Below are 55,213 nucleotides of genomic sequence, written 5' to 3' on the forward strand. Positions count from 1 at the left end.
AAGCCGAGCGAGCCCCAGGCCCAGGAGGTCTCGGCGACCGCCGCGTAGTTGAGGAAGCCCTTCGGCTTGCCCGAGCCGTCGCCAGTGACGAATGCGGTGCCCTCCTGCGCGGCGAAGGCGGCCTCGACCTCGATGGCGAGCCATTCGTCGATGTTCACCGCGGCGTCGTCGAGCAGGGTCTGCGTCGCCGCCGGCATGGCGTAGAGCTCCATCGCCGGGAAGGAGAGCTCGTCGAGCACCGGGCTCGTCGTCTGGGCGCGGGCGGCGGTCTCGGCGACCCAGCCGACCGCCGGGCCGGAGGTCATGAAGGGCTTCTTATAGGTGCCGGACGAGATGGTGCGCACATCCGAAATGGCGCGGATCGGCGACAGCGCAGCGAGGCGCTTGCCGATCTCACGCTCGGTCTCGTTGGGCACGACATAGCCGCCATCGGCGCCGACGCCGGCCGACATCGCCTTGGCCTCCAGCCGCTTCAGGCCCGAGGTCTCGCCATGCCGCACATAGGCGTCGAAGGCCTGCTTGTGCTCGCGGGCGGCGAGGTCGAGGACGAGGTCGGCGCCGCCGCCGAGCGCCGGGCGGCGGGCTTTCAGCACCAGCTCGTCGATCAGCGCCTTCTGGGTGTCGAGCGCGGCGTTGATGCGCTCCACCTTATCGGCGGTCACCGCGTCGACGCCGCGGCGCTCCAGCTCGCCGAGGCGCTGGTCGTTGGCGTCCTTGAACGCCTCGAAGGCGCCCATGAACTCCTCGAAGGCGGCGGCGACGTCGGCGCCGTCGGCGGATTTGGTCTCAAGCTCGGACATGCGGGATTCCTGCGGTTGAAAGACGGGGTCGGGGCGCGACGAGACGGCGCGCGCCGTCGCGGATGGCGCGCACGAGGTCGGCGCGCTTCACCGCGCCGATGCGGGCGTCGGGCTGCATGGGGAAGGTGACGACGGAGATCTCCCACAGATCGATGCGGGAGAGCCGGCGCACGCGGGTCACGGGGTCGGTGCGGCCCTCCACGGCGCGGAAGCCGATGGAGAGGCCGTCGAGCGCGCCGGCGCGCATCAGCGCCAGCACCTCGCGGGCGCGGGCGACCTCCGGGGTCAGCCGGCCGCGCACGAGCAGGCCCTTCGCATCCTCGCGGATCTGCGTCCACACACCGATCGGCTCGGCCGGATCGTGCTGGAACAGCATGCGCACGCCGCCCGCGCCACGTTCCGCGAGCGAGCGGGAGAAGGCGCCGGGCAGGATCAGGTCACGGCCGAGATCGACCCGCCCGAACAGCGCGGCATAGCCCTCAAAGCTGCCGTCGGGGGCGACCGCCGCCGGCAGCTCCGAGCGCTTCAATTCGAGGGGCGGCGCCGCGCGCGCGTCGAGGCGAGGCGCGGAGCTTCTGGAGAAGCGTGCGATGGTGAGGCTTGTCGTGATGAGGCCTGTTGTGATGAGGTTCATGCGCCCTCCCCGTCCGGGCGCGGCCGGCGGGTCGAGGCGGCGCGCTCCAGCCGGACCAGCGTGCGGCCGAAATCGGTGAACACCTCGGGGGCCTGCCCGGCGCGGGTCGGCGAGGGCAGCAGCGTGCGCCCGGGCAGCAACGCCCGGATGCGGGGATACCCGTTCATTTATCGTCTCCGAACAGGGCGTTGAAGCGCGCGATCTCGCGCACGAAGTCGTCGAAGCGGCGGGCGGCCTCGGCAAGCTCGCGCACCGCCCGCCAGGCGAGCGCGGAGGCCCCGAGTGCCCAGATCAGCAGCGCGAGGTGGGCGAGATCGCCGCGCTCGGCGAAGATGCGGATGAGGCTGTCCATGGCGTTTCCTCCCGGTGGCGGATGGCCATTCGGCCGATGGGTTTTCGCCGAGGTTTTTTTGCTGGCTCCCGGATCGTCGCTCCGCCTGCGGCGTCGCTTGCCCGGGACGCGTGGCTGTTTCCCGGACAAGCCGCGCGCTGCCCGTCATCCTGAGGTGCGAGCGTCAGCGAGCCTCGAAGGACGCAGAAGGCTTCAGCTGTGCACGCCTGCGTGCTTCGAGGCCGGCCTTGCGGCCAGCACCTCAGCATGACGACGGACGGATGAACGCGTCCGGCCGCCCGGCACAATTGCCTCACACCCCGTAGCCGACCGCCTGGCGCTTCTCCTCATCGGTGAGGAAGGAGGCCTCGCTCACCCGGCGCCACAGCGCCTCGCGTTCGGGGCCGAGCGCCTCGATGGCGTCGAGGTCGGGCACGAGTTGCAGCGGCGTTTCCCCGAAGGTGGGCGACAGCCAGCCGGCCAGCGCCTCGCCGATGCGCCGCGCCAGCGGCAGCGCGGTCTGGCGCCACAGGCTGCGATTGGCCTCGGCGTAGTTGGCGTAGGTCGCATCTCCCGGAATGCCGAGCAGCATGGGCGGCACGCCGAAGGCGAGCGCGATCTCCCGCGCCGCCGCGTTCTTCGCTTCGAGGAAGTCCATCTCCTTCGGCGAGAGCGAGAGCGGGCGCCAGTCGAGCCCGCCTTCCAGCAGCAGCGGGCGGCCGGCATTGGCGGCGCCGGAGAAATTGCCCTCCAGCTCCTCCTTCAGCCGCTCGAACTGCTCGTCCGAGAGGTTGGCCGCGCCGCCATAGACGAGGGCGCCGGAGGGGCGCGCGGCATTGTCCAGCAGCGCCTTGTTCCAGGCGCCGGCGGCATTGTGCAGGTCGAGCGCCATCTGCGCGGCGGCGAGCGGCGGGGCGCCGTAATGGTCGTCGAGCGGATTGAACAGCGCGATGTGCAGGATCGGCGGGATGCCCGCCTCGCCCGGCTCCTGCGAAAAGCGCACGGCGCGCCCACTGAGGGTGTAGTCATAGGCCTCCGCCCAGCCTTCCGGGCCGGGGACGACGCGCATGCGGTCCGGGCGCAGCACATGCAGCTCGCGCACCCGCCCGCCGACAGCCACCGCCTCGACATAGGCGTTGCCGGCGAGCAGCAGATGGGCGGCCAGCGCCTCGATGAAGGCGCCGCCGGCAAGGCGCGGATTGGGCCGCGCCAGCAGGTCGAGCAGCGAATGGGAGGCGTGCTCGGCGGCGCCCTCCGTCAGGCTGAAGGCGACCGAGCCGGCCGCCTCGGCGACGAGGCGCACGCAGCGATGCGCCACCGCGTTGCGCTGGTAGCCCTCGCGGGCGAGCGCGGCATAATCGAGCGGCGTCCAGCGCGGCCGGTGGCCCGAGAGCAGCGCCACCAGCGCTCCGGTGCGCGACGCCTTGGCGTCGGGCGGGGTCGCGGGGCGGCGACGCGGCAGGAAGGGCAGTCGAAGGGGGATCATGAATCCTCGCGGAATGGCCCAGGACGTCAGCCTCACCGGGCGGTGCTGAAGGACATTGCCGAAGGGTTTTTCCTGGGTCCCGGATCGGCGTTCCGGCTTCGCCGTCACTGGTCCGGGACACGCTTGCTTCCCGGACAAGCTGCGCAACGCGCAGCGCCGATCCGGGACCCAGCAAAAACTCTTCGGCGATACCCACCTCCCGCCGTCACCCTGTACCCACCGTCATCCCCGGGCTTGACCCGGGGATCCACGCTCCGACATCGGATGCAACGCGGAAAGGCGTAGATGGCCGGGACAGGCCCGGCCATGACGGCGTCCTGCTTGAACTCACACCCTTCTCACCCGCGGCGCGCTCTCCTTTGGGCCGAGCGCAAGCGCGGTCACCGCCCAGACGAGGGCGTCGAGCCGGTCGGGCGAGCGGCCGTTCGACAGGCCGTCGGGGGCGAAGTCGCAGAGCTCGTCCTCCAGCGCCGGGAATGCGCCGGCGTGGCGCACCCTTCCCTGCTCGTAGAGCGCGGCGACCGGCTCGGCGCGCAGCCACTTGCCGCGTGTCGCCCGCACCTCGGCGACCGGCACGTCCGGGTCGAGCCCGGCCAGTATGGTGCGCACCATCTCGCCGCCCTGGTTGATCTCGACGACGACGTGGTCGGCCTCCAGCCGGCGGTAGAGCGCCAGCGCCCGCCCGCCCCAGCCATTCGGGGTGAGGCCCGGCGCGCTGTCGTCGGCCAGCACATGGACGACGCCCTCGCGGTCGATGCCGGCGGCGATCAGCCCGCAGGCATCCGCGCCCTTGCGCGACGAGGCCGGCGGGTCGACCGCCACCACGATGCGGACAAGGGGCGGGGCCGCACTCTCGCGCCCGGCCTCGATCAGCGCGCGGTTCCACAGCGCGTCGGGCCTGTCCTCGATGATCTCGCCGTCCAGCTCCTGCCGGCCGAGCCTTGTTCCGGCATAGCGGCCGACCACGCCCTCGAGGAAGGTCGGGGCGAGGTGCACGGCGTTCTCGGCGGTCGCCATGCGCGTCACCGCGCAGGCAGGGTCGGCGAGCAGGCGGCGCAGCAAAGCGGTCGGGCGCGGCGTGGTGGTCACCATCTGGCGCGGCCGGGCGCCGAGGCGCAGGCCGAACTGCAGCATGTCGAAGGCGGCTTCCGCATAGCGCCATTTGGCGAGCTCGTCGCACCAGGCGGCGTCGAATTGCGGGCCGCGCAGGCTTTCCGGATCGTCGGCCGAGAATCCTTGGGCGATCGCGCCGTTCGGCCATTCCAGCCGGCGGCGGGTCGGCTCCCAGCGCGGGCGCTCATGGCGCGGATGCACGGCGAGAAGGCCGGAGACGCCTTCCACCATCACCTCGCGCAGATCGGCGAGGCTCTCGGCGACGAGGGCGATGCGCCTTGCCTGCCCGCGTGTCGCGAGAGCGCGCACCCATTCGGCGCCGGCGCGGGTCTTGCCGGCACCGCGCCCGCCGAGCAGCAGCCAGGTGGTCCAGTCGCCGCCGCCCTGCGCCAGATCGGGCGGCGTCTGCGAGGCCCGGCCGAGCAGCGGCCAGTGACGCAGCAGCCATTGCGCGAGGCCGGGGCTCAGCGCGGCGATCAGCTCCTCACCCTGCCCCGCCTGCCAGCAGGCGCTCAAGAGTTGCCGCAAGCTCGCGTCGGTAGGCGTCAGCGTCACGGGGCCCGTCCTCGTCCTGCGCGGCGTCGGCATTGGCGCGCTCCAGCGCGGAAAGCTCGCGCAGGGTGCGCACCAGCACCGCGAGGGTGCGGGCGGTGCGCTCGGTCTCGGCGGCGCCGTCGGCCTCGCCTTCGCGCATCGTGCGGGCGACGAGCCGCTCCACGGCGGCGATTTCCTGCTCGATCCGCCGGGCGAGGCGCGCCACCAGCTCGCCGCGCGCCAGCATCGCCAGCGCCGTCGCGGTGGCATCCGGGAAGGTCGCGATGGCCGGCGCGGGCGTCGCCCGGCTGTCGCGCGGCGGCGGCAGCGGGCGTGGGGCGCGGCGGACCGCCTCGGCTCGCTGCCAGCCGCGTTTCCGTGCGTGATAGTTGACCGTGGTCCTGTGCACGCCGAGCAGCGCCGCGATGCTGGCGACCGACAGGCCGCTTTCCTCATAGAGCCGGCGCGCCTCGATCAGCGCCGCCGGCGAAACGCCGCGACCGGGCCGGGCCATGCCGCCTCCGCCAGGTGAAAGCCGGCCCATACGGCCGGCGAGAATTGCGGGAAGCCCCGCGTCGAAGGCCGCAGCCCGTCAGACGCAATCGTGGAGCATGGAGGAAAGCTACCCCGGCAGCGTCACGCTGTCAAGGATAAAATTCCTATACAGGGATAATTGTCCTTATGCGTCGTTCGGAGAGAGTGGACCGAAGCACACCCATCGCTCCCGAGCAGAAGGACGACAGAGAGATCGGGGACCGCTTAGGACTGTCGGCGCGCGATGCCGGATCGGCGCGCCGACCGAACGGGATGAAGTCGTCAAGGATCGACCGGCCCTGCGCCGGTCACATCAGTTGCCCGCCCCGGCAACAGCCCGCATAGGCCCGGGTGCCCCCATAGTAATGGGGAACCTCGGTGCCGCCGACGATGCGCCCTTCCACCAGCTTGCCGCCGCGCGTGATCTTCTCCGAGCAATTGGGACAGACCGCCACCTCGGTCGGGTTGACGCGGATAAGCGCCACATTCCGCATGGCCATGACGGCTTCGACGGTGCTGCGGCCGTGCTCCTGAAGGCCCTGCTGCAGGAACTCGAAGGCTCCGTAGATATTTCCGCATTTCTCGCAAGGCGTTCGATTGGAAAAGACAAGGGCGTCCCGCAGCCCCAGCTCCTTCTCGATCCTAGCCTTCTCCTCAGGAGAAATATCCTCGACCCTGAGCTCCTTCTTGCGCTCCGGCGTCCAGTACCATTCGTTGATCCTCCTGGCCGTCTCCGCCGAGACGTAGAAGGTGGCGCTCCTGCCGCTCTCCACGGCATCCTTGACGGCGGCAAGAATCGATCCGTAGTCCGCCGAGATCACGCAAGTACCTTCATTGACGAGGCTTTCAGCTGCCTCCAGCCTTTGCTGCATCATGGCGCATCCTCCAAGAAAATGATAAGTATCGATGAAAATCGTACTTGTTCACGCAGTCGTTTTTGAGAACGCAGCGTCAGGACCACTTAGATGACGCAAAGGAAATTATAGTTCGCGACTTCAGGGCGCCGTCAAGAGCCATCACAACCATGCGTTGGCGGGGCGCGCCGAGCCTTCTCCGCCTCAAACCCCACCGGCATTCCGATGTGGTCGTTCCGGCGGCATCGGAGGGTGATTGGCGCGGGCAGGAGGGTGCCGCCCGCCCTACTCCACCCGTTCCAGCGTACCCAGCCCGAACCCGTCCAGGTCCTCGATGGTCACGCTCGCCGCCCGCCCGTCCGGGCCGATGGCGAAGCTGACGCCGACCGGCAGCTCGGGCATCTCGGGGGCCGGGCGATAGGTGAAGACATCGCGGGCGAAATGGGTGAGCGGGAAGCGCGCCTTGCCGTCCGGGCCCAGCCGCAGCTCCAGCGCCGCGCCCCCGCCGCCCGCCGAAGCCACCGCGCCGCCGCCGGTCGCGACGATCTCGGCCGGGCCGATATAGGCGTTGGCGTAGCGCCCGGCATAGGCGGAGGCCGGCAGCGCCGGGGCGGCGTCCTTCGGCGGCGCGCCGTAGGTCTTCTGCGCCGCCTCGATGGCCGGACCGAACAGGCCGGCATAGGCGGCGTCCCAGGCGGGGATCCAATCGCGCGTCACCTTACCCTCGAAGACGAGGTCGAAGAAGCTCGACGCCAGCCCCTCCGGCACGCCGGTCGGGAAGGCGTTGGCGAGCACGACGATGCCGATATTGCTGTCGGGATAGAGCGTCACCAGCGTGCGCGCGCCGAGGCTGAAGGCCCCGGCATGGCCCCAGCTCACGCCGTGGCGGTCGAACTCGACGTTCCAGCCGAGCCCGTAGAACGAGGCCGCGCCGGTGACCGGGTTGCGGCCGCGCGCCATCAGCGGCTGGTGGGTGGCGGCAAGCGCGTCCTCGGCGATCAGCCGCTGGCCGCCGAACAGGCCCTGCGCCAGTTCGAGCCGCATCCACTGGCCGAGGTCGCGGGCGCTGGAGGAGACGCCGCCGGCGGGGGCCTGCGCGTCCGGCATGCGCTTGAGCTTCGCCGCCCATGTGCCGTCGACCCTGACGTGCAGCTCGGCACGGTCGTCCTTCGCGATGAAATCGGCGTAGCGCGAGGAGGTCGCCGCCATGCCGAGGCGACGATAGAGCTTCTCCTGCGCCACCTCCTCCCACGGCTTGCCGGTCGGCGTCGCGGCGGCGACGGCCCCCGCGGTGAGGCCGAAATTCGAATAGGAATAGCCGGCGCGGAAGCTGGAGGACGGCGGCACGAGCCGCAGCCGATCGAGGATCGTCGCGCGGTCGTAGCCGAGCCCTTCCAGCTCGTTACCGGCATCGCCCGGCAGCCCGGAGCGGTGGGCGAAGAGATCGCGCACCGTCACCTGCTGGCTCGGATAGGCATCATGGAGCTGGAAGGTCGGATCGAGCTCGGCGACGCGCGAGCCCCAGTCCACCACCTTGTCGCTGACCAGCGCGGCCACCACGGTGGAGGAGATCGGCTTCGACATCGAGGCGAGCTGGAACACGGTGTCGGCGTCGACGCGCTCCTGCCTGCCGGCCTCGCGCAGGCCGAAGCCCTCGAGGAACACGACCCTGTCGTCATGCACCACCACGATGGCGAGCCCCGGCACGCCACCGTCGCTCACCGCCTTGCGGGCCATCTCGGCCAGCGCCGGCAGCGCGGCGGTCACCCGCTCAGCCGGAACAGGTTCGGCACGGGCGCCGGCGCCCCAGAGGACAGCGGCGGGAAGCAGCGCGAGGAGCGTGGCACGCATGCCGGCCCGCGCTCTCGCGCCCTTGCGTCCGTGACCGCCCCGTTCCGCCTCGCGCCGCATCATCACGCCGACTCCCTGTTGCCGTGGGGGAGCCTACATGATGGCGCGGCCCGGCGGCACGGCACGGCGCCGGTTATCCCGCCCCCGACGCGACCCGCACGGAGCCGGCTCACGCCGCCTGAGCCGGGCCGCGCGCCGCCTTCACGTCGCGGACCGGCGGCAGGCCGAACAGGCGGCCATATTCACGGGTGAACTGCGGCACGCTCTCATAGCCCACCGCGAAGGCCGCCCGGCTCGCCGGGGCGCCTTCCGCCATCATCATCCGGCGCGCCTCGATGAGGCGGAGCTGCTTCTGGAACTGCAGCGGCGAGAGCGAGGTCACGGCGCGGAAATGCTGGTGGAAGGCGGACGGGCTCATGCCGGCCGTCGCCGCCAGCCGCTCCACCGGCAGGGGCCTCGCGAACTCGGCCCGCAGCACCGCGACGGCGCGGCCGATCCGCTCCGCCTGCCCGTCCGGCCAGCCGAGACGCCGGATCGCCGCGCCGTGCCGGCCGGCAAGCAGCCAGTAGTGCATCTCGCGCACCAGTTGGTCGCCCAGCACCGGAATGGAGGCCGGTCGGTCCAGCAGCCGCATCAGCCGCAGCGCGACATCGGCGACCTCCGCCTCGGTCGGCTCGACGCGCACCGGCGCGAGGTCGCATTCGCTCCGCGCCGCGATCTGCGCCGCCTGCATGCGTCCCGAGAGCTCGGCCACGATGGCCGGGCTCAGCTCCAGCACCAGCGAGAGATAGGGCACGGCAGGACTGGCGCGGGTGATCCGGCTCACGGTCGGCACGTCCGCCGTGATCACCAGCAATTCCCCGGCGCCGAAATCGAAGCCCTGCCGGCCCATGGCGACATGCTTGCCGCCCTGCAGGACGAGGCAGGCGAGCGGGCGGGAGATGTCGTAGATCAGGCCGCTCGCGGCGGCTGCGCGCACGGTGAAGAGCCCCGGAATCGGGGTGCGGGCGATGCCGGCCTCGTCGGAATGGGCCTCGGCGTGGCGGCGGACGCGATCGAGCAGCTCTGTCATGGCGCGAGACTAGCCCCGTTTGGCCCGCTCCGCACCTGTTCTGGAGGATCAGGCAAGAAGCGGCGCGGTTCCGGCAACAATGGCCGCCGCCGCGACGGCATAACGAGCCCGCCACAACATCAGGAGGCGGACATGACGAAGATCACGCTCATCACCGGTGCCAGCCGCGGCCTCGGCCGCAACACGGCGCTCAGCATCGCCCGCCGCGGCGGCGATGTCGTCATCACCTATCACAGCCGCTCGGCGGATGCCGAGGCCGTCCTCGCCGAGATTCAGGCAATGGGCCGCAAGGCCGTCGCGCTGCAGCTCGACACCGCCGATGTCGGCAGCTTCGCCGGCTTCGCCCAGCGCCTCAAGGCGGCGCTGCGCGAGACATGGGACCGCGAGAGCTTCGACAGCCTCGTCAACAATGCCGGGCACGGCGACTACGCGCCGATCGCCGACACCACGGAGGCGCAGTTCGACCGTCTGGTCGGCGTCCATTTCAAGGGCGTGTTCTTCCTGACCCAGGCATTGCTGCCGCTCATCGCCGATGGCGGGCGCATCGTGAACCTGTCCTCGGGCCTCACCCGCGTCGCCGCCCCCGGCTTCGCCGCCTATGCGGCGGCCAAGGGCGCGGTCGAGGTGCTGAGCGTCTATCTGGCGAAGGAGCTGGGAAGCCGCGGCATCGCGGTCAACACGGTCGCGCCGGGGGCGATCGAGACCGATTTCCTCGGCGGCGCGGTGCGCGACACGCCCGACCTCAACCGCCAGTTCGCGCAGATGACCGCGCTCGGCCGGGTCGGCGTGCCCGACGACATCGGGCCGATGATCGCGAACCTGCTGTCGGCGGATAATCGCTGGATCAACGCCCAGCGCATCGAGGTGTCCGGCGGCCAGGGCATCTGACCGCGGGCGGACGGGCCGCGCCCATACCGCGAAGGCACGGGCGCGGTCGCCGGCCGTTCAGCCCCTGGCCTTGGCCAGCAGCGCGATCTCGGCGAGCAGCGCGTCGACGCCGCCGAGCAGGAAGCCGGCCGTCTTCTCGTCGGTGAAGGCGCCGTCCTTCACCTTCTCGCCGACGCCGGGGACGGCGAGGTGCGGATAGCTGACCACGCGCGCGCCGGTCGCGGACAGCGACTCGCGCAGTTGGGCCTGGGCGCGGATGCCGCCTGTCGAGCCCGGCGAGGAGGTGACGATGAGCGCCGGCTTGCCGATCAGCGCGCCCTTGGCATAGGGCCGCGAGCCCCAGTCGATGGCGTTCTTCATGGCGCCGGAGGTGCCGTAATTATATTCGGGCGAGGCGAAGATGATGCCGTCCGCCGCGGCGATGGCCGCGCGCAGCGCCGCCGCGGCTTCCGGCGGGGTCGCGGTGTCCTCGTCCTGGTTGTAGAGCGGCACGCCATTGAGGCGGTAGACGGTGAGGTCGGCCTTCGGCGCCAGCGCCTTGCGCAGCGCCTCCAGCAGGGCGGTGGAAAAGGAGCCGGCGCGCAGGCTGCCGGAAATGCCAAGAAGCTTCGGACGGTCGGTCATCTGGGGGGCACTCTCTTCGGACGGAAGCGCGGCACCACCCGGCTGTCGGGCGGCCGCTTCATATCGATACCAACAATCGGCATTCTGCTGCATCCGCTCAATAGCCCGGCCGTTGCAATGCTGCACGTGCTCAATTGCGAAGCGGGCCGTCGTTTCCCGGCCGGGGAAAGCGTGTTACCGATTTCGCTGCTGGGCTGATCTTCCTGGAGGGCCGACGGCTTTGATCCTGACCGACGGCGATATCCGCGCCGCCATCGCCGAGGGCGCGCTTTCCATCGCGCCGCCGCCGCCCGAGGAGGCCTATGCGCCGAACGGCGTGGACCTGACGCTCGACGCGCGGATGACGCTCTACCGCGCCCCCGCCCCCGGCGAGGACCCGGTGATCGATCCGGCCGGCCCCGGCTACAGCTTCCGCGAGGCGATCGGCGCGATGACCGACGACATCGAGATCGGCGCGGAGGGCTTCGTGCTCGATCCGGGCCGGCTGGTGCTCGGCTGGACCTGCGAGCGGGTCGACCTCAAGCCCACCGCCCGCCTCGCCGCCCGCGTCGAGGGCAAGAGCTCGCTCGCCCGCATCGGCCTGATCGTGCATCTCACCGCGCCGACCATCCATGCCGGCTCGACCGGGCGCATCCAGCTCGAGATCATCAATCTCGGGCCGCGCCCGATCCGCCTGCGGGCCGGCATGAAGGTGTGCCAGCTCATCCTCGAGCAGACGCTCGGTGTGCCGAACAACGGCTATCGCGGTCAGTTCGCCGGCCAGCGCGCGGCGGGCTGACGGCGGGCGCCCCCTCCACGAGCCACGTTATCCTGCATGCGCCACGTCATCCTGAGGTGCTCGGCCGCAGGTCGAGCCTCGAAGGATGGTTCGTGGGGCGCGGGGCGGACGTCCTTCGAGCCCGGCGACGGCGGGTACCTCAGGATGACGGTGCGCCAGGGCAAACGCGCAGGGGCGGGGCCGATCGAGCCGGCTGAAGGCGCCGCCCCCCTTACGTTCCGCCTCCGCTAGCGAGGAAGGCGATGAGGTCGGCGCGGTCCTTGGTGTCGGTCATGCCGGAATAGGGCTTCATGTTGTTGCCCGGCACGACGGCCTGCGGATCGGCGATGAAGCGGTCGAGCGTCGCGCTGTCCCAGGTGAGGCCGGCATTTTTCATGGCATCGGAGAATACGTAGCCGGTCAGGCTTCCTGCCTTGCGGTCCAGGACGCCGGCGAGGCTCGGACCGAGCCGGTTGTCGCCCTCCTTGAGCGTATGGCAGGTGCGGCAGGCATTGTTGAACACCATCCGCCCGGCCGACGCGTCGCCCTGCTCCGGCGTCTGGTTCTGCGCCAGCGCGGGCATGAAGAACAGCAGCGCGAGCGCGGCGGCGACCGGCCCGCCCGTCAGCACGCGCCGCGAGACATCGAGCAAGCGAAAGCCAGTCGAACCGAAACCAGGCGAACCAAAACCAAGCGAACCCATGGCCTTCCTCCTGCAGCGCCGGGCGCTGCCTTTAGGGAAGAAAGCCCCGGAACGGCGGGAAGGTTCCTTGACGGGCCGCTGGAGTTGCTCGGCTTCGACCATCCTTCGAGGCCCGGCCGGTGGCCGGGCACCTCAGATGACGGCGTGATTGCGGTCGGGTGCTCGGCGAACCGTGGCTCTTCCGTCGGGAGGCCAACCGGCCTCTTCCACTTTGCTCCCCGCCAGCGCCACGTCATCCTGAGGTGCCCGGCGCCAGCCGGGCCTCGAAGGATGGTCCTCCGGGCGCGCGAGGCGGGCATTCTTGAGGCGCGGCGGCATGAGGGCACATCAGAATCCCCGCGCGGGGATGCGTCCGAGTGCAGGTGTCCGCTGGCGAGCACGTCGGCCTTATTCCATTTTGCTCCCCGCCAGTGCCACGTCATCCTGAGGTGCCCGGCCACCGGCCGGGCCTCGAAAGATGGTTCAGAGGAGCCGCCCGCATGGGCGCATTCGTCTACATGCTCCGCTGCGCGGACGGCTCCTTCTATGTCGGCTCCGCCACCGGCTCGGATCTCGAAAAACGCGTGACGGAACACCAGAGCGGCGCGCACCCCGGCTATACGTTCAAGAGACGCCCGGTGACCCTGCTCTGGTCGGAGCACTTCGAACGCATCACCGACGCGATCGCGGCCGAGCGCAAGCTGAAAGGATGGAGCCGCGCCAAGAAGGAGGCGCTGGCCGGCGGCGACTGGAACGCCGTCAGACTGTTCGCCAAGCGGCCGACCGCGCGCGGTCGGAGCGCCGCTGAAGACTGACCATCCTTCGAGGCCCGGCTGACGCCGGGCACCTCAGGATGACGGCAGGGATGGAAGGAGGCGGGGTGCCGGGGCGAACCGCCGCCCGACCGGCGATATACCCCTGCCTGCCCCCTGCCCCCTGCCCTCGACGAGCCTCGTCATCCTGAGGCGCTCGCGGCACGCGAGCCTCGAAGGATGCCGGTCCGGGCGCCCGAGGTGAGCATCCTTCGAGGCCCAGCCGCTGGCCGGGGCACCTCAGGATGACGGCGCGCGTGGAGAAGGCGGGGTGCCCAGCACTACCCGGCGATCAGCGTGTTCCTGTTGAGGCGGCGGACGGCGAGGTCGATGCGCTCCTCGTCGCGGCGGAAGGCCTCCACCGCATCCATCGTGTAGCGCAGATGCGCGCGCGTTGCCTCCTCCGCCTCGGCGCTCTTCCCCTCGACGATGGCGACGCCGATGGCGGTGTGCTGGGCGAGCAGCGCGTCGCGGAACTCGTCGCTGGCAAACAGGCTGGTACGGCTGAAGAAGATGTCCCGCCGGAGCATGTCCGAGAAGGCGCGCATGACGTGCAGGATGACGAGGTTGTGCGAGGCCTCGTAGATGAGGCGGTGCAGCTCGATGTCCGACTGCGCTTCCTTGGTGAGGTCGCCCGACGCGTGCGCCCGCTCCATCTCGGTCAGGCATTCGCGTATGGCGGCGCGCTCGGGCTCGGTGGCGCGGACGGCGGCAAGCCCCGCCGCCTTGGCCTCGACCGCCTCGCGATACTCGAAATAGTCGGCGGTCACCCGCTCATTGGACTGCAGCAGGCCGGCGAGCGGGTCGGTCAGCGGCGAGAGGAATTGCGTTACCCGGGTACCGTCGCGGCTGGTCACCAGAAGCCCCCGCATCTCCAGAAGCTGGATCGCGTCGCGCAGCGAGGGGCGGGAAACCTCCAGCCGCTCGGCGAGGTCGCGCTCGCCGGCGAGCTTCTCGCCCGGCCGCAGCACACCTTCGAGGATCATCCGCTCGATGTGCTCGGCAATGGTCTCCGCGAGCTTTCGCGTGCGCAGCGGCTCGATCATTCCACCCTCGACTGTTGTTTTTCCAATGATAATCGCCCCTTGCCGGCTGTCCATCTGCAACGAAGGGCTAACGTCCTTACCGATTGACACCTCTGGTCAAGTAATCTTACCAAGCCGAACCCTTCTGGAACCTCGTTCCCGAGCGGAATGATGGCGCGCGGCCTGCCGAGCGCCCAAGGCGCGACACGCGCCAAGACGGAGAGCAACTCCGCCCCGCTGGCATCGGAGGACACGCCATTGACCTGGAATCAGACCTACGACCCGTTCGGCAGCATGCTGCTGTCGACCCTGCTCGCCGCCATTCCGATCGTCGTCATGCTGGTCGGCCTCGGCTTCCTGCACATGCGGGCGCATGTCGCGGCCTTTGCGGGTCTCGTCTCGGCCTTCGTCATCGCGGTCTTCGCCTTCGGCATGCCGCTGAACATGGCCGGCCTCGCCGCCGGCTACGGCGCCGCCTACGGGCTGATGCCGATCGGCTGGATCGTGCTCAACATCATCTTCCTGCACCAGCTCACCGAGGCGAACGGCTCGTTCACCACGCTGCAGCGCTCGATCTCCGGCATCACCGGCGACCGGCGCCTGCAGCTTCTGCTGATCGCCTTCTCCTTCGGCGCCTTCTTCGAGGGCGCGGCCGGCTTCGGCACGCCGGTGGCGGTGACGGCGGCGCTCTTGATCGGCCTCGGCTTCTCGCCGCTCGCCGCCTCGGGGCTCTCGCTGATCGCCAACACCGCGCCGGTCGCCTATGGCGCGCTCGGCACGCCGGTGATTGCGCTCGCCGCGGTGACCGGGCTCGACCTGATGCAGCTCTCGGCGATGATCGGCCGCCAGCTCCCCTTCTTCTCGCTGCTGGTGCCGTTCTGGCTGATCTGGGCGTTTGCCGGCTGGCGCGGCATGATGGAGATCTGGCCGGCGATCCTGGTCTGCGGCGTCTCCTTCGCGGTTCCGCAGTTCCTGGTGTCGAACTACCATGGCCCGTGGCTGGTGGACGTGGTCGCCGCCATCGTGTCGATGCTCTGCCTCGTCGCCTTCCTGCGCGTCTGGCAGCCAAAGAGCCTCTGGACTTCGACGGCGCTGAAGGGCCGCGAGAACGGCGACGGCTCGGAGGTCCATGCCGGTCCCGGCATCGACCTCTCCGGCCCCGGCCCGGACAAGGGCGCGCTGATCCGCGCCTGGCTGCCCTGGGGCATCCTCACCGTCTTCGTGTTCGCCTGGGGCATCCCGCAGGTGAAGACCCTGCTTGACGGCTTCTTCATCCAGAAGATCCCGTTCGAGGGGCTGCACAACGCGATCTACAAGGTGCCGCCGGTGGTCGCGGCGGCGCATCCGGAAGCCGCGGTGTTCAACTTCAACGTCATGTCGATGACCGGTACCGGCATCTTCCTCTCGGCGCTGGTGGCGGGCCTCGCCATGGGCTTCTCGCCGGTGGCGCTGGTGAAGATCTATGGCCGCACGCTGTGGAAGGTGCGCTACTCGCTGGCCACCATCGCCATCATGCTCGCGCTGGGCTTCCTGACCCGCTATTCGGGCCTCGACGCCACGCTCGGCCTCGCCTTCGCCATGACCGGGCCGTTCTACCCGCTGTTCGGCACGCTGCTGGGCTGGCTCGGCGTCGCGCTGACCGGTTCCGACACCGCCTCGAACGTGCTGTTCGGCGGCCTGCAGAAGATCACCTCGCAGCAGCTCGGCCTGTCGCCGATCCTGATGAGCGCGGCGAACTCCTCGGGCGGCGTGATGGGCAAGATGATCGACGCGCAGTCCATCGTCGTCGCCTCGACCGCCACCGGCTGGCAGAACTCGGAGGGCACCATCCTGCGCTACGTGTTCTTCCATTCGATCGCGCTCGCGGTGCTGGTCGGCCTTCTGGTCACGCTGCAGGCCTATGTGCCGCCCTTCACCTCGCTGGTGCTGCACTGACGTCAGGGGGAGGCTTCGCGCCTCCCCTTTCCGTTCCGGCGGTAGTAGCCTGCCGGAAAACACCAAATCTCCGGGGAAGCCCAATGACCGTCGTCACCAATGTCCAGGACCTGCGCACCATCGCCATGCGCAAGGTGCCGCGGGCGATCTTCCACTATGCGGATCGCGGCTCCTATGACGAGGCGACGCTGAAGGCCAACCGGGCCGACCTCGCCGCCATCCCGCTGCGCCAGCGGGTGATGATCGACGTGTCGAACCGCTCGACCGCGACCACCATGATCGGCGAGCCGGTCTCCATGCCGCTCGCCATCGCGCCGACGGGCCTCACCGGCCTGTTCCACGGCGACGGCGAGATCCTCGGCTGCCGCGCCGCGCAGGCCGCCGGCATTCCCTTCACCCTCTCCACCATGTCGATCTGCTCGATCGAGGACGTGGCAGGCGCAGTCGACAAGCCGTTCTGGTTCCAGCTCTATGTGATGCGCGACCGCAAATTCTCGGAATCGCTGATCGAGCGCGCCAAGGCGGCCAAATGCTCGGCGCTGGTGCTGACGCTGGACCTGCAGATCCAGGGCCAGCGCCACATGGACATCAAGAACGGCCTCGCCGTGCCGCCGAAGCTGACGCTGGCCAACGCCATCGACATCGCCACCAAGCCGGTCTGGGCGGCCAAGGTGCTGATGGGCAAGCGCCACTCCTTCGGCAACCTCGCGGTGCGCAAGGAGAGCGACAGCCTCACCACCCTCTCGCAGTGGATCGCCGGCCAGTTCGATCCCTCGCTGTCGTGGAAGGACGTCGAATGGGTGCGCTCGATCTGGCCGGGCAAGCTGATCCTGAAGGGCGTGCTCGACGTCGAGGACGCCAAGATTGCGGTCGAGACCGGCGCCGATGCCATCGTCGTCTCGAACCATGGCGGACGCCAGCTCGACGGCGCGGTGTCGTCCATCTCGGCGCTGCCGAAGATCGTCGAGGCGGTCGGCGGGGGCAAGAGCGAGATCTGGTTCGACGGCGGCGTGCAGTCCGGCCAGGACATCCTCAAGGCGCTGGCGCTGGGCGCCAAGGGCTGCATGATGGGCAAGGCCTTCCTCTACGGCCTCGCCGCCGGTGGGCAGGCCGGCGTCGCCAAGGCGATCGAGATCATGCGCAAGGAGCTCGACGTCTCGATGGCGCTCACCGGCACCAAGGACGTCACCAAGGTCGACCGCAGCGTGCTGGCGCTCTGACCGATCGCCGCATACGCGGTGGCCCCGATAGGGGAGCGCCGCGCGACCGGCTAGACAGGGCGGGATGACCGACCCCGTCCTGTTCGCCCTCGCCGTGCTGGCCCTGCTCGCCACACCCGGCCCGACCAACACGCTGCTCGCCACCGCCGGGGCGACGAGCGGCTTCTTCGGCGCGCTGCGGCTGATCCCGGCCGAGGGCGCGGGCTATCTCATCGCCATAACGCTGCTCGGGCTGGTGCTGGGACCGGTGGTCGCGGCCTCTCCGGCTCTGGGCGTCGCGCTGCGCCTGACGGTCGGCATCTATCTCCTCCACGTCGCCTTCAAGCTGTGGCGCGGGGCCGGGGCCGGACAGGGCGCGGAACCTGCGGTCATCACGCCGGGACGCATCTTCCTCACCACCCTGCTCAACCCGAAGGCCGTCATCTTCGCGCTCGGCATCGTGCCGCTGCAGGCGGAAGACGGCCTCCTCTATCTCGCCGGCTTCGCCACCCTCGCCGCCGGCGTCGCCACCGCATGGATCGCCGTCGGCGCACTCATGGGGCGGGCCGCCGCGGCCGGCGGACGCTCCGGCCTCGTGCCGCGCATCGGCGCCGCCGCGGTCAGCGCCTTCGCCGTAATGCTGCTGGCCTCGCCCTTGCTGCGGTGATCACCGGCGGCGGCGCGGGGTCATGGCCTGCTTCGGCAGGCGCAGCGGCCAGCGCACCATGCGGTCGACGAAATCCTCGAGCGGCAGTTCGTCCTCCAGCGCCGACACGCGGCCGCGCACCGACACGCCGGCGGCGTGCACGCTGTCCGGATCGCCCGACACCAGCGGATGCCACCAATAGAGGTCGCGCCCCTCGGCGACCAGCCGGTAGCCGCAGGAGGGCGGCAGCCAATCGAGGGTGCGCACCGCCTCCGGCGTCAGTCGCACGCAGTCCGGCACGATGGACTGGCGGTTGGGATAGTCGCGGCAGCGGCAGCCATCCTCGTCGAGCAGCTTGCAGCCGATGTCGGTATAGGCGATCGCGTCGGTGTCCTCGTCCTGCAGCTTGACGAGGCAGCAGCGCCCGCAGCCGTCGCACAGGCTCTCCCACTCCGCCGGGTCCATCTGCTCCAGCGTCTTGGTCTTCCAGAACGGCTCGGTCTCGGCGTCGATCATGGTCATGACGTCTAGATAATCCTCTCACGGCGGCGTGACGAGCCCACGCGCCGGCACATCAACGCGACGCTCGCGCCGCCGCAGCGGCTCCGCTATAAGGACGCGAAAGGCGCGGCGCCGCGGTGCCGGGAGATAAGGGCTTGGACGAGCAGCCGAAAGACGGAGCGGAATTGCCGAGCGCAATGCCGGGCGGCGCGATGCCCGAGCCGGCCGCGCCCGATCCGGCCGATCCCTCCTCGCAACCGCCGCCCCGGCGCGGGCGGCGCCTGCGTCACGCGCTGCTGGCGCTCGATTCCTGGATCGACAGCACCATCTACGCGGCCGGCGCGCGGCTGCGCAGCGCCTGGGACAGCTATGTCGCCTTCACCGAGCGCTTCAACCTGCAGGGTCCCGGCCGCTGGATCGCCGGCCTCGCCTCCGAGGGCATGACCTGGGGCGCGGTCGGCGCCGTCGTCATGCTGGCGCTGGCGCTGCCAGCCTTCCAGGAGACTTCCGACGACTGGCTGAAGCGCGCCGAGCTCTCGGTGGTGTTCCAGGACCGCTACGGCAACATCATCGGCGAGCGCGGCATCCGCCACAACGACACTGTTCCGCTCGAGGAGTTTCCCGATCACCTGATCAAGGCGGTGCTCGCCACCGAGGACCGGCGCTTCTACGAGCATTTCGGCATCGACATTCCCGGCACCTTCCGCGCGCTGCTCTCTAATGCGCGCGCGGGCGGCGTGGTGCAGGGCGGCTCCTCGCTCACCCAGCAGCTCGCCAAGAACCTGTTCCTGTCGAACGAGCGCACGCTGGAGCGCAAGATCAAGGAAGCCTTCCTGGCGCTGTGGCTGGAGTTCCACCTCACCAAGAACCAGATCCTGAAGCTCTATCTCGACCGCGCCTATATGGGCGGCGGCTCCTTCGGCGTGGACGCGGCCGCCCAGTATTATTTCGGCAAGTCGGTGCGCGACGTGAACCTCGCGGAGGCGGCGATGCTGGCGGGCCTGTTCAAGGCGCCGTCGAAATTCGCCCCCCACGTCAACCTGCCGGCGGCGCGCGGGCGCGCCAGCGTCGTGCTCGACAATCTCGTCGATGCCGGCTTCATGACCGAGGGCCAGGTGTTCGGCGCGCGGCGCAACCCGGCGACGCCGGTCGACCGCAAGCTGGACGACGTGCCGGAATATTATCTCGACTTCGCCTTCAACGAGGTGAAGGGCATCGTCGACACCCTGCCGAAGAGCTATGCCGAGCGCTCCTTCGTCGTGCGCACGGCGCTCGACCCAAACATCCAGAAGGCCGCCGATACCGCCATCCGCGACAGCCTGCGCCAGTTCGGCAAGGACTATAACGCCTCGCAATCCGCCATGGTGATATTGGAGCCGAACGGGGCGGTGCGCGCCATGGTCGGCGGGCGCGACTATGGCGAGAGCCAGTTCAACCGCGCCACCGACGCGCTGCGCCAGCCGGGCTCGTCGTTCAAGCCGTACGTCTATACCGCCGCGCTGATGACCGGGAAATACAAGCCGGACACCATGGTGGTGGACGGGCCGATCTGCATCGGTAACTGGTGCCCGCAGAATTACGGCCGCTCCTATGCCGGGCGCATCCCGCTCATCACCGCGCTGACGCGCTCGCTCAACACCGTCGCGGTGAAGCTCGCCGAGGCGATCGGGCGCGGGCGCATCGTCGACCTCGCCCATGCGATGGGCGTGAGGAGCGAGCTCAAGATCACCCGTGCCCTCCCCCTCGGCGCCGCCGAGGTGACGGTGCTGGACCAGGCGACCGGCTATGCGGTGTTCGCCAATAACGGCATGTCGGTGTCGCCACATGCGGTGATGGAGATGCGCACCCCCGCCGGCGAGCCGGTATGGAACTTCGACCGCAACGGGCCGAAGCCGCATCGCGTGATCCCGGAGAACATCATCGGCATGATCAACCCGATGCTGAACAGCGTGGTCGAGAACGGCACCGGCCGGCGCGCCATGCTTCCCGGCACCAAGGTCTCGGGCAAGACCGGCACGACCAACGCCTATCGCGACGCCTGGTTCGTCGGCTTCACCGGCAACTATGTCGGCGCCATCTGGTTCGGCAATGACGATTACGCCCCGACCCGCAAGATGACCGGCGGCACGCTGCCCGCCATGACCTGGCAGAAGGTGATGGCCTTCGCGCATCAGGGCATCGAGCTGAAGCCGACACCCGGCCTCGGCAACCAGCCGCCGCCCAAGCTCGACGGCGCGGTGGCGCAGGCCACACCGCTCGAGATCGAGGGCGGCATCCAGCGCCCGGTGACGCTGTCGGCGCAGGCCGCCGAGCGGCTTTTGCGGCTCGAAAAGCTGATGCGCGAAGCCGCCGCGACCCTGCCGCCGCGTCCGACCGCCTCGATCGATGCCGCCCGGATGCCGGCGGGCAATTGACGGCGGCGGCCTCTGCGCTCATCCATGATGATCCATCCACCCTCGCAACGCTGACCGATCCGTGCGCGCCCTTCCTTTGCTCGTCACTCTCGCCATCGGGGCGATCGTGGGTCTCGGCCTAACCTGGATGATGACCGGGGACGGCTACGGCCTCGGCACGGTGCGCGCCGGCGCCTGGCGCGCCTGGCCCAAATCCGGCACCGAGGACGCCGACCCCTATGCGCGCGCGGCGCTGGCGCGCGCCGGCGAGCTGCCGCTGGAGCTCGCCGACGGCCTCGCCTTCGTCGCCAGCCAGGACGACAAGGGCAATCCGCTCGACGGGCGGTGCGACATCCGCCTCACCGGCTCGCTGCCGCAGGCGCGCTTCTGGACGCTGACGCTCACCGATTCGCGCGGCCGGCTGATCGACAACGCCGCCGACCGCTTCGGCTTCACCAGCGCCGAGACGGTGTGGAACGCCGACGGCACGGTCGACGTCAAGCTCGGGCCGCGCGCGCGGCCGGGCAACTGGCTGCCCACCGGCGCACGCGACCGGGTGATGCTGACGCTCCGCCTCTACGACGCCCCCGTCGGCCTCGCCAATCGCACCAGCGACGCGCCGGACATGCCGGCGCTGGTGACGGAGCGCTGCCCGTGACGCGCCTCGCACTACCCATCGCGGTCGGGCTCGTGCTCGGCGGCATCGTGCATCTGGCCAGCGTGCTGATCATGCCGCTGCTTGCCGAGCGGGATGCCTATTCACGTCTTGCCGCCGTCGCCAGCCCGAACGCGGTCTCGCAGGTGGAGGACCCGACGCCGTTCGGCGCCGTGCTGCCGGCGAGCGACCCGGCCTTCGTGACGGCGGTCTGCCTTTATGATCTGTCGGACGGTCCGCTGCGGCTGCGCGTGCCGACCACGGAGGACTACACCTCCGTGTCCTTCTACACGCGCAACGGGCTCGCCTTCTACGCCATCAACGACCGCTCGGCGGGCCGGCGGGTGATCGAGCTCGACCTGATGAACGCCAAGCAGAAGGCGGCGCTGCCGGAGAATGACGAGGTGACGGTGGCGGACCGCCTCATTGTCGAATCGCCGAGCGACGAGGGCATCGTTCTGATGCGTGCGCTGGTCGGCGAACGGGGTGCGCGCGACGAGGTCAAGCGCCGCATGGATGCGGCCACCTGCGGAACGCCGTCCTGATCGCGTCCGGTCAGGACGAGACGCGGCTCGCCTCGGCCTGAGCCGCCTCCCGCCGCTCGATGCGCACGACCGGCAGGATCACGATATCGGCGGTTGCGGAAGACCCCCGGCGCGGCGGCGTGAAGACGCGAACCGCCTCGGATTTTCGACGATACGCAGAAAGCGGCACTACGGACCCCATCATCCCGTCCCCCGACGTCCGACCGTCTCGGCTGCCACAATTACCAACGAACATGGTTAACGGCTCGCTAACGAACAGCCGCTAAGTTGAGTGAAACGCAGCGGTTTCGCGCCGAAACCGCACCGCCGCCCACTCACGAAGCCGCATCCGCCATGTTCCACGCAAAGCCTCACGCGCCGCTTTCGAATCCGAGGGAACTTGTCGAGAACGCGCGCCGGCGCGGCATCGATCCGCGTCCGGGGCTGCTGCGCCTGCTCGTCAGGCGCTATCTGGCAGCCGCCGAACACAGCCCGGCGGAACAGCGGCGCTTCGCGACGCTCGTCCCCCGCCTCGTCGACGCCGCCGACCGCAGCACGGCGATCTGGGCGGCAAACGCGCTGGCCGGCCATGCCGAGCTGCCCTACGAGGTCGCGGTGCACCTCGCGCGCGGCCCGATCGAGGTCGCCGAGCCGGTGCTGCGCCACTCGCCGGTGCTGGACGACGTCAGCCTCCTGATCCTCGCGGAAACCATGAGCCCGGCCCACGCCGCCGCCATCGCGTCACGGCGCGAGGTCTCGCCCGACCTCGCCAAGGGGATCGCCGCGGCCATGCACGAGGCCCTGGAATCGCTGGCTGCCGAAAGCGCTGCGCAGGCGGCGGCAAGCGCTCCGCTCGCCCGCGAGGAGGTCGTCGAGCCTTCCATCGCCGACGAGCACGACGCGGAGCCGGACGTCTTCGACGAGCCGGAATACGCTCCCGAAGCTGCCGATTTCGTTCCGGAGAAGCCGAGCTATGCGGCGGCGCCGGGCCTGACGCCGGGCGACGACCTCGCCGCGCTCCTCGCCCGGGAGCTTTCGCCGCTGGTCGCCATACAGGCGGCCCCAGAAGCCGAGCCGGCGATGCAGGCTGTTCAGACTCCGGCTGAGGCTGCTCCCGAACCACCGGCGCCGAGCCAGCCGCCCTCGCTGGCCGCCCTCGCACCGGCGAACTTCCTCACCGCGCCGTCGCTTGCCCGCGCCGCCATCCTCGACCGCCTCATCACCCTGCCGCCGCTTCCCATGGCCGAGCGCATCCGGCCCGCGGATGCGGCGACCATCGACCGGCTGGAACAGGCGGCGTTGCGGCATCAGCCGGCGGTGTTCGCCTCGGAGCTCGAGCAGGCGCTCGCCGTCGCGCCGGAGACCGCGAGCGCGATCGTCACCGATGCCAGCGGCGAAGCGCTGGTGGTGGCGTGCCGGGTGCTCGGCGTGCCGTTCGAGGTGGTCTCGCGAATCCTGATCTTCCTGAACCCGGCCATCGGGCACTCGGTCGCCCAGGTCTTCGCGCTGGCGAGCCTGTTCGAGGCGCTACCGGAGGCGAGCGCGCAGCACCTCGCCGCCGCCTGGCGGACGGAAGCGCCGCGCCGCCACCGCGTGCGCAGCGAGGATATCCCTTCGATGCGCAGCTTCGGCGAACCGCGCCGCGCGGCCCTCACGCCATCCCACATCGGCGCGGAGCGGCGCGAGCGGCGCTGACTAGCCCCGCGCGAGCTCGACGAAGGGCCGACCCTCGCGATCCTCGATCTCGACGAACCACAGGTCCGGATCGAAGCCGATCTCGCGCTGCATGCGCCGCTCGACCTCGGCCTCCTCGCTGCCGGGCGGCAGCAGCGCCTCGTGCAGGCGCTCTCCCGGCTCAACGTCGGGGTCCAGCGACGGCAATGCGGGGCCGTAGAGCGCGGCGCGGCCATCGAGAGTGGCCACTTTCACGAACACCGCGCCGGCCTCTTCGGCACCGCGATGACGGACGGCGGCGAAAGCGCCGATGCCGTTCGCCCGGCGCAGCAGCGCCGACACCCATATGCCGCTCTTCAGACGCACCTCAGCACGCCGCCATCAATGGATGCTCATGCCGGAAACGGCGTTGAGCTCCTGCACCATCTTGTCGGAAATCTCGCCGGTGATGGGCAGGCGACGGTCGCGCTCGAAACGCTGGATCGCCTCCTGCGTCGACACGCCGATGCGCCCGTCGATGCGGATCGGCCCGTAGCCGAGCTTGGCGAGCGCCTTCTGCACATCCATCACGCGCGGCGAGACGGCGACGTCCGCCGGCGGCCGGATCGAGCCGGTCACCTCGGAAGCGAGCGCGCCGATGCCGCTCGGCTGGGCGGTGCGGGTCTGCGGTGCGGCACCCGGCACGTTCTCGGTGCGCGGGGGCGCCGCGGGCTTGGACGGCGGGCGGGGCGCCACGGGGAACGGGGCCGCAGAGGACGGGGCGGCGGCCGGCGCGGGCGGCTGCGGATCGGCGGCGGGCGCCGCCATGCGCCGCACCTCCTCCGGAGCCGGGACCGGCAGCGGAACCGACTGCGTCGCGCTGGGCGCGGGAGCGGATGAGGAACGGTGCGACTTCTGGAGGGCCAGAGCGTTCGTGAGCACCACCGCGCTGGCGCCGATCAGCACCAGCGCCATGACCAGGTCCGAGCGCCGCTGCGGGATGAGCTGGCCGATAAGGCCGGTCCGCCCGAAGCCTTCGTCCTCCAAAAGATCCGCAGCATAGGATCGCGACATCTTGGCCTTCCTCGCGCGCTTCATGCGCGCCGCTTCTGAAGATCGTTTACCTCACCGCCGTGCCGCCGTGGAAGCCGGGCGACATTGCCGCCGGCCTCGCGCCCGCTGGCCGCAGGCGTCGGCAGATGCACCGCCACCACGGTGCCGGCCCCGACGCGGCTGGTGATCTCGACCCGCCCGCCCTGCAGCGCCGCGAGGCCCTTGACCACCGAAAGCCCGAGCCCGGTGCCCTCATAGGGCCGGTCATAGGAGGAGCGTGCCTGGAAGAAGGGCTGGCCGAGCCGCCGCAGATCGTCATCGGCGATGCCGATGCCGGTATCGGCGACGCGCAGCACATAGTCGGCGCCGCTCATCGCGACCGAGATGGTCACCGAACCGCCCTTCGGGGTGAACTTCACCGCGTTGGACAAAAGGTTCAGCACGACCTGGCGCAGCGCGCGCTTGTCGAGCAGCACCTCGCGCGGCGCCGCCTCGAGATCGCAGACGAGCTGCACGCCGGACTGCTCGGCCTTGAGCGCCATCATCGAGATGCAGCTCGCCACCAGCGGCTTCAGCTCGAAGCTCTCCGGGAGCAGCTCGAAGCCGCCGGATTCGATGCGGGACAGGTCGAGGATGCCGTTCACCACGCTGAGCAGGTGCTGGCCGCTCTCATGGATCAGGCGGGCATAGTCGGCGCGCCGCTCGGCCGGCACCATGCTGGCGTCGCCGCTCATGAGGATCTCGGAGAAGCCGATGATGGCGTTGAGCGGCGTGCGCAGCTCGTGGCTCATGCTGGCGAGGAAGCGCGTCTTGGCGAGGTCGGCGAGCTCGGCGCTCTCGCGCGCGTCCGCCAGCACCATCTCGTTGCGCTTGCGCTCGGAAATGTCGCGGATCACCGCCACCACCTGCCGCCCGACGACCGGCGAGGGCGCCTTGCCGTCGGTGCCGGCCCTGTCGGCGGCGGGCCAGCCGTCGACCGCGCGGGCGCGCAGCTCGACCCAGATGAAGGCCCCCTCGCCTGCCTCGGCGGGGCCGCGACGCACGCGCAGCTCGATCTCCGCCGCGCCGTCATGAAGCGCGGTGGCGAGCGCGGTGAGATAGGCGGGCCGGTCGCCGACATGCACGCGCTCGAACAGGCCATTGTCGAGCAGGCTCTCGCTCGGGGCGCCGAACAGCGCCTGCGCGGCCGGCGAGGCGAACACCACGCCGCCGGAGCGGGCATGGCGGGTGACCGCGTCGGTCATGTTCTGCGCCAGCATGTGGTAGCGGGCCTCGTGGGCCCGCGTCTGCCGCTCGCCGGCGGCGGCGATATGCGCCGCGCTGACCGCGAGCCCGGCCGAATAGATGACCGCCGCGAACAGGCTGATGAACCAGAGCGTACCGGCATTGGCCGTCTGCGCGGCATCGACCGGCAGCAGGCCCGCCGCGCCGAGCGCGAACAGCGCGGCAGCGACGCCGGCCGCGAGCGTCGTGGCGACGGCGATCACCCGGCGGGAGCCGGCGAGCGCGGCTTCCAGCGGCACCACCACCAGCCAGGGCACGACGAAGGAGGTGAGCCCGCCGCTGATCGCGCCGACCGAGGCGACGAGACCGGCCATGGTAAGCGCTGAGAGAAGATGCGCGACCTCGAACCGGCCGGTGCGCGACAGCCAGACGGCGATGGCAAGCGGCGCCAGCAGCCAGGCGAACACCGCAGCCTCGACGGTGCCCGGCGCGCCATTGACGGCGAGGAAGACCGGAAGCGCCGCGAGCGCGCAGGCGCCGCCCGCGAGATGCGCACCGATGAAGGCACGATGACGCGCGGCACGGAGCACATCGCCACGCGCCGAGGGATGCACCAGGGCGTCGAGATAGGCTCGAAGCGAGGCGGTCACCGGTTTCATACGCACAAACACCGTCGGCGCCCGATGACGCCGCCCTTCACGAAGTGGCGCTATCGTGACAGCAGGCGCTTAAGCGAACCCTAAACCGATCGAATACAGTCGAACCAGTTCGACGATTGGTATCGGCCATGCAGGTCTTAACGATTTATTGCGCTAGTCGAATGATTTTAGCGCAATGTGCAATCAGAACAGCAACGCCCGCCTGCTATTGTCGTTGATGAAGGCGTCGAAACAGATGCCGAAGCGACAGATGAGGCTGACGTCATGCTGTTCCTGCTGCGGACTGCATTCTGGTTGACCATCGTGATGGTGCTGCTGCCGGCCCTGCCCCGGACCGGAGCGATCTCGCAGGGCGAGACGAGCGCCCGCGCCGATGCCGCCTCGCATGGCGGCCCGGCGGACATGGGGCCGCTGGAGGCGATTTCGGCGGCCGGCGCGGCGGTGTCGGACGCGAGCGGCTTCTGCGGACGCCAGCCGCAGGCCTGCGCAGTCGGCGTCCAGATGCTGGAGACGCTGGGCGAACGCGCCGGCGCCAGCCTGCAAATGGCGCTTGAATATCTCGGCCATCAGATCCGCGCCGAGAAGCGCCGCATCGCCGAACGCGCGGTCGCCGGTTCCTCGGGCGAGGACACGCTGACCGCCGCCGATCTGGGGCCCGCATGGCAGGGGCTGCCGGCCGGGGCCGCCGAAGCGGGCCGTCCGGCGCAGCACGGCGTGCCGGTGAGCGACAACAAGCCGGTGCCGCTGCCGCCCCGCCGCCCGGCGTGAGCCTCACGGCGACCGCTAGTCTTCCGAAGTCATGGCCGGGCTCGCCCCCGGCCATTTTTGTCTGAAGCGTCAGGCAAGGCTTCTGTCGCAAGCTCCTGCCCTTGCGCACCGCCAAACGTTGCGCATCGCCCCCCGCCGCCCCTATATGCCTATGAGCCGCCGCGCGGGCGCGAGGGCGAAGCCGAGGCGTGCATGAAGATTGACGACATCATCGACGATTTCGAGCTGCTGGATAGCTGGGACGATCGCTATCGCTATCTGATCGAGCTCGGCCGCAAGCTGCCGCCCTTCCCCGAGGCGGAGCGGACCGAGGCGCGCAAGGTGCAGGGCTGCGCCAGCCAGGTGTGGCTGGTGCCGCATGCCGAGCCGAACGGCGCGGGCGGGCCGCGCCTCGATTTCCTCGGCGATTCCGATGCGCATATCGTGCGCGGCCTGATCGCCATCCTGCTCGCGCTCTATTCCGGCCGGCCCGCCGGGGAGATCGCCGCGACCGACCCCGCGCCGGTGTTCGAGCGGATCGGCCTGCGCGAGCATCTCACCCCGCAGCGCTCCAACGGCCTGCGCTCCATGGTGGAGCGCATCCGCGGCGAGGCGCGCCAGGCGCTGCAACAGCCGGTTAGCTAACCCGCCCCTGATCCTTCCAGACCGTCCACGCGCGGCCGGCCATCCTCGGCGACCCAGGCGCGCATTCTCGGCCGCGCCGGCCCCTCGGCCCTGGCGGACAGGCCGTAATGGCGCGCCAGACGATCGAGACCGAGGCCGAGCACCACCTTGCCGGCCCGCGCCGGCCAGCCGCGCTCCCGTTCCACCTGCTCGATACCTTTCAGGAAGCAGCACACATCCATCAGCGGCCCGGAGAATTCCGGCCCGACGGCATCGAGCGCGCGGGTGAGCCGCTGCTTCGCCGCCAGCACGGCATCGGCCGGCTGCAATCCGGCCGGGGCGCGGTTCCGGCCGCCCGATGCGGCGCCGCTCCAGTCCGCGGTGACGCGCGGCGTCATCTGCGCGCGGGTGAAGTCGAGCCGCAGGCGCTCGCCCGCCATGAGCTGCGCCGGGTCGATCAGCGCGCGGCCGTCCCGCCCCTTGCGGCGCGCCAGCCAGGCGAGCGGGCTCTCGGCAAGATCGAGGAGGACGTCGGCGCGCTCGCCATCGACCTCGACGCTGATGCGCTCGAATCCGGCCTCGCCGGCAGTCGCCGCAGGGCGGGGTGTATGTGGGCGTACGGGACGTGCGGTGCCGGTCATGGCTTTCTCCCTCTTCAAATGGTCGGCGGAACGGATGGCGTCCTCCAGCCCGGCAAGCGCCGCCTCGAAGGCCGGCTCGTCGCGCCGGTCCTCGATCAGCGCGCAGGCATGGGCGACGCTCGAATGATGCCGGGCGCAGCACCGCGCCACCTCCGCCATGCTCAGGCCGAGGGCGACATGGGCGAGATAGATGGCGAGGGCGCGGGCCTCCGCTTCCGGGCGCCGCCCACGGCCGGACATCAGGATGGCCGCCACCGGAACCTCGGTCGCCAGCGCGGCGGCAGCGACCGCAAGGCTCCAAGCGGCGGATTCCGAAGCGCCGGCAACCGTGGCACCGACGATTTCGGTGGGCTGCGGCGCGTGGCGGAACGGGAACGGATGGACAGGTCGCGGCATGGTTCAGTTCCGTGATAGGATTTTTTACCTAACACGGAATATGATCGTTGTCATCATTCTCACATGATGGACAGACGGGAATAGGAATTTATCCGCATCTGCGAAGGTGGCGGGATACTCGCGCGTTCACCATCCGCGAGCCCGCCATGACCGATTCACAGACGACACGCCGCAACACGATCCAGGCGCCGGCAGGGACCACGCGCCCGCACCCGCCGGCGCGAGGCCGCCGGCACCTGCGCGCCATGCGCAGCGAGGATCCGGAAGCGCTGATCGCGGCGCGGGCAGAAGCGCTCCGCCCCTTTCTCGGCGCCACGTCCGAGGCGCGCCTCGCCGCGATCCGGCGCCTGCTGCGCGCGGAACGGCGGGCCGCGCGCAGCGGCGTCGGCTATGACGCCGTCCGGCACGCCGCCCTGCATCGGCTGATGAGCGAGTCGGAGCGCCAGCCCCGCTGCTGAAAGCGGGACGCCCCGCAAAGAAAAAGGCCGCCACGCGAGCGCGGCGGCCTCGAACGATCGCGGATCAACGCTTCAGCGGCGCGAGCGGCGGCGCTGCTGGCCGAGGCCCATCTGCTTGGCGAGCGCCGAGCGGGCGGCGGCATAGTTCGGCGCCACCATCGGATAGTCCGACGGCAGGCCCCACTTCTCGCGATACTGCTCGGGCGTCATGTTGTACTGCGTGCGCAGATGCCGCTTCAGCGACTTGAATTTCTTGCCGTCTTCCAGGCAGACGATGAATTCGGGCGACACCGACTTCTTCACCGACACGGCGGGCTTCAGCGGCTCCGCCACCGGCTCGACCTCGCCCTTGGAAACCCGCTGCAGAGCCGAATAGACGTCGCCGATCAGCGCGGGCAGATCGTTCGCCGATATGGAATTGTTGCTGACATAGGCAGAGACGATATCCGCGGCCAGTTCGATGTAGCTTTCGTTTTCTATAGCGTCGCTCATGGTGGGTTCTTCATGATAACGTGATCGAAAGGGGAGACTGAGACACGGCGGGCGCGCGGAATCATAAAATCTGTCGAGCGAGCCGACCGGCAATAAAGCGCATTAACCTCGCCAATGGTCACTGTTTAAATAGATTTGTTCTTCCCGAACTGCAAGAACTTTTCGGCCTAAAAAGCGATCAACTTCTTCAATCTCGTTGCATATTGAATGCAGGAGCTGATCACGCGGCATTCCCTGCCCATATTCTCGCCAATTCCGATAGCACTTATCCGATAGCCATGCGGCTTCCATGACATAGGGCGCCGCCGTTGCGGTGTCGGCCCGCGATCACTATTTCTGCGGAAAACATAAGGACAACAAGATGACCGCGACCACCCGCACTCCCAGAATCGTGAAGTCCGACGCCGAATGGCGCGCGCTGCTGACGCCGGAACAGTTCCGCGTGACGCGCGGCCACGGCACCGAATGTGCCTTCTCCGGCCCGCACCTCTCCCAGAAGGAGCCGGGCGTCTATAGCTGCGTATGCTGCGGAACCCCGCTGTTCCGTTCCAACGCCAAGTTCGAGTCCGGCACCGGCTGGCCGAGCTTCTTCCAGCCCGTCGATTCGCAGGCCGTGTCCGAGCATCACGACTATTCCTACGGCATGCACCGCGTCGAGGTGCGCTGCGCGACCTGCGACGCGCATCTGGGTCATGTCTTTCCCGACGGGCCGCGCCCGACCGGGCTGCGCTATTGCATGAACGGCATCGCGCTCACCTTCCGGGCCGATGACGCCGCCGCCGATGGCGAGCCCAACCGGTGAAGAGCGACGGGGCGGGCGCGCCGACGCACAAGCCGCTGGTGCGCCAGTTCCATGGCGAGACCCTGATCGATCCCTATGCCTGGCTGCGCGCGGAGAACTGGCGCGAGGTGATGCGCGACCCGTGGCTCCTCGCCCCCGACATCCGCGCCTTTCTGGAGGCCGAGAATGCGGCGGCAGAGGCCTGGTTCGGGCCGCATGCGGAGCTGCGCGCGGCCCTCGTCAAGGAGATGCGCGGGCGCATCAAGGAGGACGATTCCTCCGTGCCCGCGCCGGATGGCCCCTTCGCTTATTATTCGCGCTTCCGCGAGGGCGGGCAGCATCCGCTGATCTGCCGCCGCCCGTCCGAGGCGCAGGACGACGAAGACGAGGACATCCTGCTCGACGGCGACATGCTCGCGGCCGACAAGCCCTATTTCCAGTTCGGCGACGCCGCGCATTCGCCGGACCATCGGCGCGTGGCCTGGACGGCGGATGAGGCCGGCTCTGAATATTACACGCTGCGCATCCGCGAGATCGCCATCGGGCGCGAGCGCGCCGACGTCATCCCCGAGACCACCGGCGGCGTCATCTGGGGCGCCGACGGCAATCATCTGTACTATGTCCGGCGCGACGCCGAGCATCGCCCGAGCTTCGTCTACCGGCATGTCGTGGGCACCGACCCGGCCACCGATGTCCTGGTCTATGAGGAGCCGGACAAAGGCTTTTTCGTCTCGCTGTCGCACACGCAGTCCGGCCGCTTCGGGCTGATCGAATGCGGCGACCACGACACCAGCGAGGTCTGGCTTCTCGACCTCCATGACGACGCCGCCGTCCCGGTACGGGTCGAGCCGCGCGAGCCGGGGCTGCGCTACGGCGTCGAGCACCACCCCTCGCTCGGCGGCACCGACAGCCTGATCATCGAGACCAATGCCGACGGCGCTGAGGATTTCAAGATCGTCACCGCCCCGCTGGCGAGCCCCGGCCGGGCCGGCTGGCGCGATCTGGTGCCCTACAAGCCGGGACGGCTGATCCTCTCGCAATCGGCCTTCCGCGACTTCCTGGTGCGGCTCGAACGCGAGGACGGGCTGCCGCGCATCGTCGTGCGCTCGGTCGCCGATGGGAGCGAGCACGCGGTCGCCTTCGCGGAGGAAGCCTATTCGCTCGGCTTCGATCCGGGCTTCGGCTTCGACAAGACGACCATCCGCTTCACCTATTCCTCGATGACGACGCCCTCCGAGGTCTGGGACTACGATCTTGCCACGCGCGGCCGCGTCCTGCTGAAGCGCCAGGAGGTGCCCTCCGGCCACGATCCGGCGCGCTACGAGACGCGGCGGGTCATGGCGACGGCGCCGGATGGCGAAAAGGTGCCGGTCTCCCTGCTGTTCGCGAAGGGAACGCCGCTCGACGGCACCGCGCCGTGCCTGCTCTATGGCTATGGCGCCTATGGCATCTCGATCCCCGCCGGCTTCTCGACCTCGCGGCTCTCGCTGGTCGATCGTGGCTTCGTCTATGCCATCGCCCATATTCGCGGCGGCACCGAGAAAGGCTGGCGCTGGTACCGCGAAGGCAAGCTCGCCCGGAAGACCAACAGCTTCACCGACTTCATCGCCTGCGCGGAGCATCTCGCGGCCGAGCGGATCGTCTCGCCCGACCTCGTCGTCGCCCATGGCGGCTCGGCCGGCGGCATGCTGATGGGAGCGGTCGCCAATCTGCGGCCGGAGCTGTTCGCCGGCATCATCGCCGAGGTGCCCTTCGTCGACGTGCTGAACACCATGCTCGACGACACGCTGCCGCTCACCCCGCCGGAATGGCCGGAATGGGGTAATCCCATCACCGACGTGGAGGCCTTCCGGCGCATCCGCTCCTATTCGCCCTATGACAATGTCGAGGCGAAGGACTACCCGCCGATCCTCGCCCTCGCCGGACTGACCGACCCGCGCGTGACCTATTGGGAGCCGGCCAAATGGGTGGCGCGGCTGCGCGAGCTGAAGACCGACGACAGGCCGCTCGTCCTGCGCACCAACATGGAGGCGGGGCACGGCGGCGCGGCGGGACGATTCGACCGGCTGGAGGAGACAGCGCTGGTCTATGCCTTCGCGCTGGCGATGACCGGACGGGCGGCCTGACGATCAGCCGGCGTCGTCCGCCGGTGGTCTGACGATCAGCCGGCGTCGTCCGCCGGTGGTCTGACGATCAGCCGGCGTCGTCCGCCGGCTTGGCGGCGCCGCCGGCGACATGCTCGCGCAACTGCTGCAGCGAGGCGAAGCGGATGGCGCCGCCCGGCAGCTCCGCCTCGATCGAGCCGTCCGTATAGAGCGTATAGGCCATCCCGCCGATGGTGCCGGATTTGAGCACCGTGACGGAAGGCTCCTGCTGCGTCGCGGGAGCGTCCTCGCGGACGGGCTCCCCGTCGTCCTCGGACGGCTCGTCATGGCGCAGGAACGCCGGTGGGGCGCCGGGGCCGGCATCGGCGGGCGGGTTTTCGGCGTGCTCGCGCTCCGGGGCTTCGACCGCCGGGCTCTTCTCCTGGCGCGGAATGATCGGCTCCGCCCCGCCAAGCTCGGCCTCGTCGCGCTCTTCATGGCGCGGCGGCGGATCGTCATAGGGCATGACATCGCGGAAGACCGGCTCGCGGCGCGGCCCGCGCGACTGCAGCCAGCGCGGCGCCTCGGCGAATTCGGGTTCGTCGAAGGTACTGTGACGGACCGGCTCCGCCGGCTCCGGCTCGTCGTCCGGCTCCGCATCGAACTCCGGCTCGGGCGGAAGCGGCGCGGCGGGCGCGCGCTTGCGCCGGAACCACGAGGGCAGGCCGCTGCCTTCGTCCTCGGTGGGCGCGGCGCTGAGCTCCGGCATCGCCGGACTCGGGACGACCGGCTCCGGCACGGACGGCCGGGCGGGCTCCGGGGCCGGCTGCGGCGCCACCGACGGACGCGCCAGCGCCTCGCGCAGGGACAGCGGCTCGGGAGCGACGGGCGCCACCGGAGCGACGGGCGCCACCGGGGCGGGCGGCGCGGCGGGAGCCGCAGGAGGCCGGGGAGCAACGGCGGGCGCATGATGCGCTGGCGGCGCTGCGGAGGCCGGTTCGTGGACCTCCTCCTCGGGCTCGAAATGCACGACGCCGTCGAGCCGGTCCACGATCTGCATCAGCGCGCGATGGATGAAGCCGAGGGCGAACAGCGTCAGTCCCCCGACCACGCCGATGCCCCCGAGCGTGACCAGCGCGTTGCCGAAGGTCGACTGGTAGATCGCCAGGCCGTTCACGGCCAGCACGGCGCCGATCAGCGTGACAACGACCCCGAGGCCGATGATGACTGCACCCATTCCCCACTCCGTCGGGTCCGATTCCCGAAGACGCTACCAGCGCACTACCACGCGCGGCGGCGAATCCTAAGAGCAGCACGGATTTTCCATCCTCCGCACAAGCTCACGGCCGCCTTAGACGGCGCGCACGAACACGGGAAGTGCGGGAACAATATGTGTGAATGTGGCTATATATGTGGCTTTCGGTTGTTCCGAGGGCCATACCGACTTATCTAGTCACGCGTCGCGCTTCTGCGAAGTGCGCGGGAATATCCCGCGAAAGCTCGTTCGGGCGCCCCGGACAGCGGCGCGGCCGGTTTTCACCTGCGGAGAGAGCTTCATGTCCTTTACGCTTCCCGACCTGCCCTATTCCTACGACGCGCTCGCCCCCTACATGTCGCGCGAGACGCTCGAATATCATCACGACAAGCACCACCTCGCTTACGTGAACAACCTCAACAACCTGATCAAGGGCACCGAATTCGAGGGCAAGTCCCTCGAGGAGATCGTCAAGGGCTCCTACGGCAAGAACGCCGGCGTCTTCAACAATGCCGGCCAGGACTACAACCACATCCACTTCTGGAACTGGATGAAGCCGAATGGCGGCGGCGCCATCCCCGGCGAGCTGGAGAAGAAGATCGTCGAGGACATCGGCTCGGTGGAGAAGTTCAAGGAGGACTTCATCCAGGCCGGCGTCACCCAGTTCGGCTCCGGCTGGGCCTGGCTCGCGGTGAAGGACGGCAAGCTCGCGGTGATGAAGTCGCCGAACGGCGAGAGCCCGCTGATCTCCGGCGCCACCCCGATCCTCGGCGTCGACGTGTGGGAGCACTCCTACTACATCGACTACCGCAACCGCCGTCCCGACTATCTCAAGGCGTTCGTCGAGAACCTTGTGAACTGGGACTACGTCGCCGAGCTCTATTCCAAGGCCGTCTGACCGGTTTAGAAGGGCGTCGCCGCGCCTGCGGCGGCGCCTTCCAATGCCTCGTGCCTATTGACCCTGCACACGCGGCCGGATGCCGCGCGGCTTCGGCGGCCAGCCCTGCGCGCAATAGTCGTTCCAGGAGTTGAACTGCCATTCCGAGCGCCACTGATAGAGCCAGTTCTCGCACTCGCCCTGGCTTCGGAAACAGCCCTCGACGGTGCGGCTCTCGATGATGCCGAAGAAGCCGATCGATTCCCGCTGGCCGCTGAAATGGCCGTACCAAAGTTTGGCGGGCTGGATCTGCGCCGCCATCTGCCGGCAGTCGCCACCCGCGAACGTTCCGGTGAACTTGTAGGCCGCGGCGGGCGTGGCGGCCGCGGCAAGGCCGAGCGCGGCCACGCAAACACCAAAGACGAAATCGAGCCGTCCCATTTTCTTGTCCTCCCGGAGCGGGGCCGGGATCGCCGCTCCGCCGCGATCTTAATACCGTCGGCGGATCAGCGGAACGGGCTCAGATCCAGCGCATCCAGCGGAACAGCGAGGCGAGGCCGCCGCCGATGGCGAGCAGCACGATCGTCACCGCCCAGAATCCGGACTGGTCATCGGCGCCGGGAATGCCGCCGACATTCATGCCGAGCAGGCCGGAGATCAGGGTGAGCGGGGCGAACACCACGGTGACCACCGCGAGGATCAGCATCGAACGGTTCATCTGCTCGGCGCGGCGCTCGACCATCTGGTCGTAGATGACGGCGGCGCGGTCACGCACCGAATCGAGCTCCTCGGCGAAGCGGGTCACGCGGTCGGCCGCCTCGCGCAGGCGGTTGCGGTCGCGGGCCACCAGCCAGTCGGCGTCCTCGATCGAGAAATGGTTCAGCGCCTCGCGCTGCGGGGCGATGTAGCGGCGCAGGATGATGGCGACGCGCCGCAGCTCCGACACCTTGCCGGACAGATTCGAGAGCGAGGCGCTGAGCACCTGCTCCTCCAGCTCGTCGGCCTGCTCGGCGAGGGCGTGGATGACGATGTCCATGCGGTCGACGAGGCGCATCGAAATGTCGGCGATGAACTCGCCCGGCGTGCGCGGAGCCCGCCCGCGCCCGATCGCCTCCTCGAAATCCATCACCGCCGAGAGCTGGCGCTTGCGCACCGAGATGATCCGCCGCGGCTCTACCCAGAAGCGGATCGAGTGCATCTCGTCCGGCAGCGAATAGGGCATCAGGTTGATGCCGCGCAGATTGAGGAAGGCGCCGTGCTCCAGCAGCGCGCAGCGCGGGCGCGTCTCCTCGGCGACGAGCGACTCGGCGACCGAGATGTCGATGCCGCTCTCTTCCATCAGCCAGCGCTGCGGCCGGTTCTCGGTCAATTGCAGATGCACCCAGACGAAGCCGCCCGGCGGCGCCTGCCGGGCGAGGATCTCCGGCCAGCCGATGCGCCGCGCGCCGCCCTCGCCGTCGAACGCCCAGGCCGTGATCAGGCCTTCCGCATCGTAATCCGCCACGCCGCGATCCCTCGGCTCCAACTCGCTTTTCGATGCAATGCCGCGCGAACGATGACAGTTTTGTAACAGCCCCCGCCGGATCGCGGGGCAGTCCGGCAGGTCAGTCCTGCGCGGGCTGCGGATCGAGCTTGACGATGCCGCCGGTGTCGAGCCGCGCCAGCGCGTCGGCGATCCTCGCGCCGCCCACTTTGAGATCGGGCGCCAGCTCGGCCAGCGGCACCAGCGCGAAGGCCCGCTCCATCATGCGCGGATGCGGGATTTCGAGGTCGGGCTCGGCGATCGCCTCCTCGCCGAACAGCAGGATGTCGATGTCGATGGTACGCGGCCCGAAGCGGACCTCGCGCGTGCGGTCGCGGCCGAAGGCGTGCTCGACGCCGAGCAGCAGGTTCAAGAGCTCGCGCGCCGAGAGCTCGGTCTCCACCGCCACCACCAGGTTCAGATACGGCCCCTGCGGCACCGGCCCCCATGGCGGCGTCTCGTAGAGCGACGAGCGGCCGATGATCTTCAGCCCGGCGCGGGCGATCAGGCCGACCGCCCTGCCCATCGTGCCGGCGCGGTCGCCGAGATTGGAGCCGAGGCACAGATAGGCGACGCGTTTCTCGACGCTGCGCGGACGGCGGATGAAGAATTCAGGCGGCACGGATGATCGCCTCCGTCACCCGCGCGGCCTGTACATGGGCGGCGACGTCGTGCACCCGGATGATGGCGCAGCCGGCCGCGATGCCCAGCACATTGGAGGCGATAGTGCCCGGCAGCCGCTCCCGCGGCTCGGTGGCGATCACCTTTCCGATCAGGGACTTGCGCGAGGTGCCGAGCAGCAGCGGGAAGCCGAGCCGGCCGATCTCCCTCAGCGAGGCGATGGCGGTCAGGTTCTGCTCGAAGGTCTTGCCGAAGCCGATGCCGGGATCGAGCACGATCCGCTCGGCGCGGATGCCGGCCTTGGCGGCGCGCTCCAGCGCCTGCTCGAAGAAGGTGACGATGTCGACGACGATGTCGAGCGCGGGATCGACCACGGCACGGTTGTGCATGGCGATGATGGCGGCGTCGCTGTCCGCGACCACCCGCGCCATGTCGGGATCGCCCATCAGGCCCCAGATATCGTTGACGATCTCGACGCCGAGCGCGAGCGCGGCCTCCGCCACCTTGGCCTTCTGGGTGTCGATCGAGATCGGCACGCCGACGCCGCGCAGCGCCTCGATCACCGGCACCACGCGGGCCAGCTCCTCGTCGAGCGGCACCGGCACATAGCCGGGACGGGTCGATTCGCCGCCGATGTCGAGGATGTCCGCCCCCTCCTCCACCATGCGGCGGGCATTGACCAGCGCGTCGTCGAGGGCGGCGCTGCGCCCGCCATCCGAGAAGGAATCCGGCGTCACGTTGAGGATGCCCATGATCAGCGTGCGCTCCTCGAATGAGAGGGCGCGGCCGCGCGCATCGATCACCCGAGCTTGCGGCGGTGCAATGACCGGTCGGGACGATGAGGGGGACGACGCGTGCTGTGAGGACGATGGGATCGGAGCTTCGGCGCTCATGGGCGGATACCGCATTGGGGCTTTGCACTGACATCGCCCGCCCGCTCCCCCTTGGCAAGGGGCAGGCCGGCGGATGGGCCTGCTGAAGGGTATTCGCTGGGTCCCGGATCGGCGCTGCGCTGCGCGCAGCTTGTCCGGGAAACAAACCGGCATCGTGTCCCGGACAAGTGACGGCGAAGCCGGAACGCCGATCCGGGACCCAGGGGGAAACTCTTCGGCGCCCATGCGTCGCCGCGCCCGGACAATCGGCCGGCACCGCGCAAAGCCCGCTTGCCGAACACCCGCCGGCTGCGCTCTATAGGTGAAAGAACGATGCAGCACGGTGGAGGTTCGCATGTCCGGAGATGTCGACGGCAAGATCTTTGTCGGCAAGAGCGAGAAGCCGGAATACCTCACGCTGAAGCTCGCCAACCGGCACGGCCTCGCCACCGGCGCCACCGGCACCGGCAAGACGGTGACCCTGCAGACGCTGGCCGAGGGCTTCTCGCGCGCCGGCGTCCCGGTGTTCGCCGCCGACATCAAGGGCGATCTCTCCGGCATCTCCATGCCCGGCGAGGGACAGCAATGGATCCTCGATCGTTGCGCCGAGATCGGCGTCGAATATGAGCCGGACGAATTCCCGGTGATCTTCTGGGACCTGTTCGGCGAGCAGGGCCACCCGGTGCGCGCCACCGTCTCGGAGATGGGGCCGCTGCTGCTCGCCCGGCTGATGAATCTCAACGAGATCCAGGAAGGCGTGCTGAACGTCGTGTTCCGCGTCGCCGACGAGCAGGGCCTGCTGCTGCTCGATCTCAAGGACCTCAGGGCGATGCTGGCCTTCGTGGCGGAGAACGCGTCCAGCCTCACCACCACCTATGGCAACGTCTCGGCGGCGACGGTGGGCGCCATCCAGCGCGCGCTGCTGGTTCTGGAGAACCAGGGCGCCGACAAGTTCTTCGGCGAGCCGGCGCTGAAGATCACCGACATCATGCGCACCGACCCGCGCAACGGCTATGGCTACATAAGCCTGCTGGCCGCCGACAAGCTGATGTCGAGCCCGCAGCTCTACGCCTCCTTCCTGCTGTGGCTGCTCTCCGAGCTGTTCGAGGAGCTGCCCGAGATCGGCGACCCCGACAAGCCGAAGGTGGTGTTCTTCTTCGACGAGGCGCATCTGCTGTTCGACGAGGCGCCCAAGGCGCTGCTGCAGAAGATCGAGCAGGTGGTTCGCCTGATCCGCTCCAAGGGCGTGGGCGTCTATTTCGTCACCCAGAACCCGCTCGACGTGCCGGAGACGGTGCTCGCCCAGCTCGGCAACCGCGTGCAGCACGCGCTGCGCGCCTTCACGCCGCGCGACCAGAAGGCGGTGAAGGCGGCGGCCGACACCTTCCGCCCGAACCCGCAGCTCAACACCGCGCAGGTCATCACCGAGCTCGGCAAGGGCGAGGCGCTGATCTCCATGCTGGAAGGCAACGGCACGCCGTCCATCGTCGAGCGCACGCTGATCGCGCCGCCGGCGGGCCGGGTCGGCCCGGTGACGCCGGAGCTGCGCAGGGTGGGAATCCAGCAAAGCCCGGTCGCCGGGGTCTACGACACGCCGGTCGACCGCGATTCGGCCTATGAGATGCTGGCCAAGCGCGCACAGGCCGGAGCCGAGCAGGCGGGCGCCCCGCCGGCCGGCACAGCGAAGGACGGCCAGCAGCCGGCGGAGGCCGATGCGGGCGGCGGCGGCATCCTCGACAGCGTGCTCGGCGGCATCTTCGGCGGCGGTTCGTCCTCCGGCACGCGGCGCGGGCGTATGACCATCGGCGAACAGGTCGGCCGGCAGGTGGCCCGCTCGGTGACGACGCAGGTCACCAACACCATCACCAAGGCGATCCTGCGCGGGGTGCTCGGCGGCTCCTCGCGGCGCTAGGCCGGCGCGGATGCAACCATCGGCCGTCATCCCGGCCGCAGGCGAAGCCGGAGAGCCGGGATCGCTCTCCAATCCGGCGCGATCCCGGATCGACCTCTGGTCGTCCGGGATGACGATCTGAACAAACCGACCCGATCCCGGACCGCCCGGCGGCCGTCCGGGATGACAACATCGAAAACCAACGACGATATCCGAGTAAGGTGCCTCCCATGTCCGATCTCGACCGCGTGCTCGCTGCCGTCGATGCCGATCTCGACGCCAGCCTCGAGCGTCTCTTCGCCTTCCTGCGCATCCCCTCCATCTCGACCGACAAGACCTTCGCGCCGGAATGCCGGCGGGCGGGGCAATGGCTGGCCGACGATCTCGCCACCCTCGGCTTCACGGCACAGCTCGCCGAGACGCCCGGCCACCCTGTGGTGCTGGCCCGCTCCTCCGGCGGCGCGCCGCGGCGGGTGATGTTCTACGGCCATTACGACGTGCAGCCGGTCGATCCGCTGGAGCTGTGGGAGACGCCGCCCTTCGAGCCGGCGATCCTGACCAATCCCGAGGGCGTGAAGCGCATCGTGGCGCGCGGCTCGGCCGACGACAAAGGCCAGGTGATGACCTTCGTCGAGGCCTGCCGGGCGTTCCTGAAGGTCACCGGCAAGCTGCCGGTCGAGGTGACGATCGCGGTGGAGGGCGAGGAGGAATCCGGCTCGCTGAACATGCCGGCCTTCGTCGCCGCCAACAAGGACGCGCTCAGCGCCGACCTCGCGCTCGTCTGCGACACCGGCATGTGGGACGCCGAGACGCCGGGCATCACCGTCTCGCTGCGCGGGCTGATGCACGAGGAGTTCGTGGTGCGCTGCGCCGACCGCGACCTGCATTCCGGCTATTACGGCGGGGCGGCGCGCAACCCCCTGCACGTCATCTCGAAGATCATCGCCGACGTGCACGGCGCCGACGGGCGGGTCACCATCCCCGGCTTCTACGACAATGTGCGCGAGACGCCGGACGAGGTGAAGGCGCAATGGGCCGAGCTCGGCCTGACGCCGGAGAACTTCCTCGGGCCGATCGGCCTGTCGATCCCGGCCGGCGAGCAGGACCGCATGCTGATCGAGCTGATCTCCTCGCGCCCGACCTTCGAGGTCAACGGCATGTGGGGCGGATATATCGGTGCGGGCAGCAAGACCGTCATCCCGGCGATCGCCACCGCCAAGATCTCCTGCCGCCTCGTCGCCGACCAGGACCCGGCGCATGTGCGCGAGGTGGTGCGCACCTTCATCCGCGCGCGCATTCCGGCCGACTGCTCGGTCGAGTTCCTCGGCGGGGAAGGCAGCCGCGCGGTCGCCGTCGCCCATGACAGCCCGGACCTGAAGAAGGCGGCGAAGGCGCTGGCCGATGAATGGGGCCGCGCGCCGGTCACCATCGGCGAGGGCGGCTCGATCCCGATCGTCGGCCATTTCAAGAAGACGCTGGGGCAGGACACGCTGCTGGTCGGCTTCTCGCTGGACGACGACCGCATCCACTCGCCGAACGAGAAATACGACCTCGCCTCGTTCCACAAGGGCATCCGTAGCTGGGTGCGAATCCTCGCGGCGCTGGCGTAGAGCCCTTTCCGATCAGGTGGAATCACCTGATCGATAAGAAAGTGCTCAGACTCAGCAGGCTGGAGCATGTTCTGGTCGCGAAAGTCGCCGACTTTCGCGGAACATGCTTGAGAATAGCGGCGCAAGCCCATCCCGGCTGAATCCCACATGAACGCGAGGGTCAGTCGGCATTCAGCCGCGATAGCCGCAAATTCCCCCGACCGTTGCCGCGCGCCCTACCGCGCCGCGAATGGCACCGCCGGGGGGCCGGTGCCGGTCGGCTCCGTTCCGGTTTCCGAATCGGGACGGAGCCGACGACTTTCCGGGACGGGACATCCGCCGTGTTCCAAATCGGGTGGCGCGCTCTATCCTGCGCGGGAACTTATTCGCGTGGAGTAGCGAAGATGGCGGAAAACGGCTGGTCCCGAACCTGGACCTTTCTCGACGGCGCCTGGCACGAGGGCAATGTGCCGATCATGGGCGTACGCACTCATGCGTCCTGGCTCGGCACCTCCGTGTTCGACGGCGCGCGCGCCTTCGAGGGCGTGACGCCCGATCTCGACCTGCATTGCGCGCGGGTCAACCGCTCGGCGCTCGCCATGGGGCTGAAGCCCGCCGTTCCGGTCGAGGCATGGATCGAGCTGACCGCCGAGGGGCTGAAGCGCTTCCCGCCCGACGCCGCGCTCTATATCCGCCCGATGTACTGGGCGGAGTATCCCGGCGCGCGCACGGTCGACGCCGACGCCGAATCCACCCGCTGGTGCCTCAGCCTCTACGAGGCGGCGATGCCGGAGCCGCACGGCTCCGCGATCACGCTGTCGCCCTTTCGCCGGCCGACCATCGAATGCGCGGTGACCGACGCCAAAGCCGGCTGCCTCTATCCGAACAACAGCCGGGCGCTGGTCGAGGCGCATGGCCGGGGCTTCGACAACGCCGTGCTCTGCGACATGCTCGGCAACGTCGCCGAGCTCGCCACCGCCAACCTGTTCATGGTGAGGGACGGCGTCGCCTTCACGCCAGCATCGAACGGCACCTTCCTCGCCGGCGTCACCCGGATGCGCACGCTCACCCTGCTGCGCGAGGCCGGCATCGAGGTGGTGGAAGGCGCGCTGACGTGGAAGGACTTCCTCGGCGCCGACGAGCTGTTCTCCACCGGCAACTATTCCAAGGTCTCGCCGATCACCCGGATCGAGGATCGCGAGCTGCAGCCCGGCCCGGTCTATCGCCGCGCGCGGGAGCTCTACTGGCAATATGCCCACGGGTGAGCGAAGGCCATCTTAAGGAGAGAACGCCCCCGCCGGACGGCGGGGGCGAGGTCGGACCGGCGCCCCGCAATATGAGGCGCCGCGTTCAGCCGGTTAAAGGCGGCTTAGAGCATGTTCCGCGAAAGTTGAGAGACTTTCGCGATGAGAACATGCTCCAGCTTATTGAAATAGAGCACTTTCTTGTCGATCAGGAGATTCCACCTGATCGGAAAGGGCTCTAGGCTGCGGGCGACCACGCCCGGCAGGCCGGCGCCTTACATCTTGAAGCGGTTGGCCCACTCGTCGATCTGGCGGTTGGCCTCGTCCTTGGCGAGGCCGTAGCGTTCCTGCAGCACGCCTTCAAGTTCCTGGCGCTTGCCGGACAGACGCTCGATGTCGTCGTCGGTCAGCTTGCCCCATTGCTGGCGCACCTGACCCTTCACCTGCTTCCAGTTGCCTTCGATCCGATCCCAGTTCATCGCTTCGGGCTCCTTGGTCCAATGTGGGATTGCCTCGCCTCGTCAGGCTGGGGCATGGCTGCTAGCATCGCCGCATCAACGCATTGGTGGCCGTTTTGATCCCTCGCGCGCGCTCCTCCGTCCCCTCGCAGCCGGCAGTGCCGCGCCGATGAACGCCCATGCCGCGCCCACGACCGCCGCGCTGATCGACGGCATCCGTTCGGGCAAGCGCGCCATGCTGGCGCGCGCGATCACCCTGGTGGAATCGAAGAAGCCGGCGCATCGCGCGCAGGCGGCGGAGCTGCTGCAGGCGCTGCTGCCGCTGACCGGCAAGGCGATGCGGGTCGGCATCACCGGCGTGCCGGGGGTCGGCAAGTCGACCACCATCGACGCGCTGGGTTCGCTGCTGCTCGAACGCGGGCACCGGGTGGCGGTGCTGGCGGTCGACCCCTCCTCCTCGCGCACCGGCGGCTCGATCCTCGGCGACAAGACGCGGATGGCGCGGCTCTCCATGGACGAGCGCGCCTTCGTGCGCCCCTCCCCCTCCGCCGGCACGCTCGGCGGCGTCGCGGCGAAGACGCGCGAGAGCCTGCTGCTCTGCGAGGCCTTCGGCTTCGATGTGGTGCTGGTGGAAACGGTCGGCGTCGGCCAGTCGGAGACGGCGGTGGCCGACATGACCGACACCTTCCTGGTGCTGATGCTGCCGGGCGGCGGCGACGAGCTGCAGGGCATCAAGAAGGGCATCATCGAGCTTGCCGACATCGTCGCCATCAACAAGGCGGACGGCGACAACCGGACGCGCGCGCAGGCCGCGGCCGCCGACTACCGGGCGGCGCTGCACCTGCTCGGAAGCCGCGAGCCGCATTGGACGACGCCGGTGCTCACCTATTCCGCACTGACCGGCGAGGGGCTCGACGAGCTGTGGGCGCAGGTGGAGCTGCATCGCCAACGTGCAACAGGGTCAGGTTTCTTTACCAGCAAGCGTCGCGCGCAGGAGATCAACTGGATGTGGGCGCTGGTCGAGGACCGGCTGCGCGAGAGGCTGCGCAGCGATCCCGGCCTGCGCAAGCGCGTGCCGGCGATCGAGGCGGCGGTTGGCGGGGGCAGCCTCGCCCCTACCCTCGCGGCCGAGGAGATCGCCGCGCTGCTCGGCCTGTGAGGCCCGCCATGCCCGCTCCGCGCGTGCTGATCACCGGCTTCGGGCGCTTTCCCGGCGTGCCGGTCAACCCGAGCGCGGCGCTGGCGCAGGCGCTCTCCCGCAGCCGGCGGCCGGGGCTGACAGGGCTGGATCGCCGCGTTCTGGTGCTGCCGACGACGTGGGAAGCCGCCGCCGGCTTCGACGCGGTCCTCGCGCAGGAACAGCCCGACATCGTGCTGATGATCGGGCTGGCGGCGCGGCGCACGCGCATCTGCGTCGAGACGCTGGCGGTGAACCGCGCCCGGCCCTTCCCCGATGCCGCGCGCCGGAGGCCGGCGACGCACCGGCTCGACCCGTCGGGTGCGGCGGCCGTGCGGGCGGGGGCGTCGGCGCCGCCACTGCTCCACGCCCTGCGCCTCGCCAGGCTGCCGATGCGCGCCTCGCGCGATGCCGGTGGCTACATCTGCAACGCCCTCGCCTACCGCGCCTATGGCCGGGTCGGCACGCCCGGCGGCCCGCGCCTGGCGGTGTTCGTCCATATTCCGCGCCCGAGCCCGCGGCTCCCGCTCTCCGCCATGCGGCGCGGGCTGGAAGCGCTGCTCGTCGCGCTGGCGGCGCAGTTGAGGGGATGACAACACGAGGACCGGCACGGCAGTCGACGAAGCTGGCAGCGTTCCGTCCCGCTATTCCTTCACGCTGATCTCGATCGAGGCGTACCAGGCAGCGAGATTGGCGATGTCGGCGTCGCTGAGGTCCTTCGCCACCACCGTCATCATCTCGTTCTGCCGCACGCCGCCGCGAAACTCTTCCAGCGCCTTGACCATATACAGCTCGTTCTGGCCGGCGAGATTGGGGGCGGTCGGCAATTGCGCCATGCCATTGGCACCGTGGCACACGGCGCATTGGGCGGAGGCCTTCGCCTTTCCGGCGGCAGCGTCGCCAGCCTGAGCCGGCAGACAATAAAGGATCGCCGCCGCGAAGAGCGACGGCAGGCCGATCTTTCTCATGCAGATGTTCCCGGCAGAAAGGCCGCCGCGGCCGGAACAGCCGCGGCGGTCGAGATGGACGGCGTCAGTTGTTGCCGTAGGAGATGCGGTAGATGGCGCCCGATGTGTCGTCGGCCACCAGCAGCGAGCCGTCGTTCAGCACGGTGACCGAGGCCGGGCGGCCGAGATACTCGCCATTGGGCGTCAGCCAGCCCTCGGCGAACACTTCGGTGCCTGCGGCGGTGCCGTCCTCGTTGAGCCGGGTGAACATTACCCGCGCGCCGACCGGCTTGGTGCGGTTCCACGAGCCGTGCTGCACCGAGAAGATGCCGCCGCGATACTTCGCCGGGAACTGCGTGGCGTTGTAGAAGGTCATGCCGAGATCGGCGGCATGGGCGACCATCTCGACCTGCGGCTTCACCACATCGGCCGGCGGGGTCTGGTTCTTGTACTCGTCGGTGCGCACCGAGCCGCCGCCGAAATAGGGGAAGCCGAAGTTCTGGCCGGCCTTGGTGGCGCGGTTCAGCTCGCCGGGCGGGATGTCGTCACCCATGCCGTCGACCTGATTGTCGGTGAACCACAGCGTCTTGTCCTTGGGGTTGAAGTCCATGCCCACCGAGTTGCGGATGCCCCAGGCATAGACCTCACGCTCCTTGCCCTCGCGGGTGAAGCGCACGATGCCGCCGATGCCCTGCTTCTGGTAGAGGTCCAGCTTCTCCGGCGCGGGGACGTTGAAGGGCTGGCCTAGCGTTATGTAGAGCTTGTCGTCAGGCCCGATGCGGCAGACCCGCGCGGTGTGGTTGAACGATTCCTCCGACTTCGGGATGAGCTCGCCCTGTTTGACCACCGGCACCGCGACGACGTCCGGCCCCTCGTAGAAGAATTCGGCAGCCGGGAAGATCAGCACGCGGTTCTGCTCGGCGACGAACAGGAAGCCGTCCTTGGAGAAGCACACGCCGTTCGGCAGCTTGAACTGCACGGAGGGCGCGAAGACCTTCACCTCGTCGGCGACGCGGTCCTTGTCGCGGTCGGTGACCGCCCAGACCTTGGACTTGCGGGTGCCGACGAAGACCACGCCGGTGGTCGGGCCCACCGCCATCTCGCGCGCATCCGGCACGATGGCGTAGAGCGAGATCTTGAAGCCGTCCGGCAGCTTGATGCCTTCGAGCGTCTTCCTGAGCGCATCGGCCTTCTTGCCCTCCTGCGGCACCGTCTCCATGTCCATGGAGGCGCCGGTGGTCTGGAAGTTGCCGAGCTTTTCCATATTGTCGTCGGCGGTGTTCTGCGCCCGCGCGGGCCCGGCCGACAGGCCGACCCAGGCGGCGGAAGCGAACATGGTCGACGCCAGCAGCCATGCTGCCGGTCGCCAGCGGCGCCGGTTGGTTTTCATTGGTATTCCTCCCAAAGCGATCAAGCCTCGTACGGGCTTTTCGACGCCGACGACGCTAGCACGCCGCCCCGATACGTTAAGTCAGACAGTATGACCTATTGACCGTTTTATTTTACTATTGCTGCAGCGCGAAACTATTTTCTGAAATGTAACATCCCAGTACTACATTTATTATTTCTATAATCTCGCAGATGCGAGAATAAAGCCAGTCCGCCATCTTGGCTCCGCGCGTCCCCTGCCCCCCGGAGGCAAGAGCAAAGCCTGCTTGCCGCTGAAATGTCCAAGCAACAGAAAAGTTGTCCAATTCAATAGGTTACATCATCATTGGGGCTTAAAAGTCTGTCGACTTTTGCTGCATATGCTCTATGAGCGTCGCCACCAACTCCGTTGCGCCGGGAACCTGCGCGTGACCATCTATCTGCCGATCGCCGAACTGCCCGTGAACGTGTTCACCCTCCTCGCCATGGGGATCGCGGTCGGGTTCATCTCCGGAATGTTCGGGGTCGGCGGCGGGTTCCTGATGACCCCGCTGCTGATCTTCCTCGGCGTCTCGCCGGCGGTGGCGGTGGCGAGCGTCACCACCCACATGGCCGCCTCCTCCTTTTCCGGCACGCTGACTTACACGCGACGAAAGCTCGTCGACTACCAGCTCGGCGGCATGCTGCTGGCCGGCGGCCTCACCGGCACGCTCGGCGGCGTCATCACCTTCATGGTGCTGCGGCGCTTCGGCCAGCTCGACCTGTTCATCGCCGTCGCCTACATCACGCTGCTCGGCACCATCGGCACGCTGATGGTGGTCGAAAGCCTGCGGGCGCTGGTGCGCAACTGGCGCGGACAAAAGGCCGAGGTGCGGCGGCCGGGCGCGCATCCCTGGTTCCTGCGCCTGCCCTTCAAAATGCGATTCCGCCAGTCGCATATCTACGTGTCGGCGATCCCGGTGGTGACAATCGGCTTCGTGATCGGCTTCCTCGGGGCGCTGATGGGCATCGGCGGCGGCTTCCTGCTGGTGCCGGCGCTGATCTACCTACTGCGCGTGCCGACCCTCACCTCGGTCGCGACCTCCCTGCTGCTGACCCTCGTTACCATGGTGGCGGCGATCCTCATGCAGGCGGTCCTCAACCAGACGGTGGATGCCGTGCTCGGCCTCGTGCTGATGATCGGCGGCGTGATCGGCGCGCAGTTCGGCGCGCGGGCCGGCCAGTCCATGAAGGCGGAGAACCTGCGGCTCCTGCTCGGCCTGCTGGTGCTGGCGGTCGGCATGCGCGTGCTGGTCGACCAGACATCGCAGCCGGCCGATCCCTATGCCGTCACCATCGACGAGTCGGCGCGATGAGGCGTCTGCTGCGGCCCCTCCTCCTCGTCCTCGCGATGCTCGCCGGCGCTACCGCGACGGCCGGCGCGCAGGGCCTCGTGCTCTCGCTCTCGAAGCCGCGCGTCACCATCAGCTCAAGCTTCTCCGGCGAGCAGATCGTGCTGTTCGGCGTGATCGAGGGCGGGGCCCCGAACACGCCCTTCGACGTGGTCGTCACCGTGCGCGGTCCGAACGAGGGCTTCATCACCTGGCGCAAGCAGCGCCGGCTCGGCATCTGGATGAATGTCGACAGCCGCACCTTCGTCTCAGCGCCGTCCTACCTCGCCGTGCTGAGCAACCGGCCGCCCTCGGAGATGGCGGATGCCGAGACGCTGCGGCAGGAGCAGGCTGGCTTTTCCAACAACCACCTGCTGCAGAGGGTCGGCACCGACTTCGCGGATGTGGTGGCGGACGACCCGTTCCGGCAGGCGTTCCTGCGGGTGAAGCAGGCGCAGGGCCTCTATTTCGAGCGCACCTCCGGCGTCGAGTTCATCGCCCCGCGCGTGTTCCGGGCGACCATCCCGATCCCCGGCACGGCCCCGGTCGGACGCTACGAGGTGGTGGTGAAGACCTTCGCCGGCGGCGAGCTGGTCGACCGCAGCGCCACCTCGCTGGAGGTCGCCAAGGTCGATTTCGAGCAGTTCGTCGCCACGATGGCGCGCGACCATGCCTGGCTCTACGGCCTTGCCACCGCGCTGATGGCGCTCGGCGTCGGCTTCATCGCCAATATCGTCTTCCGCAAGGACTGACGGTCCCCTGGGGTGGCCAAGGCCGCGACCCGGCGCTATATAGGATAGTCCCCTACCCTATATCCGGCTGACCATGTCGCATACCATCAAGGACAAGAGCCGCCTGCTCGCCCGCGTGCACCGCGTGCGCGGCCAGGTCGAGGCGGTCGAACGCGCGCTCGAGGCCGAACTCGGCTGCGGCGACGTCCTGCAGCTCGTCGCCTCGGTGCGCGGGGCGATCAACGGGCTGACGCTCGAACTGATCGAGGAGCATATCCGGCACCACGTGGTCGATCCGGCCACCGAGCCCGATGCGGGCAAAGCCCAGGGCGCGGCGGAACTGATCGAGGTGCTGCGCACCTATCTCAAATGATGTGCCCGGCGAAAGCCGTGGCGCCGTCGCCATGAGGCCCGACCATGCACGTCCATGACACCCACGCCTTCCCCGCGCCGCACAGCCACGTCTTCCTCGGCCAGGCGCACAGGCGCAATGAGCGGCGCACCTGGATCGTCATCGCCATCACCGCCAGCGTGATGGTGCTGGAGATCATCTCCGGCTCGCTCTTCGGCTCGATGGCGCTGCTGGCCGACGGCTGGCACATGTCCACCCACGCCGCCGCCATGCTGATCACCGCCCTCGCCTATCTCTATGCGCGGCGGCACGCCCATGATGCGCGCTTCACCTTCGGGACCGGGCGGGTCGGCGACCTCGCGGCCTTCGCGAGCGCCGTGGTGCTCGCGGTGGTGGCGCTGCTGATCGCGTGGGAAAGCGCGCAGCGCCTCGTCACCCCGCAGCCGATCCACTTCCGCGAGGCGATCGCGGTGGCGGTGTTCGGCCTCGCGGTCAACCTCGTCTGCGCCTTCCTGCTGCGTGACGATCACGACCATGAGCACGGCCACGGGCACCGCCACTCGCACGGACATCACGGGCACGCCCATCACGGCCACGCGCATGATCACGGCCATCGTCACGACGAGCCCTTGGGCCCGACGCGCGACAACAATCTGCGTGCCGCCTATCTGCACGTACTGACCGACGCGCTCACCTCCGTCTTCGCCATCGCGGCGCTGACCGGCGGCAGCCTCTATGGATGGCTGTGGCTCGATCCGGTGATCGGCATCGTCGGCGCGCTGGTGGTGGCGCACTGGTCCTGGGGCCTGCTGCGCGACGCCGGCGCGGTGCTGGTCGACTACGTGCCGGCCGGGGAGAGCCTGCCCCGCGAGATCCGCCACGCGCTGGAAGACGACGAGGCCGAGATCACGGACCTGCATGTCTGGCAGGTGGGACCCGGCCACCATGCCGCGCTGATCGCGGTAAGCACGCCCAACCCGGCGACGCCGGAGGTCTACAAGCGGCGGCTGGAGCACATCGACGAGCTCGCCCACGTCACCGTCGAGGTCAACCCGGCTGCGGCCTGAGCCCCTTCCGATCAGGTGGAATCACCTGATCGAGAAGAAAGTGTTCTCACTCAATAGCTTGTAGCATGTTCTCATCGCGAAAGTCTCGCAACTTTCGCGGAACATGCTCCAAGCCTCACACCACCGGAGGCGGGGCGAAGGCGAGGCCGGCGGCCTCCAGCACCGCCGCCGCCCGCAGCGCGTCCGCCTCGCGCCAGGGCGCGGCGATGAGCTGGACGGCGATGGGCAGCCGCTCGCCGCCCGGCATCGGCGCGGCGACCACCGGCAAGCCGATGAAGGAGATCGGCTGGGTGTAGATGCCGATATTCGGCCGCACCAGCATCTCGCGGCCGTCCAGCTCAAAGGTCGTCTGCCCCACACGCGGCGCCGGCACCGGCGTCGCCGGAGCGATCAGCACATCCCAGTCGGAAAACAGCTCGAGCGCGCGGTCATGGAACCAGCGGCGGAACTTCTGCGCCTTGAGGATCCACGCGTTGGGCAGCGCGGCGCCGGCCAGCAGCCGCTCGCGCACCGCCGGGTCGAAGTCCTTCGGCCGCTCGCGCAGCCGGTCGCGGTGCAGCGCCGCGCCCTCCGCCATGGTGACGAGATAGGCGCTGGCGCGCGCGAGCTCGACCTCAGGCAGCTCGACGCTCGCCTTCGCGCCGAGCGCCCTGGCGGCACGGGCCACCGCGTCATAGGCCTGCGGCGTCCCCTGCCGGGCGAACCAGCCGCCCAGCACCGCGACCCTCAGCCCTTCGCCGCCACGCGCGAGCGCCGGCGTCGTAGGCTCGGGAGCGACCGCGGCGAGGGACGGGTCGTCCGCATCGGCGCCGATGAGCGCGTCATAGGTCGCGGCGAGGTCCGCGACCGTGCGGGCGAACGGGCCGAGATGGTCGAAGCTCGCGACGAAGGGAAAGGTACGGGCGCGCGAAAGCCGCCCGTAGGTCGGCTTCAGCCCGAAGATGCCACAGAAGGAGGACGGCACGCGGATCGAGCCGTTGGTGTCGGAGCCGAGCGAGAGCGGCACCAGCCGCCCGCCCACCGCCGAGCCGGAGCCGCCCGACGAGCCGCCTGACATGTGCTCCAGATCGTGCGGATTGCGCGAGGGACCCTCGTGCAGGTTCTCCCCGGTGAAGTCATAGGCGTATTCGCCCATGTTCAGCGCGCCGACACACACCGCCCCGGCGGCGGTGAGGCGCTCCACCAGCGCAGCGTCGCGCTTGGCCGGGGCGTGGTCTCGATTGATTTTGGAGCCCGCGAGGGTGCGCAGCCCGGCGAGATCGAACAGGTTCTTCACCGCGAAGGGCACGCCCGCCAGCGCGCCGAGCGGCTTTCCCTCCGCCCGCGCGCGGTCGATGGCGTCGGCCTCAGCGCGGGCGCGGCCGGCGGTCACCGCGGTGAAGGCGTTGAGCAGCGGATCGACCGCCTCGATGCGCGCCAGCGTCGCCTCCAGCACGGCGCGGGCGGTGACACGGCCCTCGCGCACGGCCGCCGCGACGGCGAGCGCCGGGCCGGTGGAAAGTTCGACGGGATCGGATGCGTTCGGCACGGTACCCGGCATCACGGCTGATAGACCGGAGCCGGCTCGGCCTCGTCGGCAAGCGGGAAGGCCATCAGCCATTCGGCCATATCGGCGGCAATGCCGAAATGCATCGCCACGCGCGGGCGGAGCTCCTCTTCCAGCGGCAGCCCGGCGAGCGCCAGAGCCGCGTCGAGATAGGCCGCTTGAGCGGCCGCACGCCCTTCATCCATGCCGATTTTCCCCCACATTCCGGCAACTGAGCAAAGGATAATCACATCGATCCGCGATGCATGCAATTAACTGCAAACTTGTATGACCACATTCAAAAACATGGTTTCGAACCGGCTTCGGCGCGGCTGTTTCACGGTCCGCGTTCCGGTCTTGCAAAGCGAGGGCGCTCCAAGTAGGTTCCGCGCCACCAAGCAGGCCCTGCGAATGAGGGGGCGTGCCCATGCAGCTGTAGCTCAGTTGGTTAGAGCGCCGGTCTGTGGAACCGGAGGTCGGTGGTTCGAGCCCACCCAGCTGTACCATCGTCAAGCCATTGATATATAAATATTCTCAGCGCCGAGGCCTGACCACGGCCTTCACGGCGCCCCATATTTCCATGCAACACGGGACCGGGCGGCGGCGGCGCGCGACCTCGGTCATCCATCCGGTCGCGTCAGCTACCTTCTGCATGGATGCTGGTTAAGGTTGCCGGGCCGTCCGCGCATGCTCGGCGACGACGGTGCCGGCACGGCCGATCGCGGTGCGGCTGGCCTACCTGGAGCGTTTTTGAGCGAAGTGGAAACCGGTTCGCGTGAAGAAAACGCGATGAAATGAGAACTTAGAGTCTTTCCGTGTTTCCAATAAACACGGAAAGACTCTAAGCCCAGATGGACTTCCCCCCGAGCGGTAGATAGCTAGGGATATGATCGCTGCGCGAGAAGACCGCGGATGCTTCAAGAAGCTGTTTTGGAAGGTCGCCGTTCTGGCGGGGACAGAGTCCGCGACGCGCTCCAGCAGCAAGGCCGGCGCGGCCGGCAGATGCGACCGGCTCTGCGCAAAGTGACGCTGGGCCTGGCCATCGCCTGGCTGACATTGGTGGCCGCCATGGGCTGGTGGATGTCACAAAGGACCATGGCGGCGTGGCTGGACAGTCTGACGGCCAGCGCGGAATACGAAGCTGAGAACACCGCGCTCGTCATTGATCGGCTGTTCGTCGAGATGACCAGCGTGGCCAATATGGTGGCGCGCCAGAGCCAGGTCATCCAGCTCGCCACCCGCTATCGCACTGATCCGCCCGGCATGGCCGAGCTAACGCGTCAGCAGCGCGCCGCGCAGTTTACGAGCGACCCGCTGGTGCGCAAAGTCGGCGACGTCATGAATGCGCTGGCGAAAGATCTCCGCTATGCCCGCATTTACATGAACAATATGTCGGACGACACAGTGACGGCCAGCAATTGGGCCGAGCCCGACAGCATCGTGGGCATGATCTACTCAGGCCGGCCTTACCTCATCGACGCGCTGCGTAATGGCCATGGCACCTCGTTCGGCATCGCCCGCCTGCTCAAAACGCCATCCTATTTCGTCGCCAGCCGCATCGATGACGCAGACCAGGTGCCGCAAGGCTCGGTCACGGTGAAGTTCGACGCACCAGAGATGGCGCTCTACCTGACAGGGCAACACATTGCGCTGATCGTGAACCGCCAGGGACGCGTGATCACCGCTTCGTCCGTATCGTTCATGCTGCGCAATGTGGCGGCGCTTCTACCGCCAGGCACAGCACTGCCGCCGGACGGCGATGAGGAGCCGGGCGAGCCCATGGACGTGCGCCCGGTGGCCGCCGATGGCCCGGCCGACCAATGGCTCATCGACGGCAAGCCCTATCTGCTGCGGCGTCAACAGTTGTCCAATGCACAATACCACTTGCTCACGCTGGCAGGGATGGACGCCAAGTCCTCCATGCAAAGGCAGCACCTCTTGATAGGTGGGCTGGTGGCGGTGGCCGGCCTCGCCCTGATCCTGCTCTCCAGCCACGCGGTCGGGCAGATGATGATGCAACGCCAGGATGAGCGCTATGCGGCCAATTATGACGCGTTAACCGGCCTGCCCAACCGGCGCGCCATGTTGGTTCAGTTGGATCGATTATTCGCTCTGGCGACGCGGACGCAGCAGCGGGCTCTGGTGGCGTTCATCGATCTGGATGGGTTCAAGGCGATCAACGACACCTATGGGCACGAGGTCGGCGATCAATTCCTGGTCGAGGTTGGCCGGCGCCTGTCTGCCGGCCTATGTGCAAACGAAGTGCTGGGTCGGGTGGGAGGCGACGAATTCGTCGTGATCGGGCTGGTGGCTCCGCCCGGTCCCGATGATCCGGACGAAGCAGTCGCATCAATTCGCAGCCGGCTGGTGCCGCTGCTGATCGGAAACTATAGCTTTGGCGACTGCAGCATCGACTATCCAGGCGCCAGCTTTGGTGTTGTCAGCGTCGATCCATCCCTCAGTTCGACGGAAAGCGTGCTCAAAGAAGCCGATCTCCTCATGTATGCCGACAAACAAGCTCGACGGGCGCAGCAAACCGCATGAAGGGGAAGCCTGACGATCGAGCCGACTTCGCCCCCATATCGTACTGCTGTCGATAGCGGATGGTCGGCGCCCGGCGGCATCCTGCGGCACCCCGTGAGCAGCAGCCCGCTTCGATATTGCAGCAGCGTCCCGAACCCTGCATCGACGAGGCAGCCTGATTTCACTGCGATTCGGCGCCGGCCCCGCCAGAGATGAATAATGCGTGCCATTCCGAAGATCATATTCCAGACTTGGAAAACGCGAACCGGCATACCCGAATCCTATCTTCAATGGCGGCATTCGATCATCCGGCACAATCCGTCGTACCGGCACGCGCTGTGGGGCGACCGGGAAAACCGCTCCTTCATCAAGAAGCTCTATCCGTGGTTCCTGCCCATCTTCGATGGCTATGAACACAACATCATGCGCGCTGATGTGATCCGGTATTTCTTCCTGTATCATTTCGGCGGCATCTATATCGACTTGGACACGGAGTGCCTGCGCCCGCTGGATAGCTACCTCGAGCGAGGAAACGTCGTGCTCGGGCGCATGGGGGTGGACCCGGAGTTCTCCCAGTCGATCCCCAACGCTGTCATGATGTCGGCGCCGCGGCAGGAATTCTGGCTCTTCGTCTTCCATCTGCTGGTCGAGCGGGCCAAGCGCGACATCCGCCCCGAATACAAGACCGGCCCGGATATCCTGAAATCGAGCATCGAGATCTACAACGACAGCTCGGCCTACAAGAGCACGCGCGAATCCATCCATCGGCTGCTGGCCGACAACGGTATCGACATGCGCGCAAACCGGACGGCGAAGATACATGTGGCGCCGGCGCGGGACTTCTATCCCATCGACTGGAGCGACCCGATCCATCAATATTTCATCCGGCGCAAGGTGGTGCGCGACGGCGTGCTGTTCTCCGATGATGAGAAGCGGGAACTGTTTCCCCATTCCGCGCTGGTGAGCTACTGGACGCACGGGTGGGAGCCCGAGCGCTGGCCGGAGTGATCGCTGCCAGCCCGTCTCCGCCGGGCACCTGCGGGGCGGAACCGGCGCTTCGAGCGCACCCGGAAGGCACCATCGAAGCCCTCGAATTTCGAAGATTTCCGATCGTGCATTCCGCGCCCCCTGCAGCCGTGAATTGTCCTTGACGCCCCTTCCC

The 55,213-nt window shown here is 68.9% G+C and carries 56 protein-coding genes and 1 tRNA gene (1 of these 57 running past the window's edge); 28 read left to right on the top strand and 29 right to left on the bottom strand.

Going from position 1 to position 55,213, the window contains the following annotated elements:
- The 10 genes from U742_RS0114200 to U742_RS0114245 all read right to left on the bottom strand — a co-directional run.
- Positions 1-800, bottom strand: partial view of a phage major capsid protein gene (locus U742_RS0114200; protein ID WP_029354122.1) — the 5' portion only. 439 nt of this gene lie to the left of the window's left edge; the window shows 800 of its 1,239 coding nt (coding positions 1-800); the start codon lies at positions 798-800; its stop codon lies beyond the left edge, outside the window.
- Complete coding sequence (locus U742_RS0114205) at positions 787-1,434, bottom strand: HK97 family phage prohead protease (protein ID WP_081853005.1); 648 nt, start codon at positions 1,432-1,434, stop codon at positions 787-789. The genes U742_RS0114200 and U742_RS0114205 overlap by 14 nt, the downstream gene beginning before the upstream one ends.
- Positions 1,431-1,601 carry a hypothetical protein gene (locus U742_RS23400; protein ID WP_197028260.1) on the bottom strand — a complete coding sequence of 57 codons (171 nt, stop codon included), beginning with the start codon at positions 1,599-1,601 and terminating at the stop codon, positions 1,431-1,433. The genes U742_RS0114205 and U742_RS23400 overlap by 4 nt, the downstream gene beginning before the upstream one ends.
- The gene (locus U742_RS0114215) at positions 1,598-1,786 is read right to left on the bottom strand and encodes a hypothetical protein (protein ID WP_029354126.1); all 189 of its coding nucleotides are present in this window, start codon (positions 1,784-1,786) and stop codon (positions 1,598-1,600) included. The genes U742_RS23400 and U742_RS0114215 overlap by 4 nt, the downstream gene beginning before the upstream one ends.
- A 292-nt stretch (positions 1,787-2,078) precedes the next feature.
- Entirely contained in the window at positions 2,079-3,251 is a 1,173-nt protein-coding gene (locus U742_RS0114220) for a phage portal protein (RefSeq protein WP_051661178.1), read from the bottom strand.
- Positions 3,252-3,578: 327 nt separating this feature from the next.
- Positions 3,579-4,832, bottom strand: coding sequence for a DNA-packaging protein (locus U742_RS0114225; RefSeq protein WP_248310377.1), 1,254 nt, complete (start codon positions 4,830-4,832; stop codon positions 3,579-3,581).
- A gap of 16 nt (positions 4,833-4,848) precedes the next feature.
- Positions 4,849-5,412, bottom strand: coding sequence for a terminase gpP N-terminus-related DNA-binding protein (locus U742_RS0114230; RefSeq protein WP_029354131.1), 564 nt, complete (start codon positions 5,410-5,412; stop codon positions 4,849-4,851).
- 328 nt (positions 5,413-5,740) lie between these two features.
- Complete coding sequence (locus U742_RS0114235) at positions 5,741-6,307, bottom strand: hypothetical protein (RefSeq protein WP_051661179.1); 567 nt, start codon at positions 6,305-6,307, stop codon at positions 5,741-5,743.
- 264 nt (positions 6,308-6,571) lie between these two features.
- Positions 6,572-8,137, bottom strand: a complete 1,566-nt coding sequence (locus tag U742_RS0114240; protein WP_029354135.1) for a serine hydrolase — start codon at positions 8,135-8,137, stop codon at positions 6,572-6,574.
- A 169-nt stretch (positions 8,138-8,306) separates the two neighbouring features.
- Positions 8,307-9,209, bottom strand: coding sequence for an AraC family transcriptional regulator (locus tag U742_RS0114245; protein WP_029354137.1), 903 nt, complete (start codon positions 9,207-9,209; stop codon positions 8,307-8,309).
- 132 nt (positions 9,210-9,341) lie between these two features.
- Between U742_RS0114245 and U742_RS0114250 the strand changes: the two genes are divergently transcribed.
- Entirely contained in the window at positions 9,342-10,097 is a 756-nt protein-coding gene (locus U742_RS0114250) for an SDR family oxidoreductase (protein WP_029354139.1), read from the top strand.
- Positions 10,098-10,154: 57 nt separating this feature from the next.
- On the opposite strand, the gene U742_RS0114255 is transcribed toward U742_RS0114250, so the two are convergent.
- A complete protein-coding gene (locus tag U742_RS0114255; RefSeq protein ID WP_029354141.1) occupies positions 10,155-10,721 on the bottom strand; it encodes an NADPH-dependent FMN reductase in 567 nt (188 codons plus the stop codon).
- 220 nt (positions 10,722-10,941) lie between these two features.
- Here U742_RS0114255 and dcd point away from each other — a divergent pair, with 220 nt between their 5' ends.
- On the top strand, positions 10,942-11,499 hold the full coding sequence (gene dcd, locus U742_RS0114260; RefSeq protein WP_029354143.1) for a dCTP deaminase: 558 nt from the start codon (positions 10,942-10,944) through the stop codon (positions 11,497-11,499).
- A gap of 211 nt (positions 11,500-11,710) precedes the next feature.
- On the opposite strand, the gene U742_RS23585 is transcribed toward dcd, so the two are convergent.
- On the bottom strand, positions 11,711-12,283 hold the full coding sequence (locus U742_RS23585) for a c-type cytochrome (protein ID WP_248310367.1): 573 nt from the start codon (positions 12,281-12,283) through the stop codon (positions 11,711-11,713).
- A 377-nt stretch (positions 12,284-12,660) separates the two neighbouring features.
- On the opposite strand from U742_RS23585, the gene U742_RS0114270 reads away from it, so the two are divergent.
- Complete coding sequence (locus tag U742_RS0114270; RefSeq protein ID WP_029354147.1) at positions 12,661-12,975, top strand: GIY-YIG nuclease family protein; 315 nt, start codon at positions 12,661-12,663, stop codon at positions 12,973-12,975.
- Positions 12,976-13,253: 278 nt separating this feature from the next.
- Here U742_RS0114270 and U742_RS0114275 read toward each other — a convergent pair whose 3' ends face one another.
- Positions 13,254-14,018: a FadR/GntR family transcriptional regulator gene (locus U742_RS0114275; protein WP_029354150.1), complete on the bottom strand. Its 765-nt coding sequence runs from the start codon at positions 14,016-14,018 to the stop codon at positions 13,254-13,256.
- Positions 14,019-14,255: 237 nt separating this feature from the next.
- On the opposite strand from U742_RS0114275, the gene U742_RS0114280 reads away from it, so the two are divergent.
- From U742_RS0114280 to U742_RS0114290, 3 genes are all read left to right on the top strand, one after another.
- Positions 14,256-15,932 carry an L-lactate permease gene (locus tag U742_RS0114280; protein ID WP_029354152.1) on the top strand — a complete coding sequence of 559 codons (1,677 nt, stop codon included), beginning with the start codon at positions 14,256-14,258 and terminating at the stop codon, positions 15,930-15,932.
- Positions 15,933-16,015: 83 nt separating this feature from the next.
- Positions 16,016-17,152 (top strand): alpha-hydroxy acid oxidase, encoded by a 1,137-nt coding sequence (locus tag U742_RS0114285; protein WP_029354154.1) that lies wholly within the window; start codon positions 16,016-16,018, stop codon positions 17,150-17,152.
- A 64-nt stretch (positions 17,153-17,216) separates the two neighbouring features.
- Complete coding sequence (locus U742_RS0114290) at positions 17,217-17,798, top strand: LysE family translocator (protein ID WP_029354156.1); 582 nt, start codon at positions 17,217-17,219, stop codon at positions 17,796-17,798.
- Here the strand turns inward: U742_RS0114290 and U742_RS0114295 are convergent, their stop codons facing one another.
- Positions 17,799-18,293 (bottom strand): YcgN family cysteine cluster protein, encoded by a 495-nt coding sequence (locus U742_RS0114295; protein ID WP_038361671.1) that lies wholly within the window; start codon positions 18,291-18,293, stop codon positions 17,799-17,801.
- A gap of 197 nt (positions 18,294-18,490) precedes the next feature.
- Here U742_RS0114295 and U742_RS0114300 point away from each other — a divergent pair, with 197 nt between their 5' ends.
- The 4 genes from U742_RS0114300 (at position 18,491) to U742_RS22570 (ending at position 23,545) form a co-directional block, all read left to right on the top strand.
- Positions 18,491-20,692, top strand: coding sequence for a transglycosylase domain-containing protein (locus U742_RS0114300; protein ID WP_197028267.1), 2,202 nt, complete (start codon positions 18,491-18,493; stop codon positions 20,690-20,692).
- A 61-nt stretch (positions 20,693-20,753) separates the two neighbouring features.
- Complete coding sequence (locus U742_RS0114305; protein WP_029354162.1) at positions 20,754-21,329, top strand: DUF1214 domain-containing protein; 576 nt, start codon at positions 20,754-20,756, stop codon at positions 21,327-21,329.
- Complete coding sequence (locus U742_RS0114310; protein WP_029354164.1) at positions 21,326-21,871, top strand: DUF1254 domain-containing protein; 546 nt, start codon at positions 21,326-21,328, stop codon at positions 21,869-21,871. Before U742_RS0114305 ends, U742_RS0114310 begins: the two co-directional genes overlap by 4 nt.
- 333 nt (positions 21,872-22,204) lie before the next feature.
- Positions 22,205-23,545, top strand: a complete 1,341-nt coding sequence (locus tag U742_RS22570; protein WP_051661181.1) for a DUF2336 domain-containing protein — start codon at positions 22,205-22,207, stop codon at positions 23,543-23,545.
- On the opposite strand, the gene U742_RS0114325 is transcribed toward U742_RS22570, so the two are convergent.
- Genes U742_RS0114325 through U742_RS0114335 form a run of 3 tightly spaced genes read right to left on the bottom strand, consistent with a single transcriptional unit; the run spans position 23,546 to position 26,439 of the window.
- Positions 23,546-23,890, bottom strand: a complete 345-nt coding sequence (locus U742_RS0114325; protein WP_029354169.1) for a DUF1491 family protein — start codon at positions 23,888-23,890, stop codon at positions 23,546-23,548.
- A gap of 15 nt (positions 23,891-23,905) precedes the next feature.
- The gene (locus tag U742_RS0114330; protein ID WP_029354172.1) at positions 23,906-24,577 is read right to left on the bottom strand and encodes a peptidoglycan-binding domain-containing protein; all 672 of its coding nucleotides are present in this window, start codon (positions 24,575-24,577) and stop codon (positions 23,906-23,908) included.
- Between the two features lie 20 nt (positions 24,578-24,597).
- A complete protein-coding gene (locus tag U742_RS0114335; RefSeq protein WP_029354174.1) occupies positions 24,598-26,439 on the bottom strand; it encodes a PAS domain-containing sensor histidine kinase in 1,842 nt (613 codons plus the stop codon).
- Positions 26,440-26,703: 264 nt separating this feature from the next.
- Here U742_RS0114335 and U742_RS0114340 point away from each other — a divergent pair, with 264 nt between their 5' ends.
- Entirely contained in the window at positions 26,704-27,207 is a 504-nt protein-coding gene (locus U742_RS0114340; protein WP_029354176.1) for a DUF5330 domain-containing protein, read from the top strand.
- Positions 27,208-27,399: 192 nt separating this feature from the next.
- Positions 27,400-27,831: a SufE family protein gene (locus U742_RS0114345; RefSeq protein ID WP_029354178.1), complete on the top strand. Its 432-nt coding sequence runs from the start codon at positions 27,400-27,402 to the stop codon at positions 27,829-27,831.
- On the opposite strand, the gene U742_RS23775 is transcribed toward U742_RS0114345, so the two are convergent.
- The gene (locus U742_RS23775) at positions 27,828-28,847 is read right to left on the bottom strand and encodes a DUF6456 domain-containing protein (RefSeq protein ID WP_081853006.1); all 1,020 of its coding nucleotides are present in this window, start codon (positions 28,845-28,847) and stop codon (positions 27,828-27,830) included. The two genes, U742_RS0114345 and U742_RS23775, sit on opposite strands and share 4 nt — an antisense overlap.
- A 146-nt stretch (positions 28,848-28,993) precedes the next feature.
- On the opposite strand from U742_RS23775, the gene U742_RS0114355 reads away from it, so the two are divergent.
- On the top strand, positions 28,994-29,305 hold the full coding sequence (locus tag U742_RS0114355; protein ID WP_248310368.1) for a hypothetical protein: 312 nt from the start codon (positions 28,994-28,996) through the stop codon (positions 29,303-29,305).
- A 72-nt stretch (positions 29,306-29,377) separates the two neighbouring features.
- On the opposite strand, the gene U742_RS0114360 is transcribed toward U742_RS0114355, so the two are convergent.
- Positions 29,378-29,797 (bottom strand): Ros/MucR family transcriptional regulator, encoded by a 420-nt coding sequence (locus U742_RS0114360; protein WP_029354185.1) that lies wholly within the window; start codon positions 29,795-29,797, stop codon positions 29,378-29,380.
- Between the two features lie 361 nt (positions 29,798-30,158).
- On the opposite strand from U742_RS0114360, the gene msrB reads away from it, so the two are divergent.
- Together msrB and U742_RS0114370 are read left to right on the top strand one after the other, a co-directional pair.
- Positions 30,159-30,599, top strand: a complete 441-nt coding sequence (gene msrB, locus U742_RS0114365) for a peptide-methionine (R)-S-oxide reductase MsrB (RefSeq protein ID WP_029354187.1) — start codon at positions 30,159-30,161, stop codon at positions 30,597-30,599.
- Positions 30,596-32,704, top strand: coding sequence for a S9 family peptidase (locus U742_RS0114370; protein ID WP_029354189.1), 2,109 nt, complete (start codon positions 30,596-30,598; stop codon positions 32,702-32,704). The genes msrB and U742_RS0114370 overlap by 4 nt, the downstream gene beginning before the upstream one ends.
- A gap of 67 nt (positions 32,705-32,771) precedes the next feature.
- Here the strand turns inward: U742_RS0114370 and U742_RS0114375 are convergent, their stop codons facing one another.
- Positions 32,772-33,899, bottom strand: coding sequence for a hypothetical protein (locus tag U742_RS0114375; protein WP_029354190.1), 1,128 nt, complete (start codon positions 33,897-33,899; stop codon positions 32,772-32,774).
- 319 nt (positions 33,900-34,218) lie between these two features.
- Between U742_RS0114375 and U742_RS0114380 the strand changes: the two genes are divergently transcribed.
- Positions 34,219-34,815: a superoxide dismutase gene (locus U742_RS0114380; RefSeq protein WP_029354192.1), complete on the top strand. Its 597-nt coding sequence runs from the start codon at positions 34,219-34,221 to the stop codon at positions 34,813-34,815.
- 54 nt (positions 34,816-34,869) lie between these two features.
- Here U742_RS0114380 and U742_RS0114385 read toward each other — a convergent pair whose 3' ends face one another.
- The 4 genes from U742_RS0114385 to folP all read right to left on the bottom strand — a co-directional run bounded on the left by U742_RS0114385 (position 34,870) and on the right by folP (position 37,740).
- Positions 34,870-35,235 (bottom strand): hypothetical protein, encoded by a 366-nt coding sequence (locus U742_RS0114385; protein ID WP_051661183.1) that lies wholly within the window; start codon positions 35,233-35,235, stop codon positions 34,870-34,872.
- A 79-nt stretch (positions 35,236-35,314) separates the two neighbouring features.
- Complete coding sequence (locus tag U742_RS0114390) at positions 35,315-36,298, bottom strand: zinc transporter ZntB (RefSeq protein ID WP_029354195.1); 984 nt, start codon at positions 36,296-36,298, stop codon at positions 35,315-35,317.
- Between the two features lie 100 nt (positions 36,299-36,398).
- Positions 36,399-36,938 carry a 2-amino-4-hydroxy-6-hydroxymethyldihydropteridine diphosphokinase gene (folK, locus tag U742_RS0114395; protein WP_038361587.1) on the bottom strand — a complete coding sequence of 180 codons (540 nt, stop codon included), beginning with the start codon at positions 36,936-36,938 and terminating at the stop codon, positions 36,399-36,401.
- Positions 36,928-37,740: a dihydropteroate synthase gene (folP, locus tag U742_RS0114400; protein ID WP_051661184.1), complete on the bottom strand. Its 813-nt coding sequence runs from the start codon at positions 37,738-37,740 to the stop codon at positions 36,928-36,930. Before folP ends, folK begins: the two co-directional genes overlap by 11 nt.
- Positions 37,741-38,164: 424 nt before the next feature.
- Here folP and U742_RS0114405 point away from each other — a divergent pair, with 424 nt between their 5' ends.
- From U742_RS0114405 to U742_RS0114415, 3 genes are all read left to right on the top strand, one after another.
- Entirely contained in the window at positions 38,165-39,721 is a 1,557-nt protein-coding gene (locus U742_RS0114405; protein WP_029354198.1) for a helicase HerA-like domain-containing protein, read from the top strand.
- 209 nt (positions 39,722-39,930) lie between these two features.
- Positions 39,931-41,310 (top strand): M20/M25/M40 family metallo-hydrolase, encoded by a 1,380-nt coding sequence (locus tag U742_RS0114410; protein WP_029354199.1) that lies wholly within the window; start codon positions 39,931-39,933, stop codon positions 41,308-41,310.
- A 383-nt stretch (positions 41,311-41,693) separates the two neighbouring features.
- On the top strand, positions 41,694-42,554 hold the full coding sequence (locus U742_RS0114415; RefSeq protein WP_029354201.1) for a branched-chain amino acid aminotransferase: 861 nt from the start codon (positions 41,694-41,696) through the stop codon (positions 42,552-42,554).
- Positions 42,555-42,808: 254 nt separating this feature from the next.
- Here the strand turns inward: U742_RS0114415 and U742_RS0114420 are convergent, their stop codons facing one another.
- Positions 42,809-43,012 carry a CsbD family protein gene (locus tag U742_RS0114420; protein ID WP_029354202.1) on the bottom strand — a complete coding sequence of 68 codons (204 nt, stop codon included), beginning with the start codon at positions 43,010-43,012 and terminating at the stop codon, positions 42,809-42,811.
- Between the two features lie 148 nt (positions 43,013-43,160).
- On the opposite strand from U742_RS0114420, the gene meaB reads away from it, so the two are divergent.
- Together meaB and U742_RS0114430 are read left to right on the top strand one after the other, a co-directional pair.
- Positions 43,161-44,150, top strand: coding sequence for a methylmalonyl Co-A mutase-associated GTPase MeaB (gene meaB / locus U742_RS0114425; protein ID WP_029354204.1), 990 nt, complete (start codon positions 43,161-43,163; stop codon positions 44,148-44,150).
- An 8-nt stretch (positions 44,151-44,158) separates the two neighbouring features.
- A complete protein-coding gene (locus U742_RS0114430; RefSeq protein ID WP_051661185.1) occupies positions 44,159-44,761 on the top strand; it encodes a pyroglutamyl-peptidase I in 603 nt (200 codons plus the stop codon).
- Positions 44,762-44,812: 51 nt separating this feature from the next.
- Here U742_RS0114430 and U742_RS0114435 read toward each other — a convergent pair whose 3' ends face one another.
- Positions 44,813-45,136 (bottom strand): c-type cytochrome, encoded by a 324-nt coding sequence (locus U742_RS0114435; RefSeq protein ID WP_029354209.1) that lies wholly within the window; start codon positions 45,134-45,136, stop codon positions 44,813-44,815.
- Between the two features lie 64 nt (positions 45,137-45,200).
- Complete coding sequence (locus tag U742_RS0114440; protein WP_029354211.1) at positions 45,201-46,505, bottom strand: PQQ-dependent sugar dehydrogenase; 1,305 nt, start codon at positions 46,503-46,505, stop codon at positions 45,201-45,203.
- Positions 46,506-46,911: 406 nt separating this feature from the next.
- Here U742_RS0114440 and U742_RS0114445 point away from each other — a divergent pair, with 406 nt between their 5' ends.
- From U742_RS0114445 to dmeF, 4 genes are all read left to right on the top strand, one after another.
- Positions 46,912-47,838 carry a sulfite exporter TauE/SafE family protein gene (locus tag U742_RS0114445; protein WP_029354213.1) on the top strand — a complete coding sequence of 309 codons (927 nt, stop codon included), beginning with the start codon at positions 46,912-46,914 and terminating at the stop codon, positions 47,836-47,838.
- Positions 47,835-48,605 (top strand): TIGR02186 family protein, encoded by a 771-nt coding sequence (locus U742_RS0114450; RefSeq protein ID WP_029354215.1) that lies wholly within the window; start codon positions 47,835-47,837, stop codon positions 48,603-48,605. The genes U742_RS0114445 and U742_RS0114450 overlap by 4 nt, the downstream gene beginning before the upstream one ends.
- A gap of 73 nt (positions 48,606-48,678) precedes the next feature.
- Entirely contained in the window at positions 48,679-48,957 is a 279-nt protein-coding gene (locus U742_RS0114455) for a metal/formaldehyde-sensitive transcriptional repressor (protein WP_029354217.1), read from the top strand.
- A gap of 44 nt (positions 48,958-49,001) precedes the next feature.
- A complete protein-coding gene (gene dmeF / locus U742_RS0114460) occupies positions 49,002-50,003 on the top strand; it encodes a CDF family Co(II)/Ni(II) efflux transporter DmeF (protein ID WP_029354219.1) in 1,002 nt (333 codons plus the stop codon).
- A 115-nt stretch (positions 50,004-50,118) separates the two neighbouring features.
- Here dmeF and U742_RS0114465 read toward each other — a convergent pair whose 3' ends face one another.
- Together U742_RS0114465 and U742_RS0114470 are read right to left on the bottom strand one after the other, a co-directional pair.
- The gene (locus tag U742_RS0114465) at positions 50,119-51,531 is read right to left on the bottom strand and encodes an AtzE family amidohydrolase (RefSeq protein ID WP_029354220.1); all 1,413 of its coding nucleotides are present in this window, start codon (positions 51,529-51,531) and stop codon (positions 50,119-50,121) included.
- Between the two features lie 11 nt (positions 51,532-51,542).
- Positions 51,543-51,734, bottom strand: coding sequence for a DUF4089 domain-containing protein (locus U742_RS0114470; protein ID WP_029354221.1), 192 nt, complete (start codon positions 51,732-51,734; stop codon positions 51,543-51,545).
- Positions 51,735-51,957: 223 nt separating this feature from the next.
- Between U742_RS0114470 and U742_RS0114475 the strand changes: the two genes are divergently transcribed.
- From U742_RS0114475 to U742_RS22575, 3 genes are all read left to right on the top strand, one after another.
- Positions 51,958-52,034, top strand: a tRNA-His gene (locus U742_RS0114475).
- A gap of 406 nt (positions 52,035-52,440) precedes the next feature.
- Positions 52,441-54,072 (top strand): sensor domain-containing diguanylate cyclase, encoded by a 1,632-nt coding sequence (locus U742_RS0114480; protein ID WP_051661186.1) that lies wholly within the window; start codon positions 52,441-52,443, stop codon positions 54,070-54,072.
- A gap of 198 nt (positions 54,073-54,270) precedes the next feature.
- Complete coding sequence (locus tag U742_RS22575; protein ID WP_051661187.1) at positions 54,271-55,059, top strand: glycosyltransferase family 32 protein; 789 nt, start codon at positions 54,271-54,273, stop codon at positions 55,057-55,059.
- Positions 55,060-55,213: the final 154 nt, after the last annotated feature.

Origin of the sequence: Allobosea sp. 117, assembly GCF_000702305.1 — a bacterium.
Classification (GTDB): Bacteria; Pseudomonadota; Alphaproteobacteria; order Rhizobiales; family Xanthobacteraceae; genus Ancylobacter.

Coding starts and splice junctions, on each gene's coding strand:
- U742_RS23775 (WP_081853006.1), bottom strand. CDS start 28,847: ATGCCGCGACCTGTCCATCCGTTCCCGTTCCGCCACGCGCCGCAGCCC.
- msrB (WP_029354187.1), top strand. CDS start 30,159: ATGACCGCGACCACCCGCACTCCCAGAATCGTGAAGTCCGACGCCGAA.
- meaB (WP_029354204.1), top strand. CDS start 43,161: ATGAACGCCCATGCCGCGCCCACGACCGCCGCGCTGATCGACGGCATC.
- U742_RS0114430 (WP_051661185.1), top strand. CDS start 44,159: ATGCCCGCTCCGCGCGTGCTGATCACCGGCTTCGGGCGCTTTCCCGGC.
- U742_RS0114385 (WP_051661183.1), bottom strand. CDS start 35,235: ATGGGACGGCTCGATTTCGTCTTTGGTGTTTGCGTGGCCGCGCTCGGC.
- U742_RS0114455 (WP_029354217.1), top strand. CDS start 48,679: ATGTCGCATACCATCAAGGACAAGAGCCGCCTGCTCGCCCGCGTGCAC.
- U742_RS0114380 (WP_029354192.1), top strand. CDS start 34,219: ATGTCCTTTACGCTTCCCGACCTGCCCTATTCCTACGACGCGCTCGCC.
- U742_RS23400 (WP_197028260.1), bottom strand. CDS start 1,601: ATGAACGGGTATCCCCGCATCCGGGCGTTGCTGCCCGGGCGCACGCTG.
- U742_RS0114300 (WP_197028267.1), top strand. CDS start 18,491: ATGCCCGAGCCGGCCGCGCCCGATCCGGCCGATCCCTCCTCGCAACCG.
- U742_RS0114330 (WP_029354172.1), bottom strand. CDS start 24,577: ATGTCGCGATCCTATGCTGCGGATCTTTTGGAGGACGAAGGCTTCGGG.
- U742_RS0114415 (WP_029354201.1), top strand. CDS start 41,694: ATGGCGGAAAACGGCTGGTCCCGAACCTGGACCTTTCTCGACGGCGCC.
- U742_RS0114240 (WP_029354135.1), bottom strand. CDS start 8,137: ATGCGTGCCACGCTCCTCGCGCTGCTTCCCGCCGCTGTCCTCTGGGGC.
- U742_RS0114215 (WP_029354126.1), bottom strand. CDS start 1,786: ATGGACAGCCTCATCCGCATCTTCGCCGAGCGCGGCGATCTCGCCCAC.
- U742_RS0114295 (WP_038361671.1), bottom strand. CDS start 18,293: ATGATCGACGCCGAGACCGAGCCGTTCTGGAAGACCAAGACGCTGGAG.
- U742_RS22570 (WP_051661181.1), top strand. CDS start 22,205: ATGTTCCACGCAAAGCCTCACGCGCCGCTTTCGAATCCGAGGGAACTT.
- U742_RS0114410 (WP_029354199.1), top strand. CDS start 39,931: ATGTCCGATCTCGACCGCGTGCTCGCTGCCGTCGATGCCGATCTCGAC.
- U742_RS0114250 (WP_029354139.1), top strand. CDS start 9,342: ATGACGAAGATCACGCTCATCACCGGTGCCAGCCGCGGCCTCGGCCGC.
- U742_RS0114335 (WP_029354174.1), bottom strand. CDS start 26,439: ATGAAACCGGTGACCGCCTCGCTTCGAGCCTATCTCGACGCCCTGGTG.
- U742_RS0114440 (WP_029354211.1), bottom strand. CDS start 46,505: ATGAAAACCAACCGGCGCCGCTGGCGACCGGCAGCATGGCTGCTGGCG.
- U742_RS0114435 (WP_029354209.1), bottom strand. CDS start 45,136: ATGAGAAAGATCGGCCTGCCGTCGCTCTTCGCGGCGGCGATCCTTTAT.
- U742_RS0114375 (WP_029354190.1), bottom strand. CDS start 33,899: ATGGGTGCAGTCATCATCGGCCTCGGGGTCGTTGTCACGCTGATCGGC.
- U742_RS0114270 (WP_029354147.1), top strand. CDS start 12,661: ATGGGCGCATTCGTCTACATGCTCCGCTGCGCGGACGGCTCCTTCTAT.
- U742_RS0114470 (WP_029354221.1), bottom strand. CDS start 51,734: ATGGATGAAGGGCGTGCGGCCGCTCAAGCGGCCTATCTCGACGCGGCT.
- U742_RS0114275 (WP_029354150.1), bottom strand. CDS start 14,018: ATGATCGAGCCGCTGCGCACGCGAAAGCTCGCGGAGACCATTGCCGAG.
- U742_RS0114285 (WP_029354154.1), top strand. CDS start 16,016: ATGACCGTCGTCACCAATGTCCAGGACCTGCGCACCATCGCCATGCGC.
- U742_RS0114450 (WP_029354215.1), top strand. CDS start 47,835: ATGAGGCGTCTGCTGCGGCCCCTCCTCCTCGTCCTCGCGATGCTCGCC.
- U742_RS22575 (WP_051661187.1), top strand. CDS start 54,271: ATGCGTGCCATTCCGAAGATCATATTCCAGACTTGGAAAACGCGAACC.
- U742_RS0114245 (WP_029354137.1), bottom strand. CDS start 9,209: ATGACAGAGCTGCTCGATCGCGTCCGCCGCCACGCCGAGGCCCATTCC.
- U742_RS0114340 (WP_029354176.1), top strand. CDS start 26,704: ATGCTGTTCCTGCTGCGGACTGCATTCTGGTTGACCATCGTGATGGTG.
- U742_RS0114355 (WP_248310368.1), top strand. CDS start 28,994: ATGACCGATTCACAGACGACACGCCGCAACACGATCCAGGCGCCGGCA.
- U742_RS23585 (WP_248310367.1), bottom strand. CDS start 12,283: ATGGTCGAAGCCGAGCAACTCCAGCGGCCCGTCAAGGAACCTTCCCGC.
- U742_RS0114230 (WP_029354131.1), bottom strand. CDS start 5,412: ATGGCCCGGCCCGGTCGCGGCGTTTCGCCGGCGGCGCTGATCGAGGCG.
- U742_RS0114345 (WP_029354178.1), top strand. CDS start 27,400: ATGAAGATTGACGACATCATCGACGATTTCGAGCTGCTGGATAGCTGG.
- U742_RS0114205 (WP_081853005.1), bottom strand. CDS start 1,434: ATGAACCTCATCACAACAGGCCTCATCACGACAAGCCTCACCATCGCA.
- U742_RS0114360 (WP_029354185.1), bottom strand. CDS start 29,797: ATGAGCGACGCTATAGAAAACGAAAGCTACATCGAACTGGCCGCGGAT.
- U742_RS0114290 (WP_029354156.1), top strand. CDS start 17,217: ATGACCGACCCCGTCCTGTTCGCCCTCGCCGTGCTGGCCCTGCTCGCC.
- U742_RS0114235 (WP_051661179.1), bottom strand. CDS start 6,307: ATGATGCAGCAAAGGCTGGAGGCAGCTGAAAGCCTCGTCAATGAAGGT.
- U742_RS0114420 (WP_029354202.1), bottom strand. CDS start 43,012: ATGAACTGGGATCGGATCGAAGGCAACTGGAAGCAGGTGAAGGGTCAG.
- U742_RS0114480 (WP_051661186.1), top strand. CDS start 52,441: ATGCTTCAAGAAGCTGTTTTGGAAGGTCGCCGTTCTGGCGGGGACAGA.
- U742_RS0114220 (WP_051661178.1), bottom strand. CDS start 3,251: ATGATCCCCCTTCGACTGCCCTTCCTGCCGCGTCGCCGCCCCGCGACC.
- U742_RS0114255 (WP_029354141.1), bottom strand. CDS start 10,721: ATGACCGACCGTCCGAAGCTTCTTGGCATTTCCGGCAGCCTGCGCGCC.
- U742_RS0114405 (WP_029354198.1), top strand. CDS start 38,165: ATGTCCGGAGATGTCGACGGCAAGATCTTTGTCGGCAAGAGCGAGAAG.
- dmeF (WP_029354219.1), top strand. CDS start 49,002: ATGCACGTCCATGACACCCACGCCTTCCCCGCGCCGCACAGCCACGTC.